Origin of the sequence: Kocuria sp. JC486 (genome assembly GCF_011602805.1) — a bacterium.
Classification (GTDB): Bacteria; Actinomycetota; Actinomycetes; order Actinomycetales; family Micrococcaceae; genus Kocuria; species Kocuria soli.
In genome coordinates, this window is the sequence record NZ_JAAOZS010000002.1 from 171,100 (window position 1) to 223,679 (window position 52,580).

Below are 52,580 nucleotides of genomic sequence, written 5' to 3' on the forward strand. Positions count from 1 at the left end.
CGGTCTCCGAGCCGGGCAGCAGTTCGTGCACGTAGATCACGTCGACGTCAGAGATGTAGTTGAGCTCCCGGGCACCGCACTTGCCCATGCCGATCACGGCCAGGCTCAGCCTCGGCAGCCACCGTGCGACGTCGTCGTCGGCCGCCGCGATCGCCTCGGCGCGCGACACGCTCAAACCGGCGTCCACCGCTGCAGCCGCGAGGTCGGCAAGCTGCCGACCAACGGCGGGGAGTTCGTCCACCGGGTTCGCGGAGCCCAGGTCCTTGAGCGCAATGCGGGTGAGTGCTCGCCTGTAGGCCACACGCAGCGCCTGATACGCCCCAGCACCGGTCAGTGAGGCCACCGGAGACCGGTGTCCACGCTCCGCTCCGACGGCGGTGAGCAGCTCCGCACGAAACGTGTCCCCCGAGATTTCGGAGGGATCGGTCTCCAACGGCTCGTCCACCAGGTCCAGATTCTCCGGGTGCCGGATCATGAACTCGCCCAGAGCTTCGGAGGCGCCCAGGAGACGGATCAGGGGCATGGCCCGGTCCACGTCACCCCGGACGTAGTCGACCGCCCTCGGGTGCACCTCGATCAGGCGCACCAGCGAGCGCACTGCCGTGTCGGGCGAAGCCGCGTACCGTTCGAGGGCACCGAGGATGGTCTCGCGGTTCGCCGAGGCCAGCTCGGGGAATCCCAGCCAACGTCGCGCGTTCCGGAGGTCTTCGAAACCGACGTGGATCAGCCTCCCGTCGGTGAGCTCGTCGACGGTGTCGTTCGGACCGGCGCCCGGAGCTGCGGCGGCCATGTCAGATCAAGCCGAGATTGGTTTCGAGCTCATGGCGGGTCACCACCTTGCGGTAGGCCTCCCAGTCCGCGCGCTTGTTGCGCATGAGGTGGGTGAAAACCTGCTCGCCGAGCAGGTCCGCCATGAACTCGGAGTTCTCCGCGGCGCGAATGGCGTCGTACAGGCTCGCCGGCAGTGGCTCGTGACCGGCCACGTGACGCTCGGCCGCGCTCATGGACGCCAGGTCATCCGATTCCACCGGGGGAAGTTCGTACTCCTCTTCCACGCCTTTCATGCCGGCGGCCATGATTGCCGCGTAGGCCAGATAGGGGTTGGCCGCCGAGTCCAGTCCGCGGTACTCGATCCGCGCTGATTGCACCTTGTCCGGCTTGTACAGCGGCACACGCACCAGTGCGGACCGGTTGTTGTGTCCCCAGGAGATGTACGACGGCGCCTCCGCACCGGACCACAGTCGTTTGTAGGAGTTCACGAACTGGTTGGTCACGATCGCCATGTCCGCGGAATGGCGCAGCACACCGGCGATGAAGTGCCCCGCGATCTTCGAGAGCTGGAACTCGGCACCGGCCTCGAAGAAGGCGTTCGTGTCTCCCTCGAACAGGGAGAAGTGGGTGTGCATGCCAGACCCCGGGTGCGCGGCGAACGGCTTGGGCATGAACGTTGCGTACGAACCGTGCGCCAGAGCGGTCTCCTTGACCACGGTGCGGAACGTCATGATGTTGTCCGCCGTCTGCAGCGGGTCGGCGTAGCGCAGGTCGATCTCGTTCTGCCCCGGTCCGGCCTCGTGGTGGGAGAACTCGACGGAGATCCCCACGTCCTCCAGGGTCAGGACGACGTCGCGGCGGAAGTTCTGGACCACTCCGCCCGGTGTGTGGTCGAAGTACCCCTCGCCGTCCACGGGAACGGGCTCGTCGGTCTGTGGGTCCAGCGCCGCGGACTTCATGAGGTAGAACTCGATCTCCGGGGCGGTGTAACAGGTCAGCCCCTTGGCTGCGGCCTTCTCCAGGACCCGCTTGAGCACGCCGCGCGGGTCGGCCAACGACGGTTGGCCCTCCGGGGTGAGGATGTCGCAGAACATGCGTGCGGTGGGCTGGTCTTCGCCACGCCACGGCAGGAGCTGGAAGGTCGAGGGGTCCGGCTGCAGGAGCATGTCCGACTCGGTGACCCGGGAGAGGCCTTCGATCGAGGAGCCGTCGAATCCGAGCCCTTCCTCGAAGGCGCTTTCGACCTCCGCGGGCGCCAGGGCGACCGACTTCAGTGTCCCCGTCACATCGGTGAACCACATGCGGACGAAGCGGACATCACGTTCCTCGATCGTGCGAAGGACGAACTCTTGCTGACGGTCCATGGCGACTCCTCAAACCTGCCGTACCGACGTCGGGTGTGACCCGATGGTCTCTATGCCACACCCTATCGCTCGGATCACACCCGATCGGTGCGGATACTCTGGTCCAATGAGCTTCACCCCGGCAGTCCAGGATCCGTCCGACCCTTCCGCCAAGCCCCTCCCGGAGGTTCGGCGGGTCCGCACCCACCACTTGGCACAGGCCAAGGCGACGGGTGAGAAATTCAGCATGTTGACCAGTTACGACCACATGACCGCCGAACTCTTCGACGCCGCCGGGGTGGACATGCTGCTGGTCGGCGACTCTGCCGGTGGCACGGTCCTCGGGCACACGACGTCATTGGCGATCACGGTCGAGCAGATGCTGCCGATGTGCGCAGCCGTCGCCGCTGCCGCGCGACGCGCGTTCGTCGTCGTGGACCTGCCTTTCGGGTCCTACGAGGAGTCGCCCGAGCAGGCCGTGCGCACGGCAGTCCGGTTCATGAAGGAGGGCGGCGCCCACGGGGTCAAGATCGAGGCCGACGAGTCGTTGGCCGACCACGTCGCGGCCGTGGTGCGCGCGGGGATCCCCGTGATCGGTCACGTCGGCTTCACTCCCCAGTCCGAGCACGCCATGGGCGGTTACCGCATCCAGGGCCGCGGAGAGGCCGCCCAGAAGGTCGTCGACGACGCCCTTGCGCTGGAGGCCGCAGGGGCCTTCTGCATCCTGCTGGAAATGGTCTCGGCCGAAACCGCTCGGGCGGTCGACCAGGCACTGGGCGTTCCCACGATCGGAATCGGTGCGGGCAGCGCCACCACGGGTCAGGTACTGGTCTGGCAGGACGCCCTGGGGCTCAACGGCAACAAGGTGGCGCGCTTCGTGAAGCAGTACGCGGACCTGCGCTCGGTGGTCTCCGAAGCGGTTGGCCGCTACGTGAGCGAGGTCCGCAACGGGTCGTTCCCGTCCGAGGAACACACCTACTGACGCTTCCTGCGGTCCCGGGCACGGTAGGCGTGCTCAGTCGTCGCCGAGGTAACGCCGTTCGTTCTCGTCCCAGCGCTGAGTGTTCTCCGCGGCGGTCTGCAGCGCCCGCTGTGCGTCCTCACGGGAGGAGTACGGGCCCATCAGCTGGCTGTAGTCGGACCGCGGTCCCTCTTCGACCTGACGGGTGTTGAGGTTGAACCAGTACTCCATCGTGACCTCCCATGTCCTTGTGGCCTCCGCTCTGCCGGATGCCCATGATCAGCCGCCGGTCCGGTCGGGCCCGGTGGTGGTCGTCACCCTACGGCATGAACGGTCAGAGCATTAGGCTGGCTCCAGGCCAAGCACATCCTCCAGGCGATCCAGGAGCCCTCTTCCGTGACCACAACCACCTCCCCGAGCCCGAACTCCGCGGCAGCGGCCTCTCACAATCTCCCGGCCGAGCCGGGACGAGCGCCGGTCGGTCGACTGCGCCCGGGCACTCTGGGACCGCGACGCGCCGTTCCAGCCTCGATCCAGCGTCCGGAGTACGTGGGCAAGCCGGAGGCCGATGAAGGCCACGACTCCAACATGTACACGCCCGAGGAGATCGAGAAGGTTCGGGTGGCCGGCCGAATCGCCGCCAACGCCATGTACGAGGCTGGCAAGGCCTGCGTGCCGGGAACCACCACGGACGAACTGGACCGCATCGCCCACGAATACATGTGCGACCACGGTGCCTACCCGTCCACGTTGGAATACCGCGGGTACCCCAAGTCCCTGTGCTCCTCGATCAACGAGGTCATCTGCCACGGCATCCCCGACTCGACCGTCCTCGAGGACGGCGACATCGTCAATCTGGACGTGACCGCCTACATCGGCGGGGTGCACGGGGACACGAATGCGATGTTCATGGTCGGTGACGTGGACGAAGAATCACGCCTGTTGGTCGAACGGACGCAGGAGTCTTTGAACCGGGCCATCAAGGCCGTGCGCCCTGGTCGGCAATTCAACGTGATCGGCCGCGTGATCGAGAAATACGCCCAGCGCTTCGGCTACGGCGTGGTCCGTGACTTCACCGGGCACGGCGTCGGCCGCGAGTTCCACTCCGGCCTGATCATCCCCCATTACGACGCCGCCCCCGCCTATTCGGAGGAAATCCGCAAGGGCATGATTTTCACGATCGAGCCCATGTTGACGCTGGGGACCATCAACTGGGACCAGTGGGAGGACGACTGGACGATCACCACCCGCGACCGACGCCGAACCGCGCAGTTCGAACACACAATGGTCGTGACGGACGACGGCGTCGAGATCCTCACCCTGCCCGACGGCGCGTGAGCACGACCGTCGCACACCACAACAGCCCTTGATCTACACGTGCGGCTGAACCAGTATCACTGACAGCCTCGCAGTACCTGCATCGGAAGGACACCGGCCATGAGCGACGAGACCATTGACAGCACCGGACGACGCGCGGACGACCCCGTCTCCGCCGCCAGCAAGGGTTCGACGACGAGCCCGCGGCGTGTGATCGGCATCGACGTCGGCGGGACCGGCGTCAAGGGTGGCATCGTCGATCTTGAGGTCGGCGACCTGATCGGTGAGCGCTACCGCATCCCCACACCGAAGCCCGCCACCCCGGAGGCCGTGGCCAAGGTCATCAAGGAGATCGTCGACGAGCTGCAGACCCGAGACGGCGCACCTGATCCGCACTCGCCCATCGGCGTCATCGTCCCGTCAATCGTCAAGGACGGCGTGACGTTGCTGGCTGCGAACATCGACCCCACCTGGGTCGGGGCCGACATCGCCGGGCTGTTGGAGAAGACCCTCGGCCGACCGGTGGCCGCCCTCAACGACGCCGATGGCGCTGGGCTGGCCGAATCCTTGTACGGAGCCGGCAAGGGAGTCAGCGGGACAGTCCTGGTCATGACTTTGGGCACCGGCATCGGCTCCGCACTGATCGTCGACGGGCGGCTGGTACCGAACGCCGAACTCGGCCATCTCGAACTCGACGGGCACGACGCCGAAACGCGAGCCTCGGCCACCGCGCGCGAACGCGATGACCTGTCCTTCAAGAAGTGGGCAACTCAACGCCTGCAGCCATACTTCGAGCACGTGGAGATGCTGTTCACGCCCTCCCTGTTCGTGATCGGCGGCGGAGTTTCCAAGAAGGCCGACAAGTTCCTGCCGCTGCTCGAATTGCGGACGCCGATCGAGGTCGCTCAGCTGCGCAACAACGCCGGGATCGTCGGTGCCGCGCTCTGGGCCGAACGAGACCCGGGAACCGCCGATTCCTGAACCCGGGCCTGCCGACCCCTTGACGGAGCGCCCCCAACTGGGACGGGTTGGGGGCGCTTCCCTGTTCGCGGTTCTTCAGCCACCTTGAGGATTCACGTGAGAGTTGACCCAACCTTCAGGGTCAGGTTGAACGGCTCGAAACACTCTGCGACGCCAGAGCACACTGATCGAAGGTGAAACTTGAGGTTCGGCTTCATGCCTGGCCACTCTGGAGCCCGGCGGCAGAGGCAGGTTTTCGGGGCATGCGTAAAGCCCGGCAGGTGTCGCGGCTTCCCCTCCGCAACCCCTGCCGGGCTTTGTGTCTTCAGTTTAGGGGCATGAATCCGACGAAAGCAACCCGGGCTAGCACGGTTTTTGGGGTCCCGACCGAAAAACCCCGGGCGTGTCCGCCACTGTTCAGGTCGACCGGCCCCGCGATCCGCATGATCACGCGGATCTAAAGTAAACGTTCCTGTGCAGGTCGAGACTCTGAATTTTTTTCTGACCGTCCCTTGACTGCTCGACTCTGAGTCTTGGGTTGAGAGTTTGCGCCGTTGCGTCGTGGCCGCCGCGGGGCGTGAGTCTCCTCGTCCACCAGTGCCTGCTGCCCCGTGGTCTGGTGCTGTTCGCCCCGCAGCACCTCGATGGCAGATTCGAAGTCGTCCAGGTCGTTGAAGGCCTGGTACACCGAGGCGAACCGGAGATATGCGACGACGTCCAGTCTCCGGAGCGGTTTCAGAATCGCGAGACCGACCTCGTGGGCCTCGATCTCTGCGATGCCGGCCGAACGCACCGACTCCTCGACTTCTTGCGCCAACTTGGCCAGGTCGTCCTCCGTGACCGGTCGGCCTTGGCAGGCCTTGCGCACTCCGGACACGATCTTGGAGCGCTCGAACGGTTCGGTGACGCCCGATCGTTTGATCACGGAGATCGACGTCGTCTCCAGCGTCGAGAACCGCCGTCCACACGAGCCGCATTGACGGCGGCGGCGAATGGCTGCGCCGTCGTCGGTGGTGCGGGAGTCGACGACCTTGGAATCCGGGTGTCGGCAGAACGGACAGTGCACGATCAGCCCTCCCGACGGACGTTCACGGCCACGCCGTGGTTGGGCAGGTTCTCGGCCTCGGCCAGCGCCACGATGTCCTCCTCGAGCACGGCCAGCGCCTCTTGGGAGTACTCGATGACCTGAACGGCCTTCATGAAACTCGTAGTGCACAAGCCCTGCGCGTGGACCGCGGACCCCCCGGTCGGGAGGACGTGGTTCGACCCGGCCGCGTAGTCCCCCAGCGGCACAGGGCTGTACGGGCCGAGGAAGATGGCGCCGGCATTGCGGACCCGTGCGGCGACCTCACGGGGCTGGGCCACATGCAGTTCCAAGTGTTCAGCGGCGTAGGCATCGGCGGCTGCGACGGAAGCCTCCAGGTCATCCGTGAGCACGACGCCGGACTGGGGGCCGGCCAGCGCTGTGCGGATCCGTTCGTCGTGCCGGGCGGTGGTCACCAGGTCGGCGATTTCCAGGGCCACCCGGTCGGCCAGCTCGGTAACGTGGGTGATCAGCACGGAACCGGCTGCCGGGTCGTGCTCGGCCTGGGAGATCAGGTCCGCCGCGACGTAACGCGGATTGGCTGTCTCGTCGGCGATCACGGCGATCTCGGTGGTACCCGCCTCCGCATCGACGCCGACGACGGACTGAAGGAGCCGCTTGGCCGTCGCGACGAACACATTGCCCGGGCCGGTGATGGTCTGCACGGGTTCGAGCACGTCCTGACGGCCCGCCTGCGTGGCATCGGAGGTCTCGGGTGCCGCGTCGGAGATTCCGTAGGCCATCGCGGCGAGCGCCTGGGCACCGCCGATCGCCCAGACCTCGTCGACCCCGAGCAACCCGGCCGCCGCCAGGATCGTCGGATGCGGGAGTCCACCGAACTCGGCCTGCGGCGGGGTGCACAGCACCACGGAGTCCACACCGGCCGCCTGGGCGGGAACGACGTTCATGACCACGGAGGACGGGTACACCGCCAGACCGCCGGGGACGTAGAGGCCCACCCGGGCCACGGGTGTCCACCGGTGGAACAGGCGTGCCCCGGGTGCCACCTCGACCTCCGCATCCGCGGGCCGCTGGGCCTCCGCGAAGCGTCGGCAACGTTCGATCGCGGACTCCAGTCCGTGACGCACCGCGGGGTCCAGGCCCTTGACGGCGCGGGTGATCTCCTCCGGAGCCACCCTGATCCTGCCCTGTTCGACACCGTCGAAACGCTGCGCGTACTCGCGAAGGGCCACTGCACCGCGGTCACGGACGTCGTCGATGATCCCGCGGACCGTCTGCTCTGCGGCGCCCAGGGACTGCGGGGTCTGGCGTGGTACCACGGCCCGTAGTTGGGCCCAGTCGAGATGCCGCCCCCGCAGGTCGATGGTGCGCATGAGCGGTGTAGCTGCGGTGGATGGTGAGGGGTTCTCGGGGCTCGCGTTCACGCCCTCCATCCTACGGGGCACCCGGAAACTATCCGGGGACGGGCCGCGGCCTCAGCCGGTGACTTCCAGGCAGGCCGGGCCCAGGAGCACCTTGAGGTCCCCGAACAGCGCCGGAGAGGCGTCCACGCGGTACTGCGGGGGCAGTGACCAGATCTGCAAGGAGCGTTGCGTCTCCAGGTGGACCCGGACCTCCGAGTCGCCGCGGTGGTTGCGCAGCACCTCTGCCAAGGCGTTGACGGTCTGTTCGGTGGCCTTGTGCTCGCTCAACGCGATCTTGACCGGACCGGAGTGACCGTCCGGGGTGATCTCCGGGACGGTCAGTTCCATGGCCGACAGGGACGTGGATCCGTCGTCGCGCTTCTGCAGACGGGCTTTGACGGAGCAGATGAGGTCCTCGGCCAGGACCCCCGCGATGGGGGCGTAGGTCTTGCCGAAGAACATGATCTCCACGGACCCCGTCCGGTCCTCGAGTTCGATCCGCGCGTAGGCGTTGCCCGAGGACTTGGCGATGCGGCGTTGCACCGAGGTGATCATGCCGGCCACGGTCACGATGGCACCGTCCGGCTTTCCGCCGTCCTCCGCGATCAGTGCCTGGACCGTGGTGTCCGAGTACTGCCCCAGGGCGTCGTCGAGTCCGCGCAGCGGGTGGTCAGAGACGTACAGGCCCAGCATCTCGCGTTCGAAGGACAGCATGTCCTTCCGCTCCCATTCGGGAACGTCGGGTACCTCGACGGCGAGTCCCTGTGAATCCTCAGCACCGGAGTCATCACCGCCCATTGCGAACAGGTCGAAGGTGAACTCGCCGTTGGCCTCGTTCTTCTTCTGGGCCACGACGTCGTCGATCGCCTGCTCGTGGCACATGACCAGGGACCGGCGGGTGTGGCCCAGTTGGTCGAAGGCACCGGACTTGATGAGCGATTCGATGGTGCGCTTGTTGCACACCACCACCGGCACCTTGGAGAGGAAGTCGTTGAAGGAGGTGAAGGCACCTTGTTCCTCACGTGCGTCCACGATCCCCTGGACCACATTGGCACCCACGTTGCGCACCGCGGCCATGCCGAAACGGATGTCGTTGCCCACGGGGGTGAAGGTGATGACCGATTCGTTGACGTCCGGCGGCAGCACGGTGATCCCCATGTGGCGGCATTCGTTGAGGTAGAGCGCCAGCTTGTCCTTGTCGTCACCCACCGAGGTCAGCAGGGCGGCCATGTACTCGGCCGGGTAGTGCGCCTTGAGGTAGGCCGTCCAGTAGGACACCAGGCCGTAGGCGGCGGTGTGGGCCTTGTTGAACGCGTAGTCGGAGAAGGACTCCAGGACGTGCCACAGGGTCTTGGCGGCGTCCTCCGAGTAGCCGTTCTCTTTCATGCCGCCGAAGAACACGCCCTGCTGTTTGTCCAGCTCGGACTTCTTCTTCTTGCCCATCGCACGGCGCAGCAGGTCCGCTTGGCCGAGCGTGTAGTTGGCCACCTTCTGGGCCACGGCCATGACCTGTTCCTGGTACACGATCAGGCCGTAGGTGGTGTCCAGGATCTCCGCCAGGGGCTCTTCCAGCTCCGGGTGGATCGGAGTGACTTCCTGCTGTCCCGTCTTGCGCAGGGCGTAGTTGGTGTGGGAGTTCACGCCCATGGGGCCCGGTCGGTAGAGCGCGAGCACGGCGGAGATGTCCTCGAACTCGTCCGGCTGCATCAGGCGCAGCAGGGAGCGCATGGGACCGCCGTCCAGCTGGAACACACCCAGGGTGTCGCCGCGGGCCAGCAGGTCGTATGAGGCTTTGTCGTCCAGTTCCAGGGTTTCCAGGTCCAGGACGAACCCGTCCCGGTTCAGGGTGATGTTCTCCAGGGCGTCAGAGATGATCGTTAGGTTGCGCAACCCCAGGAAGTCCATCTTGATCAGCCCCAGCCCCTCACACGTGGGGTAGTCGAACTGGGTGATGACCTGCCCGTCGGCTTCGCGGCGCATGAGCGGGATGATGTCGATCAGGGGGTCCGAGGACATGATCACGCCCGCGGCGTGCACACCCCACTGCCGTTTCAGGCCCTCCAGGCCGGTTGCCGTCTCGAAGACCTTGGCGGCTTCCGGATCCTCCTCGAGGACCTCGCGCAGTTCCCCGGCCTCGTCATAGCGTTTGGCGTCCTTGTTGTAGACATCGGCCAGGGAGATGCCCTTGCCCATGATGTCCAGCGGCATGGCCTTGGTGAGCTTCTCCCCCATGGAGAACGGGTACCCCAGGACGCGGGAGGAGTCCTTGAGCGCCTGCTTGGCCTTGATGGTGCCGTAGGTGACGATCATGGCCACACGTTCGTCGCCGTACTTGTCCGTGACGTACTTGATGACTTCCGACCGACGACGATCGTCGAAGTCGACGTCGAAGTCGGGCATGGACACGCGTTCCGGGTTGAGGAAGCGCTCGAAGATCAGGCCGTGTTCCAGCGGGTTCAACTCGGTGATGCGCATGGCGTAGGCCACCATGGACCCCGCACCGGAACCACGACCCGGACCCACACGAATACCGTTGTCCTTGGCCCAGTTGATGAAGTCGGCCACCACCAGGAAGTATCCCGGGAAGCCCATCTGCTGGATGATGCCCTTTTCGTACTCCGCCTGGTCGCGCGCTTCCTGCGGCACCCCGTTGGGGAAGCGGTACTCCAGACCCGAATCCACCTCCTTGGCGAACCAAGAGGCCTCGTTCTCCCCCTCCGGGACGGGGAAGACCGGCATGAACTTGCCGATCGACTCGTCGAACTCGACGTGGCAGCGTTCGGCGATCTCGAGTGTGTTGTCGCAGGCCTCCGGGTAGTCCCGGAACAGGTCGCGCATCTCTGCCGCGGACTTGAGGTAGAACTCGTCGGCGTCGAACTTGAAGCGTTTGGGGTCCGCCAGGGTCGACCCCGACTGCACGCACAACAGGGCCGCGTGTGCCTTGGCGTCCTCCGCGTGGGTGTAGTGCAGGTCGTTCGTGGCCACCAACGGGAGGTTGAGGTCCTTGGCCAGCTTCATGAGGTCCTGGTGGACGTTCTTCTCGATCCCCAGACCGTGGTCCATGATCTCGCAGTAGAAGTTCTCCGCGCCGAAGATGTCCCGGAACTCTGCCGCGGCGTCGATCGCCTCCTTGTACTGGCCGAGGCGCAGACGGGTCTGGATCTCACCCGACGGGCACCCGGTGGTGGCAATCAGTCCCTTGCCGTACTGGTTGAGCAGCTCGCGGTCCATGCGCGGCTTGTAGAGCTGGCCTTCCAGGGACGCGTAGGAGGAGGCCCGGAAGAGGTTCTGCATGCCCTCGGTGGTCTCTGCGAGCAGCGTCATGTGCGTGTAGGCACCACCGCCGGAGACGTCTTCACGACCACCTTCGTGGAACTTCACGCGGGACCGGTCCGTGCGGTGCGTGCCGGGGGTCAGGTACGCCTCCACGCCGATGATCGGTTTGATCCCAGCCTTGGTGGCCTTGGACCAGAAGTCGTAGGCGCCGAACACGAAGCCGTGGTCCGTGGTGGCCAGGGAATCCATGCCGTTGGCGTGACAGGCCTCGAAGAGGTCGTCGAGTCGGGCTGCACCGTCGAGCATCGAGTACTCGGTGTGCACGTGCAGATGCGTAAATCCCTTGCCCTTGGTCACCAGAAGATTCTAGCGGCGGACTCGGACACGAGCCTCACGGGACACCCGTGGGAGATCTCTCAGGGACCGCCGTCGCGCAGGGTCTCCAATGCGTAGTCGAGATCCGGGGGGTAAGGGCTCTCGAAGGTCACGTTCTCACCGGTGGCCGGGTGTTCGAAGCCCAGCCGACGAGCGTGCAACCACTGCCGGGTCAGCCCCAGGCCCGCGGACAGGGCCGGATCGGCCCCGTACGTCAGGTCTCCGCAGCACGGGTGGTGCAGTGCGGAGAAGTGCACGCGGATCTGGTGAGTCCGCCCGGTCTCCAGGTGGACTTCCACGAGCGTGGCACGACCGAAGGCTTCAAGGGTCTCGTAGTGGGTCACCGAATCACGTCCACCGTCCACGACGGCGAATCGCCATTCGTAGCCGGGGTGGCGTCCGATCGGGGCGTCGATCGTGCCTTCCAACGGGTCGGGCAGACCCTGGACCACCGTGTGGTAGACCTTCTCGACCGTCCGTTCCTTGAACGCGCGCTTGAGCGCCGTGTAGGCCCGTTCTGTCCGTGCCACGACCATGAGACCGGAGGTCCCGACATCGAGCCGGTGGACGATCCCCTGACGTTCCGCGGCTCCGGAGGTGCTCACGGAGACTCCCACCCCCGCCAGGGCACTCACGACCGTGGGACCCTTCCACCCGGGGGACGGGTGGGCGGCCACACCGGCGGGCTTGTCGACGACGACGATGTCGTCGTCGCAGTGGACGACCTCGAAGCCAGCGACCACCTCGGGGGTGATCTCGGCGAGATCGCGTTCTTCGGGCAGCAGCAGCCGGACCACCGAGCCGGCCGCCACCTTGTCGGACTTGGCCAGGACGCTTCCGTCGGCCGTGGCCTCTCCCGCCCGCAGGAGCTTTCCGACGACCGTTCGAGAGAGTCCGGTCAGACGGGCCAAGGCGGCGTCGGCCCGGGCGTCGTCGAACTCGTCCGGGACCGTGAACTCCTGGTGGACGCGGTCGGTCACCCGCCGCCCTCCTGTCCACGTCCGGTGCCCGCAGAGCGAGTTCCGTCCGCCTCACGCCCGGTCAACAGCAGGAACGCGATCAACCCGATCCCGACGACGACGCCGCAGTCGGCCAGGTTGAACACGGCGAAGTGCTTGACGTGGATGAAGTCGACCACGTGGCCGTTGGGGAATCCCGGCCACCGCAAGAGCCGGTCCGTGAGGTTTCCCAACGCGCCGCCCAGGACCAGCCCGAGGGCAACCACCCACGGCCGACTCCGGACCTTGGGCAGGAAGGCGAGGATGCCCACGCTGACCACGGCCATGATGGCCGTGAAGATCCAGGTGTGGTCCTCACCCATGGAGAACGCCGCACCGGGGTTCAGGATGTAGTGCCACTGGAGCCATTCGCCCAGGACCGGGACGGTCTCGCCTAGTTGCATGCTGCGTTCCACGAACATCTTGCTGCACTGGTCGAGGGCGTACACCAGAGCACTCACGGCAAGAGTGCCCAGGACGTAACCGGTGGCCGCACGGCCCCGCGAGGCCGCGGGCTGCTCGGCTGGAATCATGGGGCGGATCTTCGCCGCCTCAGGACGCGGAGTTCTGGCCGGAGGTGCCCTCCGGGTTGCCCTCGTCGGCCGCGGAGTCGGCGTCGGTGACAGCCTGCGGGGCGGCATCCGTGGCCCCCTGGACCTGCGGTTCGTCAGCGGGCAACTCGCCCACGATCGCAGCCACGTCGTCCTCCACGGGCGGAGCTGCATCGATGTCGTTGAGCTGACCGGAGATGAACTCCTTGAGCTTCACCCGGTAGGTCTGTTCGAAGCCGCGCAGATGATCGACCTTCTCCTGCAAGGCACCGCGCTCGGATTCCAGGCTGGTCAGGACTTCATCCTTCGAGCGCTGGGCCTCGGAGAGCAGACGGTCGTACTCGGACTGGCCGTCGGCCGTGAGGCGGTCATGTTCTGCCTGGCCCTTGGCCACGTACTCGTCGTGCAACCGCTGAGCCATGACCAGGACACCCGCCGCGCTCTGCGCGTCGCCGGCACCTGGAGCTGTAGCCCGGTCCACGGGCTCGCCTGCCGCACCGGCTGCGTCCTCGGCCACGATCGGCTGAGCGACCTCCTCCTCGGTCTCGACGGCGGGTGCGGTCTCCTCCGTGGTGGTTTGGGCGGTCGAGTCGTCGGCAACGGCTCCGGTCCCCGTTTCGAGCTGTTGACGCAGGTCGGAGTTCTCCTGGTTCAGCCGACGCAGTTCCACCACGATCTCGTCCAGGAAGTCATCGACCTCGTCCTGGTCGTAGCCCTCACGGAACTTCGTGGGCTGGAAACGCTTGTTGATGACGTCTTCTGGAGTCAAGGCCATCGGAAGTAACTCTCCTCGTGCAGGTCATTGCTCAGGCCGCCTCGGTTGCCGTGGTCATGGCCATCCGAGCGGTCGTGGTCTGGAATCACAGTACATCGTTGCTACTCCCTGTCCCCATTCCGAGGGGCAGAGATCAGCGTCACCACGCTTCACGTGGCCGCTGCGGGCCGTGGGCGCCGGGCTCAGGCGTAAAAGGCGACGCGCACCAGGGACTGCAGCAGGCTCAGCCCGAAGATGAGAATGAGCGCTGAGAGATCCAGGGCGATTCCGCCCATCTGCAGCGGCGGGATCAACCGTCGGAGGGGCTTGAAGACCGGGTCGGTGACCCCGTACACCACGGAGGCAAGGACCAGCACGGCGCCGCGCGGACGCCAGTTCCTGGCCCAGGACGTGACCATTTCGAGCACGAAGCGGGCCAGAACGATCAGCACCAGGAGGTGGATCGCCAGGTAGAGGATGCCGAGGACGATGCTCACTCAGGTCAGCCCTGTGCAGCCTCTTGGGTGTCCCCCGCCGCGGAGTTGTCCACGACCTCCACGTAGGAAGGCGTCAGGAGGAACACCGTGGTGGTGACCCGCTCGATGGAACCGTGCAGTGCGTAGACCAGGCCGGCGGCGAAGTCGACCAAGCGCTTGGCCTCGGCCTCCCCCAGATCGGTCAGGTCCATGATGACCGGGGTGCCGTCACGGAAGGATTCGCCGACCGATTTGGCGTCGTTGTACGAACGAGGGTGCACGGTGGTGATGGTGCGCATGTCGTCGGCATCCTCTCGGGATGTTGAGGGGGCACGCTTGATCGGCGTGACGGGGGCACGGTATTCGCCGGTGCGGCGTCGGTCCTGGGGCGCCCGAGACTTCGCGGGGGCCTCGGTGGCGGAACGGGAGGTGGACCCGGAGCTGCGCCCTGCGGCGGCGCGTTCACCCCGGGACGGTTCGCGCTCGGGGGTGGGACGCGCCTCCGCTTCGGGGGCGGGGCGGCGTTCGGCGGCGGGACGCTCGGCGCGTTCGGCGTGGTGACGCGGTTCCTGGCGTTCGTCGCGTTGGGGCCGATCGTTCGGCTCATCGGGCTCGGCCAGTCCCAAGGCGATCATGGCTCGGCGCATTGACTGACCCATGGACAGCACTCCTTGCTCTGCAACGGACGACGACGGTTGAGGTCGGTGGACGATGGTTCCGGGCGGTGGACCTCCGGCTGCGGTGCTCACCCTGCGGGCGGCCGCGCACGCGCTGGATCAGCCCACCGGACGCGCACCGAGAATACCGGAACCGACCCGCACGTGGGTGGAGCCCCACCGTACGGCCGCTTCCAAATCCGCGCTCATTCCGGCGGATATCTGGGTGGCGGACGGGTGCTGTTCCCGCAGCTGCTGTGCGTAGCCGTAGAGGCGCTCGAACGCGGGCTCGGGCGCGCTGCCCAGCGGGGCGACGGCCATGACGCCGCCCAACCGGAGGCCCTCCTCGGCGGCGACGGCATCGGCCAGGGCCGCCAGGTCAACGGGACGCACACCTCCGCGACCCTCGGAGTCGTCGAGCGAGACCTGGACCAGACAGTCGAGGTCACCTTCGGTACAGGGTCCACCCTGTGCCTGGCCTTCGGCGACCGCCGCCCGGTGGTTGCGCACAGCCTTGCCGAGTGCTGTGACCAACGACATGCGATCCACGGAGTGCACGCGCGAGGCGTAACGGACCACCGAGGTGGATTTCTTGGACTGGAGCTGTCCGATGAAATGCCACGTCGCATCGGGGACCGAGCGCGCCTTCTCGGCGGCTTCCTGGTCGCGGTTCTCCCCCACGTCACGCACGCCCAGGTCCAGCAGCCGCTGCACGTCCTGGGCGGGGAAGAACTTGGTCACGGCGATCAGGTCGACCGGCCCGGTCCCCACGTGTCGATCGTTCTCGGCCGCTGACAGGCGCTCCCGAAGTCGTTCGAGGTTGCCTCGGAGTTCATGGGTCCGGGCGTCCTCCACCGCGCTGTTCGCCGACTCAGTGCTGTTTTCCGACTCAGTCACTGTGGCCACCTCCCTGGACCGCGTGCGGTGCGCGGGCCACCGCGTCCGTCGGCATCTGCGCGCCGACGACGACGCCGACGATACGTCCGCTGCCCGGGTCACGCCGGTGAGAGGACAGCGCTTGATTCTCCAAGGTGCAGGCGGGACCGGCCTCGCCGACCGGACGCGTGACGACCACGTCGAGACGCTTGAGTTCCCTCACGACCGCCGCCGGAAGGTCCAGGCCAAAGGTTCCCCGGGCCGTGGTCGACCGGATGCCGGGCAGCCGACGCTCGGCGTCCGCGGCCATGTCCCCGGGGACCTCGTAGCAGGAACCACACACACACGGACCGACGACGGCGCGGACGGTCGTGGCCCCTCGGGCGCGCATGGTCTGCACCGTTGCTTCCAGGACCCCCTCGAGAAGTCCGTTGCGGCCGGCATGCGCCACGGCGGTCACGGACAGGTCCGGCGTGAGCGGGTCGGTCCCCTCGAACAGGACCGGGACACAGTCGGCCACCATTACGGCCAGTGGACGACCCGTGGTGGACACGGCTGCGTCGGCCGTGGGGGCAGTGCCGAGATCCGGATCGTCCGCGTCCGCCACGCGCGTTCCGTGAACCTGGTCCAGGAAGAGAAGGGAGCCTGGCTCGACACCCAGATCGTCTTCCAGGCGCAGTCGCCGACGACGTACGGCGTCCGCGTCGTCTGGGACGTGGAGAGCGAGATTGCCGAGTTCCCGGTCCGTGAATGCGACCCGCGCCGCCCCGAGTTCTCCGCGATACCAGTACATGCTTCGATCCTAACCACCCGCTGAGACCGGTCGTGGTTACCCGGTTCGGGCGCGTGAGGTCGGTCTTCCACCCGGTCCGTCACCCGGCGGGGCGAAGGACCGACCTCACCGAGATCACTTCAGGAAATCCGGGAAATCCAGGGAGTCCTTGCGGTTCGAGGAACCCTTGACCGTGTCCTGCTCGGCCGGGAGGTCCACGTCGAAACCGGCGTCGTCCGGGACGTCGTCGTTGCTGGTGCTCTGCCCACCCCACCCGGAGCCGTTGCCGGACCGGTTCGGAGCGGACTGGCCGCCGCGCTGCGGGCCACGGCCCAGGTCGGCGGGCTGACCGGCACCGGAGCCGAAGGCGGCACGGGTGGAGGCGGCCTGCTGGGCTGCCGCAGAGGTGTTGTTGGCGTTCGTCTCAGGCGACACGGAATCGAAACCGGCGGCGATCACGGTGACGCGAGCCTGGTCGCCCAGCGCGTCGTCGATCACGGCGCCGAAGATGATGTTCGCCTCCGGGTGGGCCACTTCCTGGACCAGGCGGGCGGCCTCGTTGATCTCGAACAGGCCGAGGTCCGAGCCACCCTGGATGGACAGCAGGACGCCGTGGGCGCCGTCGATCGACGCTTCGAGCAGCGGCGAAGCGATCGCGAGCTCGGCGGCCTTGACCGCCCGGTCCTCGCCCTGGGCCGAGCCGATGCCCATGAGCGCCGAACCGGCACCCTGCATGACCGACTTGACGTCGGCGAAGTCGAGGTTGATCAGGCCCGGGGTGGTGATCAGGTCGGTGATGCCCTGCACACCGGAGAGGAGCACCTGGTCCGCGGACTTGAACGCATCGAGCATGGACACGTTGCGGTCCGAGATGGACAGCAGACGATCGTTCGGGATGACGATCAGGGTGTCGACCTCGTCACGAAGGGTCTCGATGCCGTTCTCGGCCTGGTTGGAACGACGGCGACCTTCGAAAGTGAAGGGACGCGTGACCACACCGATGGTCAGAGCACCCAGGGAACGAGCAATCCGGGCGATCACGGGGGCGCCACCGGTACCGGTGCCACCACCCTCACCTGCGGTCACGAACACCATGTCGGCGCCCTTGAGGACCTCCTCGATCTCCTCCTGGTGATCCTCAGCGGCCTGACGTCCGACGTCGGGGTTGGCCCCGGCGCCCAGGCCACGGGTCAACTCGCGTCCGACGTCGAGCTTGACGTCGGCATCCGACATCAGCAGCGCCTGGGCGTCCGTGTTGATCGCGATGAACTCGACACCGCGCAAACCTTCTTCGATCATGCGGTTCACGGCGTTAACGCCGCCACCGCCAATGCCGACAACCTTGATGACGGCCAGGTAGTTCTGGGGAGTCGTGGTGTCCATGATCACCTGTTTCGCTTCGGGGGTCCGCCCGCGTGGGGGCCGAACGGGCTGCTTCCGGTGAGACCGTCAACCGCTGCCAACATTTCTTAACCTTCAAGTGGTGGTTCAGTGTTGGACTGCCGGTCGATGTGGCTCATCTCTTTCTTCCACGCCAAAGACTAGCAATGGGATTTCGCTCGAACGGATACGCGGGGGCGTGTTGAAGGTCGCATGCGGTCATTTTCCGTTCCAAGCCTCAAGGTTTGCCTCAAACTTGACGTCATTCGAGGACGGGATGCTCCGGGGAGGACACGTCGTAGACGTTGACGGCCCCGGTCTGCTCGCGCGCGTCCACGAGCTGCGCCAAGACCTCCGCCTTGAGGTTCCCGCGCGTGGAATCACCCCACCGAACGGTGACACCGCCGTCCAGTTCGAGTTCAACGGTCGAGTCCGACTCCGCCTTCGCGGAGTTCACCTGCTCGAGCAACGACGACGGAAGCGTGGACAGCACTCCCGCCACGGAGTCGAAGCTCTCGGTTCCCAGGACGTCCGTACCGCCTTCGATGACGGGGACCTGGACCTCCGCACGGTCCTCGACCGTCCGCAACACCGTGCCGTCCTGGTCCACGAGCGACCAGCCCTTGTCGCCGTCCTCGACGGCCGCCACGGGAACCCGCTCGGTCAACTCGACCACCAGGTGCCCGTCGGGAAGGGTCGAGATGTGCACGGACCTGACCTGGGGCAGAGACCCCAGGCTGTCCATGACGTCTCGTTCTGAGATCCTGGTCATGGGCACGCCCTCGAACTGGCTCAGGTGGTCCCGGACCTCGTCGGCGTCCGTCAGGCGGGCCCCTTCGACGTCGATGGACCGGACCGCGAACAGCGGCGAGAAGAACACGACGAAGACCAGCAGCAACGCCAGCAGGAGCGCCGCAGCGACCGCACCGAGCGTCCGACGGCGCCGTCGGGCCTTACGGGCCTCGGCCGAAAGCCCCGCGGGGGCACGGCGCTGACCGGGCTCCCGCCCCGACTGGGTCTGAACGGTACGGCGCCAGGCACTGAACCGCCCTCCGCCCGTGGGGACCTCCTCGAACCGTTCACTGTCCAGTTCCGAGACCTTGGACCCGTCGTTGACCTTGACCCGGGTCTTCACCGTGGAGGTCGCCCCGGAAGCCCGGGGACGGCCCGGCCGTTCTCCCCCGGGCATCAGGACGAAGGCTCCGCATCCCCCGACGTCCGGCCCTCGGCCAAGGCCTCCACTAGACGCGGGCCGTGGACTGTGACGTCGCCCGCACCGATGGTCAGGACCAGGTCACCGTGCGCGGCGGCCTGGACGATCTCTCGCACGGCATCCTCCGGCTGAGCTGCAGCGACGACCGTCGCGCCACCCGCGTCCGTGATCAAGGCCGAACTCACCCCCGGAACGGGGTCCTCGCGCGCGGCGAAGACCGGGAGCACCCACGCGCGATCCGCGATCTGCAAGGCCTGCGCAAACTCCCCTGCGAAGGCCTGCGTGCGCGAGAACAGGTGAGGCTGGAACAGGGCCAGGACCTTGTGCTCCCCGGCCACCTTGCGGGCTGCCGTGAGCGCAGCGGCGACCTCGGTCGGGTGATGGGCGTAGTCGTCGAAGACCCGCACCCCGTTCCCCTCGCCCTTGAGGTCGAAACGGCGGGCCGACCCGTGGAAGCCCGTCAGGCCGCGCAGCGCTTCCTCGGCCGGTATGCCCATGGCCGAGGACACCGCGAAAGCCGCGGCCGCATTCAGCACGTTGTGCTCCCCCGGTACCACCAGGGTCATCCGGTGCCGTCGGGCATCGGCCCCTTCTCCCACCGACAGGGTGGCGGAGGTGCCGAGGCCGTGGGACTCGATCTCCTTGATGGAGATGTCCGAGGTGGGATCGGTGCCGTACGTGAGCACTCGGGCTCCGGCATCCCGTGTCCGGCGCGCCAGCTCGCGCGAGCCGGCGTCGTCCTGACAGGCCACCAGGGTTCCGCCCGGACGCATGGTGGCGGTGAAGTCGTCGAAGGCCTGGAAGAACTCCTCCGTGGAGCCGTAGTGGTCCAGGTGGTCCGGTTCGATGTTCGTGACCACCGCGACGGTCGGCGCGTACTTGAGGAAGGAACCGTCGGACTCGTCGGCCTCCGCCACGAACCACGCGCCGTGCCCGAGCGCGGCGTTGGCGCCGAGGTCCGCGACGTGGGCACCGATCGCCCACGAGGGCTGGACGCCGGCCGCTTCCAGCATGACGGCGATCATCGAACTGGTCGTGGTCTTTCCGTGCGTTCCGGCCACGGCGACCACCTGGGACCCGTGCATGCTCACGGCAAGGGCGTCGGAACGGTGGACGACAGTGAGCCCCCGTTCCCGTGCGGTGGCCAACTCGGGGTTGGTCTCCCGGATCGCGGTGGACACCACGACCGTGTCCACGTCGTGGACGTTCTCCGCCCGCTGCCCGACGACGACCGCCGCACCCTGTTCCCGCAGGCGCGCGAGGCCCATGGACTCCTGTGCGTCCGAGCCGGACACGGGCACACCGTGGGCCAGCAGGAGGCGGGCCACCGCCGACATGCCGGCACCGCCGATACCGATCAGGTGCGTGCGGCCGAGGTCCCGCGGGTCGGTGTCGACGCCCACGGGTGCCGTAGGTGCGGAATCGACCTGCCCTGCGCCGTCGGGGGTCTCTTGGGATGGCTGGGTGTTCACGCGCGTGCCTCCTGCAGGATCAGCCGCGCCATGGTCCGGTCGGCGTCTCGCACACCGGCGCCCTGGGCGGCTTCGGACATCGCCGCCAGCGCGGGGCCGTCGGAGATGAGGGGAAGAATGTTGTCACGGAACCATTCGGGGGTGAATGCCGCGTCTTCGACCAGTCTGGCGGCGCCGGAGGCCACCAAGGACTTGGCGTTGAGCGCCTGTTCACCGTTGCCGATCGGCAAGGGAACGAAAACGGCGGGCAGTCCCACGGCGGCGACTTCCGAGACCGTGGCAGCGCCGGAGCGGGCCACCAGCAGGTCGGCGGCCGCGTAGACGTTCTCCATCCCGTCCACGTACTCGACCTGCGTGTAGCCCTCCGCCGTCAACAGCTTCCCGGCGTCGTCGAGCACCTGCTTGTTGCGCCCCGTGATGTGCAGCAGTTGGGCCCCGGAAGCCGCGATCTCGCCCGCAACACGGGCGACGGTGCGGTTCATCGAGAGCGCACCGGAGGACCCGCCCGTGACGATCACCGTGGGTTTCTCCGGATCGAGCCCGAGTTCTCGCCTGGCCTCGGCCCGTCGAGCGGCCCGGTCGAGCTGGGAGATCTCCTTGCGCATGGGCATCCCGACGGTGCGCGCACCCTGCAGCGGGGTGTCGGGGAATGCCGCCGCGACGACGGCCGCCGAGCGCGCACCCACCCGGTTGGCGATGCCGGGACGGGCGTTGGCCTCGTGAATGACGACGGGGACACCGCGGCGTTTGGCGGCAAGGTACATGGGGGTGCACACGTACCCACCCACGCCGACGACGACGTCGGCCCCGGCGCCGTCGATGATGTCTCCGGCCTGGCGGATCGCGCGCCGCAGACGAACGGGCAGTTTGAGCAGGTCCGGGGAGGGTTTCCGGGGCAGCGGCACCCGGTCAATGGTCTCCAACGGCAGGCCCGCGGCGGGGACCAAGCGGGTCTCCATCCCGGCAGCCGTGCCCACGGCGGTGACCCGGGCGTTGGGTTCCTGGTCCAGGACGGCCCGGGCGATGGCCAACAGGGGCGAGATGTGTCCCGCCGTTCCACCACCCGCAATCACGACCGAGGGACCACCGGCGGAACGGTCGGGAGTTGCACCCGCATCCTGGGACCGTGGCTGTTCCTGGGGGTTCATGGGTTCCTCTCTGCCCTGGAGGGAAGGCGGCGAACGTTGCCGGGCATCTCGTGCTCCGGCAGGAGGGCCTCCCCCTCGTGGTGGTCTTCAACCTCGTCACGTGGCGGACCGGAGGTCCGGGAACCGGCGCGGGTGTAGCGGGTGAAGGACATCACCACGCCCACCGCCGCAAGACACATGAGAAGGGAGGAACCACCGTAGCTGATGAACGGGAGCGGGACGCCGATCACGGGGAGGGCGCCGGTGACCATGCCGATGTTCACGAAGGCCTGACCGATGAGCCAGGTCAGGACACTGCCGGTGACCACGCGTTCGAAGGTCGAGGTGGTCCGCAACAGCACCCGGGCCATGGCCACTCCCATGACCACGAACAGCACGAGGATCAGGACGGTGCCGATCAGGCCCAGTTCCTCGCCGATGATCGCGAAGATGTAGTCGTTGTGGGCCTCCGGCACGTAGTTGTACTTGGAGCGGGACTGGCCCAGTCCGACGCCCCACCAGCCTCCCGTGGCCAGTGCGGCCAGCCCTTGTTGGGCCTGCCAGCAGGCACCGCTGACGTCGCATTCCCCCGTGAACCAGCCCGTCATCCGCTCCATCCGGTGCGGGGCGATGATGACGGCGAGGGCGCCGAGGACGGCCACCGCCCCGAAGAGCATGCCGAAGAGTTTCCACGGCGTGCCGATCAGGATCAGGGCGGCCAGGTAGATCAAGCCGAAGATCACGACGGTTCCGATGTCACCGCCCAGCGCGACGAAGCCGACCGGGATTCCCACGATCCCCAAGGAGGGCCAGAGGTAGTCCTTGTACTCGCGGAACCGATGCGCGCTGCGGGCGAAGTGCCATCCCAGCATGAGAGCGACGCCGAGTTTGGCGGCCTCCGAGGGCTGGAGTGTGAACCCGCCGATGTTGAGCCAGTTCTTGTTGCCGTTGACCTCCACGCCCAGCGGGATGACCAGGAAGACCAACGCGCTGGAGATCGCGAACGCAAGGGGCGCGAACCGTTCGTAGGTCCTGGAGGGCACCAGGGACAACGCGAACATCAGCACAACACCCGCCACACCGAACATGATCTGGCGCAGGAAGTAGAAGAACGCCGAACGGTCCGCGGAAATGGACTCGACGGCCGAGGCCGAGAGCACCATCATCCCGCCCACGGAGAAGAGCAGAATCGCACTGATCGCCAGGGCGTAGTACGAGTGCACCAGGGGCCCGTCCTGGATCCAGTCCCGGAGCCGACGCAGCAGACCCTCACCGACCGGTGAGTGCTCCTGCCAGGGGGCCCGCTCGGTGGCGTGGTCAGGGTGCCGGACGGCGCTGACCGCCCGGGTGCGTGCACGGCCCCGAGGACTCACGACAGGCGCTCCACGAGGTCAGCGACACTTGCGGTGAAGGCCTCGCCACGGTGTACGTAGTCCCGGAACTGGTCCATGGAGGCGGCGGCGGGGGCCAGCAGGACCGTGTCGCCGTCCACCGCCACGCGGTGAGCTTCCTGCACGGCCATTGCCATGACGGCGTCGCCGTCGTGGACGTCCGTCTCCGGGGATGCGGCGGGAATCACGGGAACCCCCGGTGCCGACTGCTCGAGGGCGTCGAGCAGGTTCTGGTTGTCCGTGCCGATCAGCACCACGGCGCGCAGGCGTCCCGCGTGCTTGGCCACCAGCTCGTGGGAGTCCGTGCCCTTGGACAGCCCGCCGGCGATCCAGACCACGGGCTCGAAGGCAGACAGGGACGCGTTGGCGGCGTGCGGGTTGGTGGCCTTGGTGTCGTTGATCCACAGGACCCCGTTGGTCTTGGCCACCGGTTGGATGCGGTGCGCGCCGGGTTCGAAGGCCCGCAGCCCGTCGCCCACCTTGTCCGCGTCGACTCCCGCCGCGCGGGCCAGTGCCGCGGCGGCCAGGGCGTTGGCCACGCCGTGGACGGTCGGAACGGGTTTGATGTCCGTGACGGCGGCGAGTTCCAGCGCCTGGTTCCGCCGGTCGTCCAGGAACGCACGGTCGACAAGCAGGTCCTCCACCACGCCGAGCATGGAGGGTTCGGGGTGCCCCGCCGTGAAGCCGATGGCTCGGCAGCCCTCGATCACGTCCGCTTCCTCGACCATCCGCAGGGTGCGGTCATCGGCCACGTTGAAGATCGCGGCCACCTTGCAGTGCTCGTAGATCCGGGACTTGTCCGCGACATACTCCTCGAAACCGCCGTGCCAGTCGACGTGGTCCTCGGCCACGTTCAGGCACACGGCGGCAAGGGGGGAAACCGAGTACTGCCAGTGCAGCTGGAAGCTGGACAGTTCGACGGCCAGGAGGTCGTAGTCGACGGGGTCCCGCAGGGCGTCCAGGATCGGGGTCCCCACGTTGCCGACCGCGATCGCCTTGAGATCGCCCGCCTGAAGCATGGCCTCCGTCATCTGGACCGTCGTCGTCTTGCCGTTGGTCCCGGTGATGCAGACCCACTCGGCGGTCTTCCGGCCTTCCCGGGTGCGGATCCGCCAGGCCAGCTCGACGTCGCCCCAGATCTGCACCTTGTTCGCCACGGCATCCGCCAGGAGGGACTGGTCGGGCCGCAGGCCGGGCGAGGTGACCACGAGTTCCGCGGGTTGCCCGTCCACCGTGGGCAGGGAGGTCATGGCCTGCTCGCCGAGCAGGACCTCCGCCGCGCCCACGATCTTGAGCGTCTCCGCCTTGGCCCGGGTCTCCTCCGTGTCCTTGCCGTCCACGACCACGACGCGGGCACCCAGCTCGATCAGGGTGTCGGCGGCCGCGAACCCGGAGATCCCGATACCGACGACGACGACGCGCAGACCACCCCAGTCCGCGTCCCAGCTGGTCAGTGATTCCAGCCGCGGATCGTCCAAGAGGGGGTTTGCGTTGTGGGAAGGGATCACCGGAAGGTGCCTCCGTTCGAGATCAGCCATTCGCCGTAGAACACGGCCAGGGCGACGGCCACGAAGAGCCCGGCGATGATCCAGAAGCGGACTACGACCGTGACTTCCTGCCAGCCCTTGAGTTCGAAGTGGTGTTGCAGGGGTGCCATCTTGAAGATGCGCTTGCCGCCGGAGATCTTGAACCACCCCACCTGCAGGATCACCGAAATCGTGATCACCACGAACAGGCCGGCGATGAGCACCAGGAGCAGCTCGGTGTGGGTCAGCACGGCGCAGGCCGCCAGGGCCCCGCCCAGTCCCAGGGACCCCGTGTCCCCCATGAAGATCTTGGCCGGCGAGGTGTTCCACCACAGGAACCCGATCAGCGCACCGATCAGGGCGGCGGCCAACACGGCGATGTCGGAGGGGTCCCGCACGGTGTAGCACAGCCCGTTGCTGGCGGGACCCATCGGATCACCGCACTCGTGCCCGCTCTGCCACAGGCTGATGAGCATGTAGCCGGAGAACACGAAGATCGCAGCTCCGGTGGCCAGCCCGTCCAGCCCGTCGGTCAGGTTCACGGCGTTGGTCGTGGCCGTGGCGATGAGGTTGACCCACACCACGAACAGCAGCACGCCGATGATCACCAGGATCACCGGGCGACCGGAGGTCAGGGCCTCGACGAGCCCGCCGCGCAGCTGCGTGAAGCCCATGTCCAGCTCGGGGATGTCCCGGGTCAGGGACACCACCGTGGAGGCGGGGGTCTTGCCGTCCTCGTCCGGGAACAACAGCGCCAGGATCGCGAACACGGAACCGATCAGGCCCTGCAGCAGGATCTTGCCCTTGGGCGTCAGTCCCAGGTTCTGCTTCTTGGTGATCTTGGTGAAGTCGTCGATCGCGCCCACGAAGCCCATGCCGAGCATGAGGAACAGCGCGAGCAGACCCGAGACGGTGGGTCCGGTCCACTGGCCCGTGGAGAGCCCGACGACGAGGTGCGAGATCAGGTAGGCCACCGTGGCGGCACCCAGGATCGCCACCCCGCCCATGGTCGGTGTGCCGCGCTTGGTCTGGTGACTGGAGGGACCGTCCTCCCGGATGAACTGTCCGTAACCCTGGCGTTCGAGGAACTTGATGAACGCCGGGGTGCCGAAGATCGAGAGGACAAGGCCCAGCAGGGAGGCGACGAGGATCTGGATCACGCGCTCTCCCCCTTCGGTTCGGCTTTGGGATCGGCGTTGACGAAGTCCCCGGCGGACAACCAGTGGTCACCGGCTGCGGAGGTGTCGTTCGTCGCCGCGGGGTCTCGGGTCGCCGTTGGCTCGGCGGCCGCGACCTTGTCGCCCAGGATCTTGAGTCCGGAGGCGTTGGAGGACTTGAAGAGCACGATGTCCCCGGGAGCCAGTTCGCGGGCCAGCAGTTCCTCCGCGGCGTCGGCGTCCTCCACCCAGGTGGCCTCGTTGCCCCAGGAGCCCTCGAGGTGGGCCGCGTTGTAGACCGGCCGCGCCGTGTCTCCGACGGCGACCAGCTTGGAGATGTTCAAGCGCACGGCCTGGCGACCGATCGCGTCGTGCTCCTCGACGGACGAGTCCCCCAGTTCGAGCATTCCACCCAGGACGGCCCAGGTCCGCCGGGCAGGTCGCTGGTCCGTGGGGCGTCCGAGGTCGGCCAGGGTCTGCAGGGCCGCGCGCATGGACTGCGGGTTGGCGTTGTAGGCGTCGTTGATGATCGTGACGCCGTCGGGCCGCTCGGTCCGTTCCATCCGCCAGCGGCTCCCCGCGCCGCGGTTCCGCAGCACGGCGGCGATGTCCTCGGACGGGATACCCGAGACGAACGCGGCCGACGCCGCGGCCAGGATGTTGCTCACGTGGTGGGCGCCGATCAGTCCGGAGACCACCCGGTGCTCCGACCCGTCGGGGAAGTGCAGGGTGAGGCTCGGATGTCCGTCGGCGTCGGTGGTGACCTCCGTGGCGCGCACGCGCGCACCCTTCAGGGGTTCGTCGGCACCCGAGGGTGCTTCCTCGGCCGCGGTGAAGAACACGACCGGCGCCTGGGTCCGAGTGTGCATGGCCCGAACCCTGGGGTCGTCCTCGTTGAGCACGGCCACGCCGTCGCCCCCGAGTGCTTCGACGAGTTCACCCTTGGCCACGGCGATGTTCTCCACGCCGCCGAACTCCCCGGCGTGGGCCGACCCGACGCACAGCACCACGCCGACGTCGGGGCGCACCATCTTGCACAGGTACTCGATGTTGCCGATGTGGGTCGCGCCCATCTCCACGACCAGGTACCGGGTCTGCTCCGTGGCGGTGAACACCGTGAGCGGCACGCCGACCTCACCGTTGTAGGACCCGCGGGGAGCTATCGTGGGGCCCGCGGATTCGAAGATCGCCCGCAGGAGATCCTTGGTGGTGGTCTTGCCCACCGATCCGGTCACGCCGACGACCTTGACGTCGTTGCGGCTCCGCAGGTGGCTGACCACCCACGAGGCCAGGGCTCCCATGGCTTCGACCACGTCCGGAACCTGGACGGCCGGGTACGGACGCCCGTCGTCGTCCTGGACCGGGCGTTCCACCAGAGCCAGCCTGGCACCGGCGGCGACCGCCGTCCCGACGAACCGGTGACCGTCGGTCACCTCCCCCGGCTTGGCCACGAACAGGGTGCCGTCCACGACCTCCCGGGAATCCGTGGTGACGTGGTCGATCACCGGGAGGTCGGCGTCGGTGACGCCGTCGAGACCCAGCAGGGCGCCTCCGGTGATGTCTGCGATTCGGCGTGCGTTGAGTGGGATCACTGGTGTTCCCACCGTCCTTCCTGCATGTCTTCAAGTGCTGCGCGCAACTCGGCGCGGTCGTCAAGGGGGTGGTCCACGCCCGCGATTTCCTGAACGGTCTCGTGTCCGCGGCCCGCCACGATCACCGAGTCCCCGCGGCCCGCCATGCGCACCGCCGAGCGGATCGCGACGGCGCGCGGGGAGATCTCGTGGACCTCCGCGGCCCGGGCCCGCCCGGACTCGATCAAGGCGTGGGCGCCGGCGGCCACCTCGGCGCGGATCGCGGCGGGATCCTCCCCGTGCGGGTCGTCGTCGCTGATGATCACGACGTCTGCCTCCCGGGCGGCGATCTCGCCCATGAGGGGCCGCTTGGTCTTGTCCCGGTCGCCCGTGGCACCGAAGACCAGAATGACCCGGCCGTTGCCCTCGGGCGGGTCGACGGCGGCCAGGGCACGGGCCAACGCGTCCGGGTTGTGGGCGAAGTCCACCACGGCCGTGGGCTCCGTCCCGATCAGCTGCATACGGCCGGGGACGTCAGTGGTCAGGGGGTCGTGCTCGTCCAGGACGCGCTGCAGCAGGTCGAGGTCGACCCCGGAGGCCAGGACCATGAGGGTGGCCAGGGCCGCGTTCGCCACGTTGAACTCGCCCGGCAACCCGGTGCTCACCCGGAGGCTGCGCCCGTCCCTGTGCACGAGCTCGAAGGCGTGGCCGATACCGCGCCGGGTCATCGAATGCAGGGTCCAGTCGGCCCCGCGGCGCTGCGGGCCGCCCTCGCGGTCGGCCACCACGCCACCGCGCATGGCGAACACATCCACGTTGTCCGCGCCGAGCTGCGCACGGGCGTGGCGGGCCATCGCGATGCCCCACTCGTCGTCGTCATCGGCGACGACGACGACGGCCCGGCCGGTGCGTTCCGGCGTGAACAGGCGCGCCTTGACGTCGAAGTAGGCCTGCATGGTTCCGTGCAGGTCCAGGTGGTCCTGCGTCAGGTTGGTGAACCCCGCGACGTCGTAGCGGACTCCGGCAACCCGGTCGAACTCGATCGCGTGGGAGGAGACCTCCATGGAGGCCGCGGTCATCCCGGATTCGCGCATGACCGCCAGCAGTGCGTGCACGGTCGAGGCCTCGGGGGTGGTCAGCTTGGACGGGATCTTCTGGTCATCGGCCAGGATCTCGATGGTTCCGATCAGTCCCGTCGTCTCGCCCAGGGCCCGCAGGATCGAGTTCACGAAGTACGTGGTGGTGGTCTTGCCGTTGGTGCCCGTCACACCGAACAGACCCAGGCCGGTGCCGTCCTGGGGTTGCGAGCCGTAGACGGTGCGGGCCACCGCTCCGAGCTGCGCCCGCGGGTCCTCGACCACGATGACGGGCAACGCGGCCTGCTCACCCAGGATGCGGGCGCCGTCGGGGTCGGTCAGGACGGCGACGGCGCCGGATTTGCGTGCTCCGTCGGCGAAATCGGCACCGTGGAAACGTGCCCCCGGAAGGGCCGCATAGAGGTCGCCCGGTCGGATGGCACGGGAGTCGATGCTGACACCGCTGACACGGAGTTCCGCGGCGTCGCCCGTGCCCTGCAGCCCGGGGAGAAGCTGCCCGCCCGTCAATGAGGCCAACTGCCCCAGCGCGAGCGAAGACACACCTTCCGGCCGCAGCAAAGCTGCGTCCGTGGTGATCTCCGGCGAGTTCTCCATACTCTCCACGTTGTCCTTCCTGACATGCTGCCGGCGTGTGTACCGGCCTCTCCCCCGGCCCGTCTGTGCACGGACTCGGCTCCGGTCAGGACTTCGCCCACCCGTCACCGAGGGGCAAAACGGCGGGGAAGTACCGTTGCGGACTGCAGCCGAGTCTAGCGACCCCGGTCGGGTGCGCGGCGCAGCAGTGAGCGCGCCCCACCATTTCCCTCCGAGCGTTCTTCCCGGAGCCCGACCGCGACCGGTCAGGTCTGACCGGGATCCTCGTTGCGTCCCTCGTCCTTTCCGAAGAACTTGGGCAGCCCTTCCGGCTCGCTGTCGGACGGGCTCACGCCGTAGTGCTTCAGCACCTGGCCCATGATTTCGCTGAACACTCCTGCCGCGCCGATCTCACGGACGTCGCCCTGGGGCCGTTGCAGGGTCACGGCCACCACGTACTGGGGGTCCTCGATCGGGCCGATCCCCGCGAAGGAGGTCGTGAACCCGTCGTAGCCGCCCTGCTCTCCCGGTGCTTCGGCCGTACCGGACTTGCCACCGACCCGGTAACCGTCCACGGCCGCTTCGGGCGCACCGCCGACTGTGACCACGCTCTCCAGGATCTCGCGCACCTTCTGAGCCGTTTCAGCCGAGACCACCCGCACCGGTTCGGCTGCCTCCGACTCCGTGCGGTTCCCCTCGGTGTCGATCACGGCTTGGAGGATGCGCGGTTCGATGCGCACGCCGTCGTTGCCCATGGTCTGGAAGATCGTAGCTGTGCGCAGGGGCGACTGGGACACGCCCTGGCCGAAGAGCACGGTGTACTGCTGGCGGTCGTCCCACGCGGTCCAGTCCGCCAGCAAGCCCGGGGTCTCACCGGGGATCTCGATGCCGGTCACGTCCCCAACCCCGAATTTCTTGAGCCAGCTGTGGCGCTGCTCCGCGCTGAGCTTGCTGCCCACCTCCACGGTCCCGGTGTTCATGGAGTCCGCGATCACGCCCGCAAACGTCCTGTCCTCCGCACCGTGGTTGAAGGCGTCCGTGAACGTCTGACCGTCGATCGTCAGTTCTGCGGGCACCGGCACTTCGCTGAGGGGTTCGATCTTGCCCTCGTTGATCGCGGCGGCTGCGGTCAGGGTCTTCTGGGTCGAACCCGGTTCGACGGCGGCCGCGACCGCGCGGGGGGAGTAGTCGCCTTCGTCATCGGTTCGGCCGGGTTCGTTGGGGTCGACCATCGACGAGTCGGCCAGTGCCAGGACGGTGCCGTCCGAGACCCGGAGCACCACCGCGGTCCCCCATTCCGCGTCGAGTTCCTTGGCCCGGGCCGCCACGGCCTCCTGCGCGTAGTACTGGACGTCGCGATCGAGGGTCAGCTGCACGCTCGATCCGTCAACGGGCAGGGTTTCGTCGTGCGGGGCCACTGGAATGCGCACGCCATCGGCGCTGATCTCGAACACCCGGCTGCCGTCCTCCCCCCGCAGGACCTCGTCCTGGGAGAGCTCGATGCCGGCCAGGGCTTCGTCGTCGCCCCCGATGAACCCGACCACTGAACCCCCCAGAGGCCCGTTCGGGTAGCTGCGCTGGGACACGGGCTCAGCCGTGACGAAGCCCAGTTGCAGATCTTGGATCGAGTTCCACTGCTCCGGTGTGGCCGCCCGGTACAGGTATTCGAAGTTGGCATCCCCGTCCAGCGCGTTTTTCACGTCGTCGTCCTTGACGTGGAGGATGTCCGCCAGTTTCCGGATCGCGTCCAGGACGGTGGTGGTCTCCGAGGTCCCGTCCGGGTGGCGCACGGTCACGTCCGCCACGAGTGTCTGGTCCACCGCGATGTCGTAGCGCTGGATGCTGCGGGCCAACACCGAGCCGTTGCGGTCCAGGATCTCGCCCCGCAACGCGGGAAGTGCCTCGTGCCGCAACCGATCGTTTTCGGCATTGGCCGCGCGCCCGCTCAGGTCGAGGCCCTGGACCCAGACCAGGCGAAGCGCCAGTAGAACCAGGGAGGCAAGACCGATCAGCAGGACGACGAACTCGCGGCGGCTGGTGAGGCGCGCGAATCCGCTGGAGTCACTGTGCCGGTCAGGGTTGTCCGAAGGCGGCTGGGGTGTGTCGCTCATTGCGCGCCCCCGTCCTGAGCATTGCTGTCCTGAGCATTGGCGCCTTGGTCGGCGTTCTGCTCGTCGTTCTGGTCTGTGTTCTGGTCGGTTCCGGGCTGGCCGGCTTCCTGATTCGTCTCTCCGCTCGGAGAAGGGGATGCCGTCTGGCCCGAGGGCTTGCGTTGTTGCGGTGCCGGGATGGACCCACCGTTGAGGTCGACGTCGCCTTCGGCCTCATTGGCGGCCCCGAGTTGCTCGTCGGCCTCGGACTGGGAATTGGGCAGCGCGTCGCGACGCTCGCGGGCGATGGCCGCAGCACGATCGGCCGCAGCTGAGCCGCGCTGAACGGGTTGGTCCACGAGGATCTCGTCGTCCTCGGATTCGGCTGCCGGGACGGGATCGCCGCTGACCTCACCGGAGTTGAGATCCACAACGCCCTCAGAGGTGGAGGGCACCATGCCCTCGTCCCGGGCCGACACCGCCAGGTTCTGCGGCGCCTGGTAGAACTCCAGATCCTGATTGAGGGCTTCGGCCTCCTGCGCCAGGGAGCGTTCCTGGGCGCGCAGCTCGACCAGTCGATACTGCCCGTCACTGACCTTGATGTTCAGCACCAGAATCCCGGCCAGGGTGGCGATGATCGCGAGCATGGCGATGACCGGAGGCATGAACCGGGACCACCGGCGTCGCCGCACCGCGGCCGCACCACCGGCCACTGCCGCTCGCGGTTCCGGGATCCGGGCGAGCAACCCGCCCAGGCCTGGCCGTGAGGTCGACCGTTTCGACGAACCAAACTTCATACCGACGCCCCACTTCGACGTCGACCCACGCGGCCGTGGTCCCCGCGGATGCGTTCCGCGGCACGCAAGCGGGCGGAGGCCGCACGCGGGTTCGCCTCGATCTCCCGGGGAGTCGGGGTGTGGGTGCCCCGGGTCAGGACCTTGAACGTGGGCTTGTGCTCCTCGAGTTCCACCGGGAGCCCCTTGGGCGCCGTCGAAACGGAGCGGGCGGCCAACTCTCTCTTGACGATCTTGTCCTCGAGCGAGTGGTAACTCATGGCCACCACCCGTCCCCCCACGCTCAGCGCGTCCAGGGCACGCGGGACGGCCCGGTTCAAGACGTCCAGTTCCTGGTTGACCTCGATCCGCAGCGCCTGGAACGTCTGTTTGGCCGGGTGCCCCTTCTTGTGCTGGGCCGCCATCGGAACGGCCGAACGCACGACCTCCACGAGCTGGCCGGTCGTGGTCAGCTCGTGCTCCGAGCGGGCGGCGACGACGGCTCGGGCGATGCGGCCGGCAAAGCGTTCCTCGCCCCAGTCACGCAGAATCCGGCGGAGATCGTTCTCCGAATACGTGGACAGGACCTCTCGCGCGGTCAAGGGCGCGGTGGAATCCATGCGCATGTCCAAGGGCGCGTCATAGGAATAGGCGAAGCCACGTTCCCGCTCGTCGAGCTGCATGGAGGAGACGCCGAGGTCGAACAGGATCCCGTCGGCATGATCGAATCCGGCGCTCTCCAGGGCCTCGGGGATCCGGTCGTAGGTCATGTGGACCGGTCGGAACCTGTCACCGAACGGGGCCAGGCGGGCCGTTGCCAATTCCAGTGCGGCGGGGTCCCGGTCCACACCGATCAGGGTGATGTCCGGAAAGCGCTGCAGAATCGCTTCGGAATGGCCGCCCATGCCCAGGGTCGCGTCCACCGCCACGGGGTGCTCCCGCTCCAGCCCGGGAGCCAACAGCTCGATGCACTGTTCGAGCAGGACGGGCACGTGTCGCTGCGACGTGGGGCGCGGTGCGTCCGACATGTCTGCTCCTTCGTGCAGCTGGCTTGAGAATCTGGGGCACGCGCCATTGCATGCGGGTTTTTCGGCAGGGTCAGCTTACTGGCGACAGGCTGGTCAATGACGAACACCGCACCGTGAGCTACGTGACCAGAACCCCGCCCGCTGGCCGTCCCTCGAATCCGGCCTGGCTCAGGGGAAGGTGAGTCAGGACGGTGACGGCGGTGCGGGTGGAGATCTCGCCGCGGAGATCCCGATGCGGTGTTCAACCGCGTACATCGACAGCTATTCGGTTACCTACCGGGGACGCACAGGTGGCCGTTCAGAACAGCCCCGGAATCACTTCGTCCTCCGTGTCGGAGAACGCTGATTCCTGCTCCGCCAGATACGACTCCCAGGCCTGGGCGTCCCAGATCTCAGCTCGCGAACCTGCACCGACGACGGCCAGTTCACGATCAAGACCTGCGTACTGACGAAGCGGGGTCGGGATGGTCACTCGGCCCTGCTTGTCCGGCACCTCGTCAGAGGCACCCGAGAGAAACACGCGGATGTAGTCACGGGCCTGCTTGGAGGACAGCGGTGCCGCCCTCATCTGCTCGTGGACCTTTTCGAACTCCGTGGCGCTGAACACGTAGATGCAGCGCTCCTGGCCTCGCGTGAGCACCAGTCCCTCTGCCAGTTCGTCACGGAACTTGGCGGGAAGGATCAGGCGCCCCTTCTCATCCAGGCGCGGTGAGTACGTCCCGAGGAACATGCACACCACCTTGGTTCGACGAGGATCCTCCTGTTTCTCTCTTCGGCCCCCACTTTACTCCACTTCCCTCCCCGGTCAACCCAAATCGGCGAATTCAGGCCCCGTATGGGACCGGCGTGCGACGCACTCACACCCCATCACCCCCAGCCCTTCCAACGTTTCCGCATGTCACAGGCGTCGCGTCGAGCACAACGGCGGACGAGGGATGAAAGTGGAGTGGCGTGGGGAGCGAAGTGGAGGGGGTGGGCCCAAACCTCTTCGATCGCCTGTTCACGGAACGCGAGGATCGCCAGACACGACGAAACCCCGGACCGTGAGGTCCGGGGTTTCAGCTGCGATCCAAGCCAACTCGCATCGAGTGGGGCGCAAGCGACTCAGGGGCCGCTGGAGCGGCGCTCGTCCCACCGGTCTTCGAGATTGCGCATGAAGTTCGACGACGGCTTGGCCGCCTTGGGCGCGGGTCCCGCGTCGGGTGCGGGATTCCCGCGGACCTCCCCGCGGGGCTTGCCCGACCCACGGGTACTCGCCCAGTAGACCCCGAGGGACATGATCAGGAATCCCGCGACGCCGATCAGCACCGACTTGAGCATGACGCCGCCGAGCACCACGGCAAGGCCGACCACGCCCAAGACGACTCCGAGGACGACGGCCCTCGTGGAGAACGTGGGGCGAACCGGCCGCGCATCCATGTGGCTCGCGAACTGGGGGTCGTCAGCATTGAGCTGCTGTTCGAGTTGCGCCAGCAGCTGTTGCTCTCGCTCGGATAGAGCCACGACGTCCCTCCTATGGCTGTTGGGGCCCGATGTACGCGGGGGAAGGGAATCTTACGCCGTCGGGTGATGTACTCACTAGCCTACCCGTCGGGAACGGCGGAAGAAATGTCGCGCAGACAGTGTGGAGAAAATTGTCAGGCTCCTTATGGACTGTGGGGTTGCGTGTCACGTCGGTTCGCTGTCCTGTCGGCGGTGACCCGTGCCTTTGTGGCCGAGCATCGATGCCGGGCCCAGCCCGACGTCGCCGAACCGGGCGCGGGCCTGGTCCATGGCGGATTCCACTGCGGCCCAGTGCTCCTCGCGGCCGTCCAGGCTCAGTTGCACCGCAGTGTCGTCGTCCTCGAGGGACTCCGCGCGGACCCCGATCAGACGTACGGGGGCGGCCAGGGGCAGTTCCTGTGCCAGGAGTTCGTTGGCGTGGTGGAACAGGTCGTGTCCGGAGGCGAACGGATGCTCCACTGTGCGCGAGCGCGAGATCGTCGAGAAGTCCGACCACCGAAGCTTCAACCCGATCCGACGGGCTCGGAGTCGGTGGGAGCGCAGCCGCGCTGCGGTCCTGTGGGACAGGCCGAGCAGTTCCCTGCGCAGCGTCACCAGATCCGTGACGTCCTCCTCGAAGGTTCCCTCCGCACCGAGGCTTTTTTCCTCCCGCACCGGCGTGACGGGACGGGGGTCATGGCCGTTGGCCAAGGCGTGCAGGTGAGCTCCGGCGGCCGGGCCGAGGAGTCTGGCCAGGGTTGCGGGACTCTGGGCCGCAAGATCGCCGACGTGGTTGTAGCCGGCCGTCTGAAGGATCTGGGCGGTCTTCTGACCCACTCCCCAGAGCGCGCTGACGGGCAGTTGGGCCAGAAAGGCCACCGAGTCGTCATGGTCCACGAGCAACAATCCGTCCGGTTTGGAACGCGTGGAGGCGATCTTGGCCACGGTCTTGGTGGAGCCGATTCCCACGGAGGCCGTCAGGCTGGTGGCCGCCCGGATCCTTCGACGCAGCTCGCGGGCGATGTGTACGGGTGGCCCTAGTCGGCGGACCGCCCCGGACACGTCCAGGAACGCTTCGTCCACGCTGATCTGTTCGACCCGATCAGTGATCTCGTGGAACAGGTCCATGACGGCCCGTGAATAGCGCGGGTACACCCCGTAATGCGGTGTCAGCACCGTCCCCTGCGGGCACAGCGCTCGGGCTCGGGCAAGCGGCATTCCGGACCGGACGCCGAAGGCACGGGCCTCGTAGGAAGCCGACAGGACCACGGACCGGTTGGACTGCGCGGCCACGATGACCGGACGCCCCACGAGTTCGGGATGCTCGAGCAGCTCCACGGCGACGAAGAACATGTCCATGTCCACGTGCATGATCGCGGTACGGCGCCAGGAGGCCAGCTCTCTCTCATTCATTCAGGGCCTCCTTCCGCTCGTCCCACTCGCCCCGCCCGTCGACACCCACCACTACCCGCGTTCCCGGGCAGCCGCGGTCCGGTGCACCGTTGTCCCGCGCGGCTCGTCTACGCTGAATCCGGTACGCCGATCATCAGGCCGGTTGGTCAAGCACCACCGAGCCACCCGCAGCGCGTACGGTCACGTACCGACAAGGAGCCGCCGTGTCTCACGACAGCATCGCATCCCCGGCAGACACCGCAACGGTGCAGGCCGAGACCCAGGCCTTCCTGGCCGGACTGACGCGAACGCTGGACACCTGGTTCCAGCAGCAATCCGCGGGAGCCGCAGACATCTCCGAGGCCGCGGTTCCCCTGGTCGAGTCCATCTCGGCGCTGTCGACGGGCGGCAAACGGCTGCGGGCACAGTTGTTGTACTGGGGGTGGCGCGCAGCCGGCAAAGCCGCTGATTCCACGGTTCCGCTCGAAGCTGCCGCCGCGCTTGAACTGTTCCAGACCGCGGCGTTGATCCACGACGACGTGATCGACCGGTCGGCCACCCGACGCGGCATGCCGAGCACGCATGAACGCTTCTCCTCACTGCACACTGAGCGGCGGTGGGAACAGGACCCCGCGCACTTCGGTTCCTCGGCCGCGATCCTGACCGGGGACCTGGCACTGACCTGGTCGGAGCAACTGTTCAACCTGGCCGTGGAACACGCAGGGCATCCGTCGGGGGCCGCCGAGGACTTCGCCACGATGCGCACCGAGGTCATGATCGGGCAGTACCTCGACATCCACGCTGAGGTCGCCGGGCCCGATGTACCCCGGGACCAGGCGGTTCAGCGCGCACTGGACGTCCTGCGGTACAAGTCCGCGAAGTACTCGGCCGAACACCCCGTTGCCCTGGGCATGTTGTTGGCCGGGGGTGATCCCGACCTCGTGCGCGCTGGCCGCGCCTTCGCGTTGCCCCTCGGGGAGGCCTTCCAAGTGCGCGACGACGTCCTCGGAGTCTTCGGGGACCCCGCGACCACGGGCAAACCCGCCGGTGACGACCTGCGCGAAGGGAAGCGCACGGTCGTCATCGGGTTGCACTTCGAACGGGCCGACCGGGCGGATGCCGAGGTCGTCGCCAACTCGCTGGGTCAGCAGGACCTCTCGGAGGTCCAGGTCCGAGCTGCGCAGGAGGCGCTACGGCGCAGCGGCGCCCTCACGGCCACGGAGGACCTGGTGGAGCGGTTGACCGCGGACACGTTCGAGGCACTCGACCAACTACCCGTGGGTCCGGTGGTCCGCACGGCCTTCCGAACCATTGCGCAGGCGGCGGTCCGACGGGACCGCTGACGTCACCAGGCCATGGCCTGGGCGCGCCGACGCACCTCCGTCTTGCGTCCGGCACGCAGGAGGTCCACGGGCCGTCCCGGCAGTGACTCATCGGGTGTGAGCAGCCAGAGGGCGGACTCAAGATCCGAGAATCCGGCGTCGCGAAGGACGGAGATCGTTCCACGCAGCGAATCGAGCGGCTTGCCGTCCACTGTGAAGATCGCGGGAATCCGCCGCACCCCGTCCGTCGGGTCACGGAAGGCCAGGACGGCCCCGTCGTCGACCAGGGCGTGGACTCGGGTCACGATCACGTCCAGGGCTTCGGCGATGTCGGGGATGGTGGTCCATTCCTCGACCAGCGCCGACAACTGGGCGAACTGTTCGGGGGTGGGATCGGCTTCTTGATGCGTGGACTTCTTCACGCCATCAGAGTGCCACGAGCGCAGGTCCGATGCACAAGACGCGCCCTCGGGTGCCTGTGTGTCCCGTCCGACTCATGGGCGACTCGCGTGCCCTCCTGCTCGTCGGAGGGGATTCAGCCGGGTAGCCTCGGGGCCGCGGCCAGAACTTCCCCCTGGTCGTTCCCCAAGTCCCCCCGAGGTCATCTCGATGCACCGCACCAACGAGGGCCAGGTTCCGCACGACGGCACCCCGGCCGCGGACACTTCGTCACGCCCCCACAAGCTCGCCGCCGCACGAACGGCGACAACCATGGCGGCCTTGGCCGCACTGGGACTGACCGGAGCACCGGCCGCCCACGGTCAGCCGGCCGCCGAGCACCCCACGCCGACGCACAACGAGTCCCGCCCCGATGGGCCCGTTCGGACCGTCATGCCGGGCGACTCGCTGTGGTCCGTGGCCACGACCAACGGCATCTCCGTCGAAGAGCTCATGGAACTCAACGACCTCTCGGGAGACGCCGCACTAACACCCGGTCAGCACCTGCGCCTGAGCGAACCGGAGGCCAAGTCGCAGCGCGGAGAAGACCGTCCCCCTGAACGGGTGCAGGCCGATGCCGCCGCCTCTCCCGAACCAGCTGGGCACAGCGCCTCCCCTGCGCCCGCGTCGCCCAAGGGCGACGCCGCTGACTCCGTGCGACACGAGGTCACCGCCGGTGACTCCCTCTGGGACCTCGCGCTGCGCCATGACGTCACCGTGGCCCAGATCATCGAGACCAACGACCTCGACTTGAGTGCGGGACTGCGACCGGGCCAGGTCCTGCAGATCCCGGCAGCACCCGCGACTGCAGCGCCGGTCTCCCGGGAACGGTCCGAGCCGAAGGCCGCGCCGACGGACCAGGGCACCGCCGCCCGGACCGCGCACACGGATTCTCAAGCCCGGACGGGCAAGGACGACGGCGGGGACGCGGATGCGGACGAGGTCCGCAACAACTTCCCCGGATACGACTACGACGACGCCACCGTGGCAGCCGCCAACAGGAGCCTGGAACAGCTGCGCGAACGACCGGCGGTCCCGGCCGAGGACATCCAGGCCATGGTCCGTTCGACCGCGCAGGAGATGGGCGTCGACCCCGCATTGGCGCTGGCCCACGCGCAGCAGGAGTCGGGATTCAACCACCAGGTGGTCTCCCCCGCCAACGCGATCGGCACCATGCAGGTGGTCCCTTCGGCGGGCGAATGGGCAGAGTCCCTGGTGGGCCGCGACCTGGACCTCATGGACCCGCAGGACAACATCACGGCGGGCGTCGCCATCATCCGGGCCAACTCGGAACGGGCGGACGGTCAGGACGAGGCGATCGGTGCGTACTACCAGGGCCTGCACGGCGTCCGCGAGTACGGCATGTACTCGGACACCAAGGACTACGTGTCCGACGTCAAGTCCAAGCTCAAGCTCTGGAGCTGACCACCGGCGGCCACTGACCTGCGGAGCCAACCTGCACGTTCGCGCTGAATGTGGTCACAGGTACGCATCCTTCGAGCTCGCCACGAGCACCCTGTCTTAGGGTTGTCATGTGCAAAGTTCTCACGAAGACCACCTGACCGGCATGGTGCTGGACGGCCGGTACACCGTGGGGCCACGGATGGCCCGCGGTGGCACGGGTGGTGTCTACCGTGCCGTGGACGAACGTCTGGACCGCACGGTGGCGGTCAAGATCATGCACCCCCATTTGACGGAGGACCCCGATTTCGTGGGGCGATTCGCCCGGGAAGCACGAGCGGCCGCGCAGTTGTCGCACCCCAACGTGGTGGCGGTGCTGGACCAGGGCCGGACCGACGACGGCCTGGTGTTCCTGGTCATGGAGTTCGTGGAGGGCGGCACCTTGCGCGACGTCCTCAACCGCAAGCGGTTCCTGACCCCCGATCAGATGTTCCAGGTGCTCCGGCCGCTGCTGGCCGGCCTGGCCAGTGCCCACGCCGCGGGCCTGGTCCACCGGGACATGAAGCCCGAGAACGTCCTCATGCGACCCGACGGCACGGTCAAGGTCGCGGACTTCGGTCTGTCTCGGGGTGCGGATCAGCACACCGCCACCGGGCCCGTTCTTGGCACGGTGGCCTACGCGGCACCGGAGCTGGTCAAGGAAGAACCGGTGGACGCCCGCTCGGACGTGTACTCCGTGGGGATCATGGCGTGGGAAATGCTGGCCGGGAAGCGGCCCTTCCAGGGCAACCCCTGGATGCTGGCCCGTGCCCACGCCGAGGACTCGGTTCCTGATCTCTCCGGTGTGGTCTCCGGGTTGGCTCCCGAGATCGCCTCCGTCGTCCGGCAGTGGACGGCCAAGGCTCCCGGTGACCGGCCGGACGACGCGGCGGGCATGGTGGTCCAGCTGGGGCAGTTGGCCACCACTCTCGATCCCACCGCGCTGCATCACGTTCCCGTCGGGTGGGAGCAGGGCCCGGGGCCGATCGCACCGGTCCTGGAGGACCCTGGCGCCTCCGTGCTGCCCGATTCCGCCCCCGCGACCGGCCCGGTCGAGGAACTCCGGAGCGAGGGACCCCTGGTCACCGACGACGCCGCCACCGAGGCGCTGCCGGCCGCAGCCGCCAACGCTGCGCAGGGACCCGCCACGGAAGCGCTCCCGGCCACCACCGCCTCCGATGCCGCATCCGGCACCGCGCAGGGCCCGGCCACGGAGGCGCTCCCGGCCGACCGGACGAATGCGGGACCAGGACCGGTTTCGGCCGTTGCCTCGGCCGGTGCTACGGCCGGTGCCACGGCGTCCTCCGTGGGCGCAGCCGAGCGGCCCGGCAGCCGCAGGCCCGGTGGGTACGCGCACGGGCAGTTGGGCATGTTCGACGACACGACGGACATCACCGATCTCACGACGGGCTCCGCCCCTGCAGCGGCCCCCGGGCACACGCGTGGCGGGGACGGCAGCAGTGGGGCTGCCGGAAGCGGTGCGACGAGCACGTCCTCCGGCGGCGCTCCTGGCAGGTCTGCCTGGGGAACACTCGCGACCACGCTGCGCGGTTCCGGCTCCCCGACTCTCGACGAATCGGGGCGGCTGGTGGAGACGCCGTCCTCGGATCCGACCCGACCCACCGTGCACCTCATCCGGTTCCCCGCCCTCACGGTGGTGGTCTCGCTGGCCGTCACGGCCCTGCTGGTCGCTCTGGTAGCGTTCCTGGGCTGGCTGCTGGGCTCGGGAAGCTTCCGAACAGCGGTGGTCCCCACGGTCCAGGGCACGTCCTCCGAGCAGGCCCAGACGATGATCGAGGACGAGGGCTTCGGCAACATCCGCGTCTACGAGGAGGCCAATGCGGAGGTCGCCGCCGGAACCGTCATCGGCACGACACCCGATGAGGGCACGGAAATGCGTGTGGGCGAGCAGGTCTCCGTGCTGGTGTCCAGCGGTCCCGCCCAGGTGTCCGTACCCTCGCTCGAGGGTCTGACCGAGGACGAAGCGAGGTCCCGGCTGGACGAGGCCGGACTGTCCGCGGGCAGTGTTGCCACGGAGTTTTCGGACTCCCCCGAGGGCACGGTGCTCTCGGCGTCGCCGGCCGAGAGCACGCAGGTGGAGGAAGGCTCCTCCGTGGACCTCACCCTGTCGGCGGGGTCGGAACCCACGGAAGTTCCCAGCGTGGTGGGCTCGACCGTGGAGGACGCCACCTCAGAGTTGGAAGACCTCGGCTTCACGGTCGAGCGGGAGGACGTCGCCGGGGCCCGGATGGGACGCGTGATCAGTCAGTCCCAGGACGGGACGACGATCACGCTTCAGGTCATCTGAGCCCGCCGCAGCCCCCGGCAGCCACGGCCACCGAGGCTGCCGGAGCCTTCGCCGCTCAGTGCTCCCGGGCCAGGTAGCCCGCCACCAGGAACGCGATTTCCAGGGACTGCATGTGGTTCAGGCGCGGATCGCACAGCGTCTCGTACCGGTCGGCGAAGTGCGCTTCCTCCACCGCGGTGGCACCCCCTAGGCACTCCGCGACGTCGTCGCCGGTCATCTCCACGTGCAACCCACCGGGGTGGGACCCGATGGCCTGATGGACCTCGAAGAACCCGCGGACCTCGTCCACGACGTCGTCGAAGTTGCGGGTCTTGAACCCCGACGGGGTGGACACGGTGTTGCCGTGCATGGGGTCGGACACCCACACGACCTTGGCCCCGGAGCCTTCGACCGCTTCCACGACCCGCGGGAGGTTCTCCCGGATCTTGGTCGCGCCCATGCGGGTGATGAAGGTCAGGCGACCGGGTTCGCGCTCCGGATCGAGTTTGTCGATCAGTGCCAGGGCGTCCTCGGGCGTGGTGCTCGGGCCGAGCTTGACGCCGATGGGGTTCTGCAGGCGGGAGAGTAGGTCCACGTGGGCGTCGTCGAGCCCACGGGTGCGCTCACCGATCCACAGGAAGTGGCCCGAGGTCCCGTAGGGGCGGTGCGTGCGGGAGTCGATGCGTGTCAGAGCCCGTTCGTAGTCGAGCAACAGTGCCTCGTGGCCCGTGAACAGTTCGGTGGTCTTGAGGCCGTCGAAATCGGCGCCGCAGGCCTCCATGAACTTCACGGCCCGGTCGATCTCCCGCGCCATGGATTCGTACCGCGAGTGAGCCGGGTTGGAGGCGAAGCCCATGTTCCACGAGTGGACGTGCCGCAGGTCGGCGAATCCACCGCCCGTGAACGCACGGATCAGGTTCAAGGTCGACGCCGACGTGTGGTAGCCGCGAACCATGCGCTTGGGGTCGTGGACACGGGCTTCCTCGGTGAAGTCGAAGCCGTTGACCATCTCGCCGCGGAAAGTCGGGAGGGTCACGCCCTCACGGGTCTCGTCGTTCGAGGACCGCGGCTTGGAGAACTGCCCGGCCATGCGCCCCATCTTGACGACCGGCATGGACGCGCCGTAGGTCAGGACGGCCGCCATCTGCAGGAGGGTCTTGACCCGGGCGGTGATCTTGTCCGCGGTGGCGCCCTCGAAGGTCTCCGCGCAGTCGCCGCCCTGGAGGAAGAACGCGCGTCCTTCGGCGACCTCGGCCAGACGGGCCTTGAGAGTGTCGACCTCGCCGGCGAACACCAGCGGGGGGACGGTGGAGAGTTCCTTGATGCTGGCCGCGAAGTCCGGGTGTTCGCTCCATGTGGGCTGCTGGTCGATGTTCAGGTCCCGCCACTGGTCCAGCCCGTACGTCTCAGCGGTGGGCTTGGGGCCCGGCTGGAACGGCAGTTGTGCGGTGTCTACGGAAACCTGAGTCACGGTGATGTGTCCTTGCTTTGTTGCGGCCTTCGGGCCGCGGTGTCCTGCGCCTCGGCGCGCTCCTGGCGCGCGGTTCTACGCTACCGCAGTGCGGTGGACCCGTTCGCCACCGTCCCGGCCCGCACTGCCGACGGGCGCATGCGTCCAGGAGATCGGCCGGTCACCGGCCGGTGCCGGGGTCCTTCGCCAACTTCCGCTTGACGTCGGCGGCGTAGGCGTCCACGTACTCCTGGTCGGAGAGCTTCTGGATCGCCTCGACGATCTCGTCGGTGATCCGACGGGCCACCTCTCGTTCGTCGGAGCGCTGCCGCAGGTCCGAGAAGTCAAGGGGCTCACCGAAGATCGTGGTCACGCGGAAACCGTTCTTCTGCCGCCACGGGGCGGGGAACGGGGTGCCCAGGGGCTGTACGACGTCCGTGCCGATCATGGCGATGGGAACCACAGGTGCGCCGGATTCGAGGACCAGCTTGGCCACACCGATCTTGCCCTTGTAGAGCCGCCCGTCGTGCGAGCGGGTGCCTTCGGGGTAGATCCCCAGCAGCTCCCCTTCGGCCAGCTTCTTGCCGCCCGCGGACAGCGACGCCGCGGACTTCTTGCCGCCGGAGCGGTCCATGGGGATTTGGTTGATGGCGCGGAAGAACTCTCCGACCACCCGCCCCTTGAGGCCCTTGCCCGTGAAGTACTCGGACTTGGCCAGGAAGAAGATCTGACGTTGGACCGCGATCGGCATGAAGATGTGATCCGCCGCGGAGAGATGATTGCTGGCCAGGATGGCCGGGCCACTGGTCGGGACGTTCTCCGCGCCCACGACCTTGGGGCGGAAGATCAAATTGACGAACGGGGCGACCACCCAGTCCTTCAGGAACATGTAGACCATGTGGCCCGCACTCCTCCGGCTGACGAAATGACGACGCCGAGCCCAGTTCTGGCGGAGTCGGCGGTGGAACCGTGGAGCGATTCCGCTGAAGTATCTCATGTGCGAGCCCCCGCCCGGACCGACACACGGGTTGCGCTCCGGGTGGACTCACCCCCCTGCGGAGGCGAGTCATGTGACGCCGTCCGGAGCCCGGCAATGAGAGCATTGCCGCATGACACTCAGCGCTCCTGATCCGGGGAATTCTGCGCTCCCGTCGGAGCAGGACCCACGCATCGGATTCACCGTCCCCGCCACCCCCGTCGAGGGCCAGTCTCGGGCCGGGGTGTTGGTCCTGCATGGATTCACGGGATCCGTGTACTCCGTTCGTGACTGGGCGTTGAGCCTGACCCCCGAGCACTCCGTGTCCGCACCGGCCCTCCCGGGTCACGAGGGCTCCTGGGAGGACCTCGCCGACACCACGTGGCAGGACTGGTACGCCGCCGCCGCACGGGAACTCGATGCCCTGCGCGAGCGCCACGAACGCGTGGTGGTGGCCGGGTTGTCCATGGGCGGGGCGTTGGCCCTGCGCCTGGCCGAGACCCGACCGCAGGACGTGGACGGCGTTGTCGTCGTGAATCCGGCACTGTCCCTGCGCAATCGTGCGGCACGGACGGCAGGCGTGGTGCGCAGGTTCGTCGGCTCCACGCCGGGCATCGGCAACGACGTCGCCAAGCCCGGGGCGAACGAACACGCCTACGAACGCACGCCCGTGGCGGGTGTGGCGCAACTGAACCGGCTCATGGCGGTGACCACCCGGGGGCTCGGACGGGTGGAGGCCCCGGTCCTGGTCCTGCGTTCCCGCCAGGACCACATCGTCTCCGACCCCTCCCACGAACGCATCATGCGCGAGTGCAGCGGGCCCGTCGAGACCGTGATCCTGCCCAACAGCTACCACGTGGCGACATTGGACCACGACGCCCCGACGGTGAACGCGCGCACCCGGGGATTCGTGTCGGCGGTGGCCTCCGGGATCTGCCCGATCACGGGCACGCCCCTGCCCCAGAAGGGGAACGGCCACCGTGACTGAGCCCCGACGCGACCCGGAGGCCGACGACCTGACCTGGCAGGAGATCGTGCGTCACCTGCGCGATCCGGAGCAGGACGCACCGGACCAGGAATCTCAACTGCAGTACGCACCGGGACCGGATGCCCCCGGACAAGACGCACCCGGACAAGACGCGCCGTTGCCGGAGGACGACGAGGACTGGCAACCTCCGGATCCCGGACGTGTCACGGCGGGCATGAGCCCGGGCGCCGTGACAGCCTGGAGTGTCCTCGCCGTGGTCCCCGTGGTGCTGCTCGTACTCGGTCTCCTGCTCGACGGGCTCCCGTGGTGGCTGTGGTTCCCGGGCCTGACCGCCGTGATCACCGCGATCGTCGTCCTGCTCGGTGGGCTGCCGGAGGAACGCGACGAGAACGACGACGGCGCCAGGGTCTGACCCCGCCGCCACAAAACCCTTTGACGTGCCCGCCCCGACCATTCCCAGGAGCCTCCCCGTGCGCAGCGCATCGGTCCCCGCACTCGTCGAGCGACTGACCCATGACCGCATCACCGACCTGCTTCAGCGCCAGGCGACCTCACCGGCGGACCCCGTCCTCTACGAACGTCTCCCTCCCCTGGGCCCCGGTGTTGCCGTGCGCGCCTCCGACTTCCGGGCGGAGGTGATCGCCGTGGCCAAGGGCCTGGTGGCCGCCGGGATCGAACCGGGTGACAGGGTGGGCATTCTGGGACGCACGCGCTACGAGTGGACGTTGGTCGATTTCGCCGTGTGGTGGGCGGGTGCGGTCTCCGTGCCGGTCTACGACTCCTCCTCCCACGCCCAGATCGCCTGGAACCTCATGGACTCCGGCGCTCGGGCGATCTTCGTGGAGAACGAGAAGCTGGAGACCGCCGTCCGCGACACCGCGCGTGAACTGCAGGACGGGAGCCTGGACGCGTTGGGCAGCGCACTGCCGACCGAGCCGCTCGAGGCCGCGCAACGTGTGTGGCGCATGGACGGCACGGGCACGTCCTTGGCGGAGCTCGTTGCCCTGGGCAGCACGGTCTCCGACGAGGACCTGGAACGACGACGAACCTCCCGGGCCCTGGACGACACCGCGACGATCGTCTACACCTCCGGGACCACGGGTCCGCCCAAGGGATGCGAGCTGACCCATCGGAACTTCATCTCCCTGTGCGAGAACGTCCAGCCGTATCTGGCGGAGGTCGTGCACGCGGGGGCCAAGACCGTGCTCTTCCTGCCGCTGGCGCACGTGTTCGCGCGGATGGTCGAGGTCCTGGCCCTGCACTCCGGGGTGATCCTCGCCCACACGGCGGACGTCAAGAACCTGACCACGGATCTCCAACGAGTGCACCCGTCCTTCATCCTCGCGGTCCCGCGCGTTTTCGAGAAGATCGTGATCGGGGCGCGCATGCGGGCCCAGGATGGCGGAAAGCTGCGGTCGTGGCTGTTCAACCGGGCCGTCACCACGGGTGAGAAGTGGTCCCGGGCGCAGGTCGGCCGCCGCGTTCACCCGGTGCTGGAGGCTCGGCACCGCCTCTACGACCGACTGGTCTACGCCAAACTGCGCGAAGCGATGGGTGGGGACGTCCGGTGGGCGATCTCCGGTGGCGCCGCCCTGAGCGAATCGCTGGCACACTTCTTCCACGGGATCGGCGTCTACGTCGTCGAAGGCTACGGGCTGACCGAGACCACGGCGCCGATCGCGGCGAACACCCCCACCCTGGACGCGTTGGGCACCGTGGGGCTGCCCCTTCCGGGCCACGAGATCCGTCTGGCCGACGACGACGAGATCCAGGTCAGGGGTCCGCACGTCATGGCCTGTTACCACGGCCGCCCCGACCTCACGGCCGAGGCCCTCCAGGACGGGTGGTTTGCCACGGGGGACCTGGGCGCCATGGACGACCGTGGGCTGCTGCGGATCACCGGGCGCAAGAAGGAAATCATTGTCACGGCGGGCGGCAAGAACGTGATTCCGGAGCAGCTGGAGGCTCCCATCCGGGCCACGGCCATGGTGGGCCAGTGCATGGTCGTGGGTGAGGGACGTAAGTTCGTGGCCGCCCTGATCACGCTGGACCCGGAGACGCTGCCGCACCGTTTGGAACACCTGGGCCTGGACCGGAACCTGACTCCCGCTCAAGCTGCGCTGGAGCCCAAGGTCGTCGCCCACCTTCAGGAAGTCGTCGACCAGGCCAACCGGAAGGTCTCGACCGCCGAGAGCATCCGTGCCTTCGAGATCCTCCCGACCGACCTCACCGTGGAGTCCGGGCACCTCACACCGTCCTTGAAACTCCGCCGGGACGACATCCTGCGGGACTTCGCCGACGTCGTGGAGGATCTGTACTCGCGGCCCGCTCCCCCGGTCAGGCAGGGGTCCGAGACCCTGGCCAAGCTGGAGTCCTCGTTCGAGAACTCCTTGGAGAGACTTCGTGAGCTCAAGGACGTACGAGAGCTGAAGGACCTTCGCGAGCTGCGCGACCGAGGCTCGGAGCGAGACGTTTAGTGCACGCTCCCCGACGTCCCGCCGGTTCCTCGCCGTCGCCCGCCCGCCTGCGCGTCGCGCGCGTCGCCGCCTCCGGCTTCTTCCTGGTCAACGGTGCCGTGTTCGCCAACCTGCTGCCCCGGATGCCGGAGATCAAGGACGCCTTCGGTCTGACCGACACGGCCTACGGTCTGCTGGTGATCGCCTTCCCGATCGGTTCGATCGCCGCCGGAATGGCACCGGCCCCGCTGCTGCGCCGTTTCGGCTCGGCCCGGGTGGCCGGCGTCGGTTCGGTCCTGTTGGCTGCGCTCGTGGCCGCCGCGGGTGCGGTGGGGGCAGTGGGTGGAGGTGCGGCGATGCTCCTGCTGTACGCCGTGCCGATCGTCCTGGCCGGTGTGCTCGACGCGATCGTGGACACCGCCCAGAACGCCCAGGCCATCTACCTCCAGAAGACCATGGGCCGGTCGATCCTCAATTCCATGCACGCCCTGTGGAGCCTGGGCGCCATGGTGGGCGGTGTGATGGGTTCCGCCGCCGTGGGGGCCGGCCTTGCCCTGCCGCTGCACCTGGGGGTCAGCGGCGCCGTGTTCTCCGTCCTGGCCCTGGTCTGCCAGCGCTTCGCACTCACCCCTGAGGAGGTCCGCGCCGTCCAGCGGGTGCAGGGCCGGGCCACACCGGAACCTGCCGACGACGCCCCCGCCGTCCAGGCCCCCTCCACGGAGCCGAGCACGACCACCGGGCGCCTGACCTCACGCAACCGTGCGATCGGGATCGTGGTCCTGATCGGGATCATCGCGATCGCCGGGGCCATGATCGAGGACCTGGCGATGAACTGGTCCACCCTGATGCTCGCCCGTGTGCTGGACGCACCGGCGTCGTTGGCGGGCATGGGGCTGGTGGCCATGATGGCCGCTCAGTTCCTCGGACGCCTCCTGGGCGACCGCATGACCGACCGGTTCGGCCGCGTCCGCATGGCGAAGCTCGGCGGAACCCTGTCCGCCGTCGGGCTGTGCGTGGTCGCGTTGGCCCCGGTGCCCGCGGTGGCGGTCGTGGGCTTCGCGGTGGCGGGCTTCGGCTGCGCCACGTTGGTGCCCTCGGCCTTCCACGCGGCCGATTCCGTTCCGGGGTTGCGCCCGGGCACGGGCCTGACCTTGGCGGGCTGGCTCCTGCGGGCGGCCTTCCTGTGTGTGTCGCCGTTCGTGGGCGCCGTCTCCGACGCCGTCGGGCTGCGCCTGACGATCCTGGCCGTACCCCTGGTGGCCCTCATCTCGGTCCTGATCGCAGGGGTGCTCAAGGACCGCGACGACGACGCCCCGCAGCAGGCCGCGACGACCTCCTGACGCCCCGCACCCGCTGGTCAGTCCAGCTCCAGCCCCAGCAGGGCGTTCTCGACCACTTCCGTGAGCGACGGGTGGATCCAGTACTGACCGCGGGCGATCTCTTGCACGGTCTGTCCCGTGCTCATGGCCTGGATCAACGGCTGGATCAGGATGGAGGCGTGCGCGCCGATCAGGTGGGCACCCAGCAGCTGGCCGGTCGCCGGGTCAGCAATCACCTTGCAGATCCCGGTCCGGTCCTCCATGGCCCACCCGTAGGCCACGTCACCGAAGGCCTGCGACTTGACGGCCACGCGTCCGTGTTCCTCCCTGGCCTGGTCCTCCGTGAGACCGACGGAGGCGATCTCCGGGTGGGTGAACACGGCGGCGGGGATGAACCGGTGGTCCGCGGCCACCGGGTCCTCGGGGTGGACGACGTTGTGCGCCACGACCCGCGCTTCGTGATTGGCCACGTGCTTCAGCTGCGCCGGGGAGCAGATGTCGCCGAGAGCCCACAGTCCTTCCACGACGTTCCCATCCGTGTCGAGAACCCGCTGGTACTCGTCCACCCGCAGCAGGCCACTGTCCTGGTCGACCCCCAGGCCGGCGGCCGCCGGATCCAAGAGGTCCGTGTTGGGGCGACGTCCGGTGGCCATCAGGACGACGTCCGCCACGTCCTCTCGTGTGTCGCCTTGTCCGGCGGAAGATCCGGACCCACCCGGACCGGTGTCCCCCGGGGCGCCGTCGTCCTGCGAGGTGCGGGTCGAGCGCACGGTGACGGTCCCGTCGGCCTCAGGAAGGATCGCTTCCGGGGTCCAGCCGAGGTGCAGGTCCCACTGGTTCTCCGCGGCTTCGCGGAAGCGCTCGGCGATCTCCCGGTCCTGTCCGCGAAGGAGGCGCTCGGACCGGTTCAACTGCGTCACGTGCGCGCCGAGTCCGTGGAAGATGTGCGCGAACTCGGCCGCGATGTAGCCGCCGCCCACGATCACCACGCGGGCAGGCCGCTCTGGCAGGCGCATCACGGTGTCCGAGGTGTGCACCTGCGGCAGATCCACACCGGGCAGATCCGGGAGTTCGACCCGCGACCCGGAGGCGATCACGATCTTGGGAGCCGTCAGTTCCTGCCCGGAGTCCGTGACCAGGGTCTTCGGCCCCGTGAAGCGGACATGCTCCTGGTACACCGTGACGTCGGGCAGGGACCGCCGGTAGTCCAGGCCGCCTTCGGAGATCGCATCGATCCGCCCGAAGATGCGGTCCCTGATCGCAGGCCAGTCCACCTCCGCCGCGTCTGCGTCGAGGCTCACGCCGAGGGGACCCAGTTCCCGTGCCGACTGGACGACTTCGGCGGGGTAGACATACATCTTGGTGGGAATGCAGCCCACGTTCAGACAGGTGCCTCCGAAAGTGCCGCCGTCGATGATGGCAACGTCCAAGCCCTCGTAGTCGGGCCCGAGCAGGGAGTTGCCCGAACCGGATCCGATGATGATCACGTCGTGTGCGCGCATTCGATCATCCTAAATCCGCTGACTCTCCGGGGCGGCCACACGGTCTGATCTGCAGCTACTGGCTAAACTGGCGACCGCCTCCCCCGTCGTCGAAACCTCCCGAAGGACACCGTGCAGATCGTCAGCATCTCCAGCCTCAAAGGCGGAGTCGGCAAATCCTCCGTCGCCCTGGGCCTGGCCTCCGCGGCCCTCGACAACGGCCTCCGCACCCTGGTGGTCGACCTGGATCCGCACGCCGACGCGACCACGGGCCTCGGCGTCCATGCTCCGTCGCGGAGCACCGTCGGTCGGGTCCTGGCGAAACGCGGCAAAGCGGGGGCGCTGGGTGGCATCACCGTGGCCTCGCCCTGGCCGGAGGTCGAGAATTCACCGGCGTGGTCCCGCGGGAACCTGGACGTGGCACCGGGCTCCTCCCAGTCCTCGCACTTTGACCGGGCAACCTACAAGGGCTCGGAACTCGATCGGTTGAGCCGCGCACTGACCGGGCTGGAGTCCAGGTACGACCTGGTCCTGGTGGACTGCCCGCCCAATCTGAACGCCTTGACGCGCATGGCCTGGGCCGCTTCCGACAAGGTGCTGTCCGTCGCGGAGCCGTCCCTGTTCTCCGTGGCGGGAACGCAGCGCACCATGACCGCGATTGCCCAGTTCGAACGCGGTTCCCGATGGGCTGTGGACTCCGCGGGCGTGGTGATCAACAAGGTCGACATGGACTCGTCCGAGCACCAGCACCGGGTCCGCGAACTCAACGAATTGTTCGGACACCTGGTGGTGGATCCCGTGATCCCGGAGCACCCCGTCTGGCAGCGTGCGCAGGGTGCGGCGTGGCCGATTCACCGGTGGCCGGGTGATGACGCCCTGGATATGGCGCAGCGCTTCTCCACGATCGTGCGGGGGCTGGTCAACAGCGCGAAATGATCCCGCTACGCCGCCGTCGTCGGACAACGACGACGGCGGCCGCGGGTGGCCGTGTTGGGGTCAGGAAACGTTCTTCTGGCGACGGGCGCGCCGTGCGGAGAGCTCGTCCCCGGGGGACTCCGTCTCCTCGCCGTCCCCGCTGGCTTCGGGGAGGCTCGCAAGGCTGCCTTCGACCTCACGCCACACGCGACCGACGGCGATGCCGAACACGCCCTGACCGCCCTGGACCAGGTCGATGACCTCTTCCTGGGACGTGCATTCGTAGACGGAGGCACCGTCGCTCATCAGGGTCAGCTGGGCCAGGTCCTCGATCCCGCGTTCACGCAGGGCGATGACGGCCGAACGGATCTGCTGCAGGGACACACCGGTGTCCAGCAGACGCTTCACGATCTTGAGGACCACGATGTCCCGGAAACTGTAGAGGCGCTGCGATCCCGATCCCTTGGCGCTGCGGACCGTGGGCTCCACGAGCTCGGTGCGGGCCCAGTAGTCGAGCTGGCGGTAGGTGATGCCCGTGACCTTGCAGGCCGTGGCACCGCGGTACCCGACGGTGTCGTCCAGCACCTGTCGCTCGTCGTCGAAGAGCACCCCCTGCGTTCCTCCGGTGAGTGAGGTGAAAACAGGCAGTGTCAGTTCTTCGGCAAGCGGAGCATCGACGTGATCGGTGTCCTTCACGCAGGTCCTCCCGGCCTTGGGCGCCGCCCCGGAGGGACAGCGGAATGTGCAGATCGTGGTGTAGAGCAGAGGGTTGTCGGTCCAGCTTCCCTGGCAGGCCGTTCCATGTCCTCCCGGTTCGGGGAGGTGTCAGCGGCGCCGCGGGACACGGAAGAACCGACTTGGAAGTGACGGTAGACGGGCGCGGGCCGGTAAGCAAAGACCTCGGCGTCCAACGTGATCGTGTCGCATCGGCGTGGCCTCGATCCGTCGACCGCCCGTTGCCTGAAAACACGCTCCGAACCGACCCGCCACGGGCGCGGGGACGCGGTCAAGATCACTTCAAGAAGTCTTCGGGGTCGATCGTGTCCAGGAAGTCCCGGAACTGCCGGACCTCTTGTTCGGCACCTTCGGCACCGGCCTGGTCCCCCGCACCGCCCGCTGCTGCGGCGTCAGGGCGCTCCTCGCGCAGTTCACCGTCGCCGGTCATGACCAGACCTGCCGCCTCGAGCACACCGTCCGAACACAGCACCGGGCAGTCCACGCGAGCAGCCAGGGCGATCGCGTCCGAGGCCCGCGAGTCCACCACGGATCCGTCGTCGAAGACCAACGCGGCGTGGAAGACGGTGCCCTCCACGGTGTGGATCCGCACCTTCTCCAGGTTCCGGCCGAAGGTCTTGGCCACCTCCAGCAAGAGGTCATGGGTCAGCGGACGCGGCGGCTCGATGCCCTGCACGGCAAAGACGATCGACGTGGCCTCGTTGGTGCCGACCCAGATGGGCACGTGACGACGCCCCGCGGCCTCGCGCAGCACGACCACCGGTTGGGAGGACGGCACGTCCAGCCGGACGCCGGCGATCTCCATGAGGTGTTCGCGTTGCATGGGCTCGGCTCCCTCGGTTCGGTCCTGGTTGACTGCGGGGCCGTTCGGACCCGCGACGAGCTGCCCGGCTAGTTGTACTTCCCCGGCAGGTTGTGAACACGCGGGGTAGATGAAGGCCTCCGGGCAAGATGTGGGTTACCACAC

At 67.9% G+C, this 52,580-nt stretch carries 45 protein-coding genes (1 of these 45 running past the window's edge); 11 read left to right on the forward strand and 34 right to left on the reverse strand.

Annotated elements, in window-relative coordinates; translation table 11 throughout:
• Together GWK18_RS02050 and GWK18_RS02055 are read right to left on the reverse strand one after the other, a co-directional pair.
• Positions 1-790, reverse strand: the 5' end (the start) of a protein-coding gene (locus tag GWK18_RS02050) for a bifunctional [glutamine synthetase] adenylyltransferase/[glutamine synthetase]-adenylyl-L-tyrosine phosphorylase (protein WP_166832858.1). It extends 2,387 nt beyond the left edge of the window; the window shows 790 of its 3,177 coding nt (coding positions 1-790); its start codon is at positions 788-790; its stop codon lies off the left edge, out of view.
• A gap of 1 nt (position 791) precedes the next feature.
• A complete protein-coding gene (locus GWK18_RS02055) occupies positions 792-2,135 on the reverse strand; it encodes a glutamine synthetase family protein (RefSeq protein ID WP_166832860.1) in 1,344 nt (447 codons plus the stop codon).
• Between the two features lie 106 nt (positions 2,136-2,241).
• Between GWK18_RS02055 and panB the strand changes: the two genes are divergently transcribed.
• The gene (gene panB / locus GWK18_RS02060) at positions 2,242-3,096 is read left to right on the forward strand and encodes a 3-methyl-2-oxobutanoate hydroxymethyltransferase (protein WP_123824559.1); all 855 of its coding nucleotides are present in this window, start codon (positions 2,242-2,244) and stop codon (positions 3,094-3,096) included.
• A 33-nt stretch (positions 3,097-3,129) separates the two neighbouring features.
• Here panB and GWK18_RS02065 read toward each other — a convergent pair whose 3' ends face one another.
• The gene (locus GWK18_RS02065; protein ID WP_123824560.1) at positions 3,130-3,306 is read right to left on the reverse strand and encodes an SPOR domain-containing protein; all 177 of its coding nucleotides are present in this window, start codon (positions 3,304-3,306) and stop codon (positions 3,130-3,132) included.
• A 255-nt stretch (positions 3,307-3,561) separates the two neighbouring features.
• On the opposite strand from GWK18_RS02065, the gene map reads away from it, so the two are divergent.
• Both map and ppgK read left to right on the forward strand, forming a co-directional pair.
• Positions 3,562-4,413: a type I methionyl aminopeptidase gene (gene map / locus GWK18_RS02070; protein ID WP_167739197.1), complete on the forward strand. Its 852-nt coding sequence runs from the start codon at positions 3,562-3,564 to the stop codon at positions 4,411-4,413.
• Positions 4,414-4,512: 99 nt separating this feature from the next.
• Positions 4,513-5,373, forward strand: coding sequence for a polyphosphate--glucose phosphotransferase (ppgK, locus tag GWK18_RS02075; RefSeq protein WP_123824562.1), 861 nt, complete (start codon positions 4,513-4,515; stop codon positions 5,371-5,373).
• 436 nt (positions 5,374-5,809) lie between these two features.
• Here ppgK and nrdR read toward each other — a convergent pair whose 3' ends face one another.
• The 25 genes from nrdR to dinB form a co-directional block, all read right to left on the reverse strand.
• Positions 5,810-6,418 (reverse strand): transcriptional regulator NrdR, encoded by a 609-nt coding sequence (nrdR, locus tag GWK18_RS02080; protein WP_123824563.1) that lies wholly within the window; start codon positions 6,416-6,418, stop codon positions 5,810-5,812.
• A 2-nt stretch (positions 6,419-6,420) separates the two neighbouring features.
• Positions 6,421-7,770 (reverse strand): histidinol dehydrogenase, encoded by a 1,350-nt coding sequence (gene hisD, locus GWK18_RS02085; RefSeq protein WP_245192727.1) that lies wholly within the window; start codon positions 7,768-7,770, stop codon positions 6,421-6,423.
• 102 nt (positions 7,771-7,872) lie between these two features.
• Positions 7,873-11,433 (reverse strand): DNA polymerase III subunit alpha, encoded by a 3,561-nt coding sequence (gene dnaE, locus GWK18_RS02090; RefSeq protein WP_166832864.1) that lies wholly within the window; start codon positions 11,431-11,433, stop codon positions 7,873-7,875.
• Between the two features lie 59 nt (positions 11,434-11,492).
• A complete protein-coding gene (locus GWK18_RS02095; RefSeq protein WP_166832866.1) occupies positions 11,493-12,431 on the reverse strand; it encodes an RluA family pseudouridine synthase in 939 nt (312 codons plus the stop codon).
• Positions 12,428-12,982, reverse strand: a complete 555-nt coding sequence (lspA, locus tag GWK18_RS02100; RefSeq protein WP_166832868.1) for a signal peptidase II — start codon at positions 12,980-12,982, stop codon at positions 12,428-12,430. The genes GWK18_RS02095 and lspA overlap by 4 nt, the downstream gene beginning before the upstream one ends.
• A 19-nt stretch (positions 12,983-13,001) precedes the next feature.
• Positions 13,002-13,775: a DivIVA domain-containing protein gene (locus GWK18_RS02105; RefSeq protein ID WP_123824567.1), complete on the reverse strand. Its 774-nt coding sequence runs from the start codon at positions 13,773-13,775 to the stop codon at positions 13,002-13,004.
• Positions 13,776-13,957: 182 nt separating this feature from the next.
• On the reverse strand, positions 13,958-14,251 hold the full coding sequence (locus GWK18_RS02110) for a YggT family protein (RefSeq protein ID WP_123824568.1): 294 nt from the start codon (positions 14,249-14,251) through the stop codon (positions 13,958-13,960).
• A 5-nt stretch (positions 14,252-14,256) separates the two neighbouring features.
• The gene (locus tag GWK18_RS02115; RefSeq protein ID WP_166832870.1) at positions 14,257-14,889 is read right to left on the reverse strand and encodes a cell division protein SepF; all 633 of its coding nucleotides are present in this window, start codon (positions 14,887-14,889) and stop codon (positions 14,257-14,259) included.
• Positions 14,890-15,006: 117 nt separating this feature from the next.
• The gene (locus tag GWK18_RS02120; protein ID WP_166832872.1) at positions 15,007-15,783 is read right to left on the reverse strand and encodes a YggS family pyridoxal phosphate-dependent enzyme; all 777 of its coding nucleotides are present in this window, start codon (positions 15,781-15,783) and stop codon (positions 15,007-15,009) included.
• Positions 15,776-16,555, reverse strand: a complete 780-nt coding sequence (locus tag GWK18_RS02125; RefSeq protein WP_166832874.1) for a polyphenol oxidase family protein — start codon at positions 16,553-16,555, stop codon at positions 15,776-15,778. Before GWK18_RS02125 ends, GWK18_RS02120 begins: the two co-directional genes overlap by 8 nt.
• A 114-nt stretch (positions 16,556-16,669) precedes the next feature.
• The gene (ftsZ, locus tag GWK18_RS02130; protein ID WP_123824572.1) at positions 16,670-17,917 is read right to left on the reverse strand and encodes a cell division protein FtsZ; all 1,248 of its coding nucleotides are present in this window, start codon (positions 17,915-17,917) and stop codon (positions 16,670-16,672) included.
• 259 nt (positions 17,918-18,176) lie between these two features.
• On the reverse strand, positions 18,177-19,103 hold the full coding sequence (locus tag GWK18_RS02135) for a cell division protein FtsQ/DivIB (RefSeq protein WP_166832876.1): 927 nt from the start codon (positions 19,101-19,103) through the stop codon (positions 18,177-18,179).
• Positions 19,103-20,530, reverse strand: a complete 1,428-nt coding sequence (gene murC, locus GWK18_RS02140) for a UDP-N-acetylmuramate--L-alanine ligase (RefSeq protein WP_166832934.1) — start codon at positions 20,528-20,530, stop codon at positions 19,103-19,105. Before murC ends, GWK18_RS02135 begins: the two co-directional genes overlap by 1 nt.
• 65 nt (positions 20,531-20,595) lie before the next feature.
• Entirely contained in the window at positions 20,596-21,747 is a 1,152-nt protein-coding gene (murG, locus tag GWK18_RS02145) for an undecaprenyldiphospho-muramoylpentapeptide beta-N-acetylglucosaminyltransferase (RefSeq protein ID WP_166832878.1), read from the reverse strand.
• Entirely contained in the window at positions 21,744-23,099 is a 1,356-nt protein-coding gene (ftsW, locus tag GWK18_RS02150) for a putative lipid II flippase FtsW (RefSeq protein ID WP_348535802.1), read from the reverse strand. Before ftsW ends, murG begins: the two co-directional genes overlap by 4 nt.
• A complete protein-coding gene (gene murD, locus GWK18_RS02155) occupies positions 23,096-24,625 on the reverse strand; it encodes a UDP-N-acetylmuramoyl-L-alanine--D-glutamate ligase (protein WP_233568674.1) in 1,530 nt (509 codons plus the stop codon). The genes ftsW and murD overlap by 4 nt, the downstream gene beginning before the upstream one ends.
• Complete coding sequence (gene mraY, locus GWK18_RS02160) at positions 24,622-25,803, reverse strand: phospho-N-acetylmuramoyl-pentapeptide-transferase (RefSeq protein WP_166832880.1); 1,182 nt, start codon at positions 25,801-25,803, stop codon at positions 24,622-24,624. The genes murD and mraY overlap by 4 nt, the downstream gene beginning before the upstream one ends.
• Entirely contained in the window at positions 25,800-27,392 is a 1,593-nt protein-coding gene (murF, locus tag GWK18_RS02165) for a UDP-N-acetylmuramoyl-tripeptide--D-alanyl-D-alanine ligase (RefSeq protein ID WP_166832882.1), read from the reverse strand. The genes mraY and murF overlap by 4 nt, the downstream gene beginning before the upstream one ends.
• Positions 27,389-29,062 (reverse strand): UDP-N-acetylmuramoyl-L-alanyl-D-glutamate--2,6-diaminopimelate ligase, encoded by a 1,674-nt coding sequence (locus tag GWK18_RS02170; RefSeq protein WP_166832937.1) that lies wholly within the window; start codon positions 29,060-29,062, stop codon positions 27,389-27,391. The genes murF and GWK18_RS02170 overlap by 4 nt, the downstream gene beginning before the upstream one ends.
• 245 nt (positions 29,063-29,307) lie before the next feature.
• A complete protein-coding gene (locus tag GWK18_RS02175; protein ID WP_166832884.1) occupies positions 29,308-31,152 on the reverse strand; it encodes a penicillin-binding protein 2 in 1,845 nt (614 codons plus the stop codon).
• Positions 31,149-31,796 carry a hypothetical protein gene (locus GWK18_RS02180; protein ID WP_166832886.1) on the reverse strand — a complete coding sequence of 216 codons (648 nt, stop codon included), beginning with the start codon at positions 31,794-31,796 and terminating at the stop codon, positions 31,149-31,151. The genes GWK18_RS02175 and GWK18_RS02180 overlap by 4 nt, the downstream gene beginning before the upstream one ends.
• 128 nt (positions 31,797-31,924) lie before the next feature.
• On the reverse strand, positions 31,925-32,932 hold the full coding sequence (rsmH, locus tag GWK18_RS02185) for a 16S rRNA (cytosine(1402)-N(4))-methyltransferase RsmH (protein WP_166832888.1): 1,008 nt from the start codon (positions 32,930-32,932) through the stop codon (positions 31,925-31,927).
• Between the two features lie 298 nt (positions 32,933-33,230).
• The gene (mraZ, locus tag GWK18_RS02190; protein ID WP_123824581.1) at positions 33,231-33,662 is read right to left on the reverse strand and encodes a division/cell wall cluster transcriptional repressor MraZ; all 432 of its coding nucleotides are present in this window, start codon (positions 33,660-33,662) and stop codon (positions 33,231-33,233) included.
• Between the two features lie 374 nt (positions 33,663-34,036).
• The gene (locus GWK18_RS02195; RefSeq protein ID WP_123824582.1) at positions 34,037-34,435 is read right to left on the reverse strand and encodes a DUF3040 domain-containing protein; all 399 of its coding nucleotides are present in this window, start codon (positions 34,433-34,435) and stop codon (positions 34,037-34,039) included.
• A gap of 165 nt (positions 34,436-34,600) precedes the next feature.
• On the reverse strand, positions 34,601-35,827 hold the full coding sequence (gene dinB / locus GWK18_RS02200; protein WP_166832890.1) for a DNA polymerase IV: 1,227 nt from the start codon (positions 35,825-35,827) through the stop codon (positions 34,601-34,603).
• Between the two features lie 203 nt (positions 35,828-36,030).
• On the opposite strand from dinB, the gene GWK18_RS02205 reads away from it, so the two are divergent.
• The gene (locus GWK18_RS02205; RefSeq protein ID WP_348535803.1) at positions 36,031-37,149 is read left to right on the forward strand and encodes a polyprenyl synthetase family protein; all 1,119 of its coding nucleotides are present in this window, start codon (positions 36,031-36,033) and stop codon (positions 37,147-37,149) included.
• 2 nt (positions 37,150-37,151) lie between these two features.
• Here GWK18_RS02205 and GWK18_RS02210 read toward each other — a convergent pair whose 3' ends face one another.
• A complete protein-coding gene (locus GWK18_RS02210; RefSeq protein ID WP_166832892.1) occupies positions 37,152-37,550 on the reverse strand; it encodes an Rv2175c family DNA-binding protein in 399 nt (132 codons plus the stop codon).
• Positions 37,551-37,737: 187 nt separating this feature from the next.
• Here GWK18_RS02210 and GWK18_RS02215 point away from each other — a divergent pair, with 187 nt between their 5' ends.
• Entirely contained in the window at positions 37,738-38,991 is a 1,254-nt protein-coding gene (locus GWK18_RS02215) for a lytic transglycosylase domain-containing protein (RefSeq protein WP_166832894.1), read from the forward strand.
• A 109-nt stretch (positions 38,992-39,100) separates the two neighbouring features.
• The gene (locus GWK18_RS02220) at positions 39,101-41,314 is read left to right on the forward strand and encodes a PASTA domain-containing protein (RefSeq protein ID WP_166832896.1); all 2,214 of its coding nucleotides are present in this window, start codon (positions 39,101-39,103) and stop codon (positions 41,312-41,314) included.
• 55 nt (positions 41,315-41,369) lie between these two features.
• Here GWK18_RS02220 and GWK18_RS02225 read toward each other — a convergent pair whose 3' ends face one another.
• Together GWK18_RS02225 and GWK18_RS02230 are read right to left on the reverse strand one after the other, a co-directional pair.
• Positions 41,370-42,734 carry a 3-deoxy-7-phosphoheptulonate synthase class II gene (locus tag GWK18_RS02225; protein WP_166832941.1) on the reverse strand — a complete coding sequence of 455 codons (1,365 nt, stop codon included), beginning with the start codon at positions 42,732-42,734 and terminating at the stop codon, positions 41,370-41,372.
• Between the two features lie 190 nt (positions 42,735-42,924).
• Entirely contained in the window at positions 42,925-43,641 is a 717-nt protein-coding gene (locus tag GWK18_RS02230) for a lysophospholipid acyltransferase family protein (RefSeq protein WP_166832898.1), read from the reverse strand.
• A gap of 211 nt (positions 43,642-43,852) precedes the next feature.
• Between GWK18_RS02230 and GWK18_RS02235 the strand changes: the two genes are divergently transcribed.
• Genes GWK18_RS02235 through GWK18_RS02250 form a run of 4 tightly spaced genes read left to right on the forward strand, consistent with a single transcriptional unit; the run spans position 43,853 to position 48,503 of the window.
• Positions 43,853-44,707, forward strand: a complete 855-nt coding sequence (locus GWK18_RS02235) for an alpha/beta fold hydrolase (protein ID WP_166832900.1) — start codon at positions 43,853-43,855, stop codon at positions 44,705-44,707.
• The gene (locus GWK18_RS02240) at positions 44,700-45,119 is read left to right on the forward strand and encodes a hypothetical protein (RefSeq protein ID WP_166832902.1); all 420 of its coding nucleotides are present in this window, start codon (positions 44,700-44,702) and stop codon (positions 45,117-45,119) included. Before GWK18_RS02235 ends, GWK18_RS02240 begins: the two co-directional genes overlap by 8 nt.
• Before the next feature lie 58 nt (positions 45,120-45,177).
• Positions 45,178-47,184 (forward strand): long-chain fatty acid--CoA ligase, encoded by a 2,007-nt coding sequence (locus GWK18_RS02245; protein WP_166832904.1) that lies wholly within the window; start codon positions 45,178-45,180, stop codon positions 47,182-47,184.
• On the forward strand, positions 47,184-48,503 hold the full coding sequence (locus GWK18_RS02250) for an MFS transporter (protein WP_166832906.1): 1,320 nt from the start codon (positions 47,184-47,186) through the stop codon (positions 48,501-48,503). Before GWK18_RS02245 ends, GWK18_RS02250 begins: the two co-directional genes overlap by 1 nt.
• Positions 48,504-48,520: 17 nt before the next feature.
• On the opposite strand, the gene GWK18_RS02255 is transcribed toward GWK18_RS02250, so the two are convergent.
• On the reverse strand, positions 48,521-49,984 hold the full coding sequence (locus GWK18_RS02255) for a mycothione reductase (RefSeq protein WP_166832908.1): 1,464 nt from the start codon (positions 49,982-49,984) through the stop codon (positions 48,521-48,523).
• Between the two features lie 111 nt (positions 49,985-50,095).
• Here GWK18_RS02255 and GWK18_RS02260 point away from each other — a divergent pair, with 111 nt between their 5' ends.
• A complete protein-coding gene (locus GWK18_RS02260) occupies positions 50,096-50,899 on the forward strand; it encodes a ParA family protein (protein ID WP_166832910.1) in 804 nt (267 codons plus the stop codon).
• A 60-nt stretch (positions 50,900-50,959) separates the two neighbouring features.
• Here the strand turns inward: GWK18_RS02260 and GWK18_RS02265 are convergent, their stop codons facing one another.
• Both GWK18_RS02265 and GWK18_RS02270 read right to left on the reverse strand, forming a co-directional pair.
• Positions 50,960-51,532, reverse strand: a complete 573-nt coding sequence (locus tag GWK18_RS02265) for a MerR family transcriptional regulator (protein ID WP_166832943.1) — start codon at positions 51,530-51,532, stop codon at positions 50,960-50,962.
• Between the two features lie 358 nt (positions 51,533-51,890).
• Positions 51,891-52,436, reverse strand: coding sequence for a bifunctional nuclease family protein (locus GWK18_RS02270; protein WP_166832912.1), 546 nt, complete (start codon positions 52,434-52,436; stop codon positions 51,891-51,893).
• Positions 52,437-52,580: the final 144 nt, after the last annotated feature.

Coding starts and splice junctions, on each gene's coding strand:
- GWK18_RS02055 (WP_166832860.1), bottom strand. CDS start 2,135: ATGGACCGTCAGCAAGAGTTCGTCCTTCGCACGATCGAGGAACGTGAT.
- panB (WP_123824559.1), top strand. CDS start 2,242: ATGAGCTTCACCCCGGCAGTCCAGGATCCGTCCGACCCTTCCGCCAAG.
- GWK18_RS02065 (WP_123824560.1), bottom strand. CDS start 3,306: ATGGAGTACTGGTTCAACCTCAACACCCGTCAGGTCGAAGAGGGACCG.
- ppgK (WP_123824562.1), top strand. CDS start 4,513: ATGAGCGACGAGACCATTGACAGCACCGGACGACGCGCGGACGACCCC.
- hisD (WP_245192727.1), bottom strand. CDS start 7,770: ATGCGCACCATCGACCTGCGGGGGCGGCATCTCGACTGGGCCCAACTA.
- lspA (WP_166832868.1), bottom strand. CDS start 12,982: ATGATTCCAGCCGAGCAGCCCGCGGCCTCGCGGGGCCGTGCGGCCACC.
- GWK18_RS02105 (WP_123824567.1), bottom strand. CDS start 13,775: ATGGCCTTGACTCCAGAAGACGTCATCAACAAGCGTTTCCAGCCCACG.
- GWK18_RS02115 (WP_166832870.1), bottom strand. CDS start 14,889: ATGGGTCAGTCAATGCGCCGAGCCATGATCGCCTTGGGACTGGCCGAG.
- GWK18_RS02125 (WP_166832874.1), bottom strand. CDS start 16,555: ATGTACTGGTATCGCGGAGAACTCGGGGCGGCGCGGGTCGCATTCACG.
- ftsZ (WP_123824572.1), bottom strand. CDS start 17,917: ATGGACACCACGACTCCCCAGAACTACCTGGCCGTCATCAAGGTTGTC.
- GWK18_RS02135 (WP_166832876.1), bottom strand. CDS start 19,103: ATGCCCGGGGGAGAACGGCCGGGCCGTCCCCGGGCTTCCGGGGCGACC.
- murG (WP_166832878.1), bottom strand. CDS start 21,747: ATGAACCCCCAGGAACAGCCACGGTCCCAGGATGCGGGTGCAACTCCC.
- GWK18_RS02170 (WP_166832937.1), bottom strand. CDS start 29,062: ATGGAGAACTCGCCGGAGATCACCACGGACGCAGCTTTGCTGCGGCCG.
- GWK18_RS02175 (WP_166832884.1), bottom strand. CDS start 31,152: ATGAGCGACACACCCCAGCCGCCTTCGGACAACCCTGACCGGCACAGT.
- GWK18_RS02180 (WP_166832886.1), bottom strand. CDS start 31,796: ATGCCTCCGGTCATCGCCATGCTCGCGATCATCGCCACCCTGGCCGGG.
- rsmH (WP_166832888.1), bottom strand. CDS start 32,932: ATGTCGGACGCACCGCGCCCCACGTCGCAGCGACACGTGCCCGTCCTG.
- mraZ (WP_123824581.1), bottom strand. CDS start 33,662: ATGTTCCTCGGGACGTACTCACCGCGCCTGGATGAGAAGGGGCGCCTG.
- dinB (WP_166832890.1), bottom strand. CDS start 35,827: ATGAATGAGAGAGAGCTGGCCTCCTGGCGCCGTACCGCGATCATGCAC.
- GWK18_RS02215 (WP_166832894.1), top strand. CDS start 37,738: ATGCACCGCACCAACGAGGGCCAGGTTCCGCACGACGGCACCCCGGCC.
- GWK18_RS02230 (WP_166832898.1), bottom strand. CDS start 43,641: ATGGTCTACATGTTCCTGAAGGACTGGGTGGTCGCCCCGTTCGTCAAT.
- GWK18_RS02235 (WP_166832900.1), top strand. CDS start 43,853: ATGACACTCAGCGCTCCTGATCCGGGGAATTCTGCGCTCCCGTCGGAG.
- GWK18_RS02255 (WP_166832908.1), bottom strand. CDS start 49,984: ATGCGCGCACACGACGTGATCATCATCGGATCCGGTTCGGGCAACTCC.
- GWK18_RS02270 (WP_166832912.1), bottom strand. CDS start 52,436: ATGCAACGCGAACACCTCATGGAGATCGCCGGCGTCCGGCTGGACGTG.